Genomic DNA, 57,671 nt, shown 5'->3' with positions numbered 1-57,671 from the left:
CGCTTTTTTCTGAGCCTGCTCAATCACTGTATTCAGTTTTGTCAGTTGCTCTTGGGTTGCTTGTTGCTTATCAAACAACTCTCCCATTAATTTAATATTCGCTTCAACTGAATCAAGATAATTAGCGCTATTGGTGCCTAAGTTAACGGTTGGTGCAATTTTCGCTAAAGCCTCATAAGAAGCGCCTTGTCGACCCGTAATAATAATTAAATCAGGTTTAATTTCGGCTAATTTTTCTAAGTCAGGCGCTTTCATACCACCGACATTAGCCACATTACTTGCAATACTTTCTTTAATATAAGCAGGCGCATTACCTAATGGTAACCCCACCACTTTATCAGCTAAACCTAACTGAACTAAAGAATCATATAAACCAAAATCAAATAGAACAACTTTTGAAGGGTTCTTAGTAACCGACGTTTCACCCAACAGGTGTTTAATCACCATTTTGTCATTCTGCTGACTAATAACTTGGTTAGGTTGGTATTCGATTGGCGTTTTGCTTAACGCTGAGAAACTCGTTACAGAAAGGATAGATGCGATAACTAAAGGAAGGATCTTCTTCATTAATTTTGCCCTGTTTAAGTGGGATACTCAAACAGGGCATTCTAAACAGCTCTCCCCACAAGTCAATTGAACAAGAATGATTTTCATTATTATTTTCAATTATTGTGAATCTGCCATTTGTAAAGCTTATTAATTATCTGGTTAATAACCCAATCATTAGAGAGACGGATCAGCTACTTCTTTAATGCATTAATTAATTCAACACGTTGATTTTCCATCTGTGTGATTTTGCTACAAGCTTGCTGACCAAATTGAGTAAACGCAGCTTCTTGCTGCTTCCACTCCTGATCTATGATCTTTTGAAAACCATCTAAGCTTCCTAATAATCCGCCTAAGGCTTTTTTACTGTCGCCACCTGCAGCGGCTAATAACTGTTTTTTCCCCAATTCATTAATGCTGTCTTGCAACATACCACCAAGGCTGCTTTCTACGATTTCACGGCCTTTAGCTTCAACTTCTTTAATGGCTTGAGAATGGAACGTAATGTTATTCGGTTCTATGCTGACCACTCTATCCATTTGCTGATTAAGATCTTTCTCTAATCTACTTAATCTATTGAGGATATTGCTTTCTTTGCCAAAAGCTTCAATCACTACTTTATCAAGCACTTTGCGAGAATCTTGCAGTTTTACCCCAGTTTCAGTTCTTAGCCAAGGTACGTCTCGTCTTACTGTGGCTTGATATTTTTTTGCTAATTCTTGTTGTTGTGGTGTCAATGTGGCACTTTTTTCATTTTGAAATAATGTGCCATCAGGATAAATCACCATTAAACCATGTGAACCAGCGACTTCAACAAATTCAGAGGTTATGCGTAAATCATCTTTTGGCATTACAGCACAATCAAAACTTGGTGATGCATTTGCTGTACCCGCAACAAAAAACAGTGTGACAGCAATATTTCTTAAATTCATAACAACGCTCCTGAAAACACACCTAAAAAATTGAACGCCCGACTTTGTTTGCTAATAATTCAAGTGCTGCACAACCTGCTAATGAGTTACCTGATTTATCCAGCTCTGGTGACCAAACTGCAACCGTAAAAGCATCGGGAACGACTGCAATAATGCCACCACCCACGCCTGATTTTCCGGGAATACCAATACGAAATGCAAATTCACCTGCACCATCATACATGCCACAAGTTAACATTAACGCATTTATTTGTCGGGTTTGTCTTGGCGTAATAATCTGATTTTTATTAACCACACACATACCTTGATTAGCTAAATAGCTAAAACATCGTACTAACTCGGTGCAACTCATCTCTATGGAGCAATAGTGAAAATAAGTTTCAAGCACCGTAATAACATCATTCTCAAAATTACCAAAAGATTTCATCAGATAAGCGATTGATGCATTTCGGCTAAGATGCTCCATCTCTGATTTTGCAACCACTGAGTTATAGCAAATATCTGGAGTATCAGTAAGAAAACGGATCACTTCTAACATTCTTTGCTTAGGCGCACTAAGTCGAGACTGCAACATATCAGTGATAACAATGGCACCCGCATTAATAAAAGGATTGCGCGGTATTCCCTTTTCCATTTCTAGCTGTATCAAGGAATTAAAAGGCAGACCTGATGGCTCTTTTCCTACACGTTGCCAAATTTCATTTTCTTCATAACGTGTTAAAGCAAGCGTTAAGCTAAGTACTTTAGAAATAGATTGAATCGAAAAGCGCTTATCTGCCATGCCTGATTGATAGAGTTCACCATCAACCGTATAAACAGCCATAGCAAGCTGTTCTGGAGGTATTTGAGCCAATGCGGGAATATAATCCGCGACTTTTCCTTGCCCGATTAATGGGCGAATTTGTTGCAAAATATCTGACAGTAATGCGTTAGATAACGTTGTAGTCACAGTCCCTTCCCCAGACAGACAAGGGCATCCTTTTGGATGCCCTTGTAATTATTTGCTAAATGTATAACTTTCTATCAATCCCACCAAACATCAAATAGTTCAGAGGTCTGTACATCTTGCATTTTGCTTTCTTTGAGGAAGTTTTCGACTAATTGGCGATGTTCTTCTGTACATTTACCAATTTGTTGTAAGCAGATTAAGCCTTCCCAGCTCAGGTAACCACTTGCATCAAATGCCAGCCCGTTTGGCTCAATAACTTTGAGGATCAGTTCATCAACAAAGCGATCTACTTCCTCAATTGGGGTATTTTCTGGGAAAGTCCATTTAACTGAGAAACCTAATTCCTGAAATTCATCGATACGCATTTTTTTGCGTAAGCGGCGACTACGTTGTTTAGCCATTATTTTACCCTCTTAAACATAAGATCCCAGACTCCGTGCCCTAAACGATGACCGCGTTTTTCAAACTTAGTCACAGGTCGTGTTTCTGGTCGTGGTACATAATCCTGAGTTTCTGACAAATTCTGATAACCCTCAACACTTGTCATCACTTCAAGCATATGTTCTGCATATGGTTCCCAATCTGTCGCCATATGAAAAACACCGTCTAACGTTAATTTTTTTAAAATTAATTCTGCAAAAGGCACTTGAACAATACGGCGTTTATTATGACGCGCTTTGTGCCATGGATCAGGGAAGAATAGCTGAACCATTTTTAAACTATTATCTGGGATCATATGATTGAGCACTTCAATCGCATCATGACACATGACTCTCAGATTACTTAATTGCTCTTCTTCAGCATTTGCAAGACAAGCCCCAACACCCGGTGCATGTACTTCAATACCGAAATAATTATTTTCTGGTGTATTTTTTGCCATAGTCACGAGCGATGCGCCCATGCCAAAGCCAATTTCTAAAATTACAGGCGCTTCGCGTCCAAAAACCTGACTGAAGTCGATGGGTTCCGGTTGATATTCAATACCAAAGACAGGCCACTGTGTTTCTAATGCTTGCTCTTGACGAGGTGTTAAACGACCTTGTCTACGAACAAAACTACGAACGCGTCGTAAAGCACGCCCTTCTTCATTGAATTCCGGAGAAATTACATTCTTGATCATGTCTAATACTGTCAGTCGTTAGGCCAATTATTTACTTAAAATCGTTATAATGTCGCTATAGTACAACTTAACCGACATTATCCAAAGATCACTAAGTTTAGCAAGAGTCACTCATAGAAGCATCACTCTATAAGATAAATATTAAGAGTGTTTACAGTTTATTCTCTCTGTGGTGCAATCTTACCTTAATCAGAACATGAGTTAATAAAATAAAACATGATGGAAGCTCAGCAATTTTCGCAAGTCGTGCTCAATTGGTATCACAAATATGGGCGTAAAACGCTCCCTTGGCAGCAAGAAAAAACGCCTTATCACGTATGGTTATCTGAAGTAATGCTGCAACAAACTCAAGTTGCTACGGTTATTCCTTATTTTGAGCGTTTTATTGCACGTTTTCCTGATGTTAGCGCATTGGCTAAAGCACCTCTTGATGAAGTGCTTCATTTATGGACAGGACTTGGTTATTACGCAAGAGCCAGAAACCTACATAAAGCAGCACAACACATTGTAGATAAACATCAAGGGCAGTTTCCTGATACCTTTGAGGACGTTTGTGCCTTACCTGGTGTTGGACGTTCAACCGCCGGTGCTATTTTATCGTTATCACTGAAAAAACCTTACCCAATTCTTGATGGTAATGTAAAACGTGTTTTAGCACGCTGCTATGCTGTCGAAGGCTGGCCGGGTAAAAAAGAGGTTGAAAATAAGTTGTGGGAGATCAGCGAAAACGTCACTCCAACTGAAGGTGTAGAGTATTTTAATCAGGCAATGATGGATTTAGGTGCAATGGTCTGTACAAGAAGTAAGCCTAAATGTGAATTATGCCCATTAAATACTGGCTGTATCGCTTATGCTCAAAATAATTGGGCGGATTATCCTGGGAAAAAACCGAAAAAAGTCATCCCAGAAAAAACAACTTATTTTCTTATTTTACAATATGATAATCTTGTTTGGTTAGATAAAAGGCCACCAGCAGGAATATGGGGCGGGTTATTTGCCTTTCCTCAATTTGAAACAAAAGCGCTTTTAGAACAGTGGCTAGCCGAGCATGGGCTCGATAATAATAAATCAGAGCAACTGATTTCATTTAGACATACTTTTAGCCACTTTCATTTAGATATTGTGCCAATTTGCGTAGAACTCTCAGCGTTTACCTCTATGATGGAGGCGCAAAAAGGACTTTGGTATAACTTACAGACACCTGCAACCGTAGGGTTAGCAGCACCTGTAGAGAATTTACTTAGACAATTAGCCTAAGCTAATCCCTGCGATATTGAGGATTTATTATGAGCAGAACTATTTTTTGTACTTTCCTTAACAAAGAAGCTGATGGACTTGATTTTCAGTTGTACCCAGGAGAAATTGGAAAGCGCATTTTCAATGAGATCTCAAAAGAAGCATGGGCTCAATGGATGACAAAACAGACCATGCTTATCAATGAGAAAAAACTTAACACCATGAATCCTGATGATCGCAAACTATTAGAACAAGAAATGGTGCGATTTTTATTCGAAGGCCATGATGTTCATATTGACGGTTACACACCACCTGAAAAATAATATTCACTTTTCCAGAGCCTTTAAGGCTCTGGTATTTTATTCACCATAGCGATGCAATTGACCATGAAAAAAATCCTTCTCTTGCTGATTATCGCCCCTCTACTCATTTCATGTAGTAGCCAACCACCAAAAACATTTGAACCTGATTACGCAAAGGATACCAATGCGTTCGATATTCTTATGGGGCAATTTGCCAATAATATCGAAATGATTTGGGGTATGAAGGAAGTATTAATCGCAGGCCCTAAAGATTACGTAAAATATACCAATGCTTATAAAACACGTAGCCATATTAATTTTGAAGCAGGTACAATTACGATAGAAACTTTAGGTGATGATGCGCCTCAATTCCAATTGCATAAGGCGATAGTCACAACGTTATTAATGGGTGAAGATCCAGGTTCTATTGACCTCTACTCTGACGTTAATAATATTCCTCACAGCACTGAACCGTTTTTATCTGGGCAGGTTCTTGATAATACGGGACAACCTATACGCTGGGAATGGCGAGCCAATAAGTTTGCAGATTATCTGATTGCCAATAAATTACAAAAACGCCAATCTGGTATGAATACCATTTGGTATGTCACCATTAATCTTGTTCCTAATCACCTTGATAAACGTGCTCATAAATATTTACCGCTCGTTCAACAAGCTGCGGCTAAATATGGGGTTGAACCATCACTGATCTTGGCAATTATGCAAATTGAATCAAGTTTTAACCCATATGCCGTGAGTAGTTCTGATGCGCTAGGTTTAATGCAGATTATGCCAGCAACGGCTGGACGAGATGTATTCCGAATGCAAGGAAAATCTGGGCAACCAAGTCGTAGTTACTTATTTGATCCAGCTAATAATATCGATGCTGGTGCGGCTTATATCTCAATTCTGCAAAATAGCTACCTTGGCGATATCAAAGATCCTGTTTCGCGCCGTTACGCCGTGATACAGGCTTACAACGGTGGTGCAGGTAGTGTGTTGCGAATATTCCACAACGATAAGAAACAAGCTGCTGCCATGATTAACAACTTAGAGCCAACGCAGGTGTATACCACATTACGTAATAAACACCCTGCCGACCAATCTCGTCGTTATCTTGAGAAAGTCAGTACAGCTCAACGTAACTATCGTTAGTTGATGCTTAATCCAAAAAACAAAGCTTCCTCAATGAATTTGGGGAAGCTTTTTTGTTATTGAGACTTAATAAACGATTTTATCGTCATGTATTTTTTGAGTATTGCAAAAGACTTTAGCTTTATTTTTACTCATCTCCCACGACAAATAGCGTTTTAATACCCAATGAGTTTAAAAAAACAGCAATCGAACGGTTTTGTGATAAATAACGTTGACGAGCAAGGCGATATCGGGTTTAATACGCCCCGTTGCCCGAATAGCTCAGTCGGTAGAGCAGGGGATTGAAAATCCCCGTGTCCTTGGTTCGATTCCGAGTTCGGGCACCATCTTTCATTTGTTCGTCAGTGAGTTAAATCACTGAGAGGGCAAAAAAGCTAAGATAAGACACAAATTTAACGTAAGTTATCTGTTGTTAAAATTTATTAAAAGCTTTGAATAAACAGTCTTGTTCATACCAAGGCTGTTTTTTTATTTGTAACTTTTACTTTCTTTCCTAACTCTGTAACTCTGTTCTAGCAATCAGTTGTTCTATATCATTTAAGAGCATCATTCTTGCAAAAGAATCACCAATATATTGATAGGCAAATTTCATTGCTATTCTTCTTAAATAACTGGATTCTCTTCTTAATGTATCGCTATATACATCACTATAACTATAGTCTAGTTCATACTCAGTCATTTCTTTCACATTCTTATTTAAAATAAAAACTTAAGTAATATCTCATCCAAATTATCGGCTATTATAGTGTAATATTTAATAATTCTTATTAATAGTAAATATTTAGTTTTCTACTTAGCAGAGAGATAAAAGTCCATTTAACCAAAGCAATAAAATAAATAGACTATAAATCTAAATATATAAGATAGGTTATTATTTATTTTTATAATTATAAAATTAATTTTATATAAAGACCTCTATATATTTACATGGTATTTATGATATTTACAGGAAAACCCAACATTCCCCTGATAATGTTATAAATGTTATAAACATTATATATATAAAATGATATCTTTATTAATACAAAAAATTCAGGGATATTTTTAATTATTAGTATATAAATCACAATTTAAATAACTCTTAAAATAATAAATTTACCACCAATAATAATTCTTATTTTCATTTTGAAATTAAAAATATAATTTTAAATATACTTAACATAAAAAAGCGATCGCTTTTATAACATTTATAATACAATTTAAGTTCATTTAAGAAATACCCCTGCTATATATCTCTTTTTAATTGAAACCTACCTCACAGAATATGAAATTCACCTTAATTGTCATTGACGAAATATAGCTTCAGCAGTAAATATAATAAGCAATGATTATAAAAACAGTGACCATCTTTAAAGATGGCTTTTTTAATCCTTAAATTGTCTCATTTTTTAGACAAATAAATATTACAGAAACCACGGGGGAATTCTCTTATGACTCAACAAGATACAGCAACTCATTATTCAATTGATGATATGAAAGCATTAATTGAAACAATGCAGATTTATAAAAAAGACAACAGTGGCAAAGGGATAACTCGTATTGCTTATGGCGAAGAAGATGAAGCCGCCCATCTGTACCTTGCTGGTTTAATGAAAGAAGCGGGTCTTGAAGTTTATCGTGATGGTATTGGTACACTTTACGCTCGTTTACCAGGTAAAGATCGTTCACTACCCGCAGTAGGTACAGGATCTCATCTTGATACAGTCCCTCAAGGCGGTGCTTATGATGGAGCTTTAGGTGTTATTGCAGGTTTTTATGCATTAATGCAATACAAACCACAACAACTTAAACGTGACCTTGAGCTTGTTGTTTTTCGTGCGGAAGAATCTAGCCGTTTTGGCTTTTCGTGTATTGGCAGTAAAGTATTAACAGGAAAAATAGATAAAGCTCGCTGGGAACAAAATAGAGATGATGACGGCAATAACTTCTTTGAAGTTTTAAAATCTTTAGGTTATCAGCATGATAATTTGGATAGTTGTTTAGTCAAAGCTGATCGTTATAGTGCCTTTGTTGAGCTTCATATTGAGCAAGGTAAACGCCTTGAGAATGACAAAAAAACTATTGGTATTGTCAATGGTATTGCGGCACCAACTCGTTTTTCAGTCACTGTTAATGGTCATGCGGATCACTCTGGTGCAACGCCTATGTATCAACGCCAAGATGCGTTAGTGGCAAGTGCAGGGATTATTACCGATATCAACCGTGCAGCATGCACTGAAGCAGTTTATGGCACTGTAGGTACAGTGGGTAAACTCAATGTTGTGCCGAACTCCATGAACGTCATTCCAGGACAAGTAAAATTCTCTGTTGATATTCGTGGTATTGATACTGAAAGTATTCAACGTGTTGTACAACGCCTAAATAATAGTGTGGAAAAAGCAGAAAAAGATTTTGGCGTCTCTATTGATGTTCAACCGATTTCTGCTGAATCGCCAGTCAAACTAGATGATTCAATTTGCCAAGTTATTGAAAGCTTGTGCCAGAAACACGATATCAGCTATATGACAATGCTAAGTGGTGCTGGCCATGACTCAATGAATATGGCGTCACTTTATCCAACTGCGATGATCTTTACACCTTCAGTTGCCGGTATTAGTCATCATCCTGATGAGTTTACCGAATTTAGTGATATTGCTGTCGCTGCAGATTTATTAGCAGAAACATTAGGCACATTAGCCAATCAATAATGACTGACTATTTGTTTTAGAAGGTTAATTGCATCATCTCCCTTGGTTGCTTTTAACCATAATTTATCAAAGAGGGATTGATATTGAAATATCGCCTCAGTTGAAGAGGTTACAGTAGCAATGCCCGTACTGACATTAGGAAATTCACCTAAACGGAACGGGCTAACGGCTAAAGAAAGAGGGACTTTGTCTTGATAAAATAATTGGAAAGTTAAAGACGGCATAGTATCTGAAATAATTGCAATATTAAGATAACTATTTTTTTGCTCTAACTTTTCAATTAAATGAAGAATTTCGTTTTTTGCTCGTTGTTTTCTTTCTTGTTGCAGTGTTTTAGTTAAATTAACCGAACCTAGCATGCCAACATAAAGAAATTTTTCAATTTGTTGCTGGCTAATAAGGTTATAAATATGGGGCGAATGTAAGGACTGATGTTTCTTACGCTCTTTTAAAATAGACAAAACTTCTTGTTGTTTTTCAGACAAAAGATTTAAAGGTGATGCCTCTGTTAGCATTTCAACCAATGTTTTGTCATAACAATCTGAAGTTAATAAGTAAGAGAAAGGTTCGAAGTGGGTATAAATATGTGAAGATTGACTTTCAAGTTGGCGCATTCGTTCAAAAAAGCCATTTGCACTTGAATAATATTCAGTATTAATACCCAACAAACTGGTTAACGAGGTATTTAATAATCTAGCAAGATTATCAAGTGTCTCAATTTTAACAATTTCGCCTTTTTCTAACCGATACACAGCAGCACGAGAAATACCCAAGCTTTCTGCTACATCTTCAGCTTTTAATGAAGAGGCTATGCGGTAAGCACGCAAGCGATAGCCAATGGCTTGATAATCTATTTTTTCTCTAGGTATGTAAGGCATATTTATAATTGGCTCCCAAATGCACAAAGTACCAGGGTAAAGTAACGGCACAATAATAAGATGTTAGTTCAGATAGTTTAAATTAAACCAAAAATAAAAAGAATCACCTTTCTCACAATGAGGTAAATAAAAAAAGTTTGCAGTAAAAAGTTAGTCTATATCAATAAACCTGTCTCCTAGCAGGTAACCTCACCAGGGTTAAAGCAGTAAAAACAAACAACAATAAAAAAACTAAAAGGCGATGTAATTGATATTACACCGCCTTTTTCATTATTTAATTAACTAAATGCTCTAATACCATAGCGCCAGCGCCTTGAGAAACGATTTCATAAGCGTGGCTTGCTGGATAAACTTCTGTTTTTATATTTGGGAAAAGAGCGAGTTTAGTTTCAATCGTTTTTTTGACGGTATCAAAAAACGTATATTTAGGTATTAATGTTCCGCCACAAACAACAATATCAGGTTGGAGCATTAAAATAGTATTTGCAATAGCAAGCCCATAGTAATAAGCCGCTTCTTCTAATGCATCAATACACAGAGGATCTCGCATTTCTATTGCTTGAAAAATCGTGTGATAGTTAATTTCATCATCGGTACTGACCAGAGAAGTTAATAAGGAGTGCTTTCCCCGCCTTATTTGATGAATAATACTATTTTTTATGGCGTCTAAAGAACACAATGTATTTAAACAACCATAAGAGCCACATTCACACAATAGCCCTTTTACATCAATCGTCATATGACCAAAACAATTCATCGTCGCTGAGGTATCAGTTAAAAACTGATTACCAATAATGGCGCATCCTCTTACTTCGGTATCACAAGAAGTAAATAAAAATCGTTGTGTTTTTTGGCGATAATATAAACGAAATTCAGCTAAAGCGGCAAAATGCACTCCACTTCCCACTGTGACGTAAGTAGGAATTTTTTTACATAATAACGCCTCTAATTCACTGAATTCTTCATCGAGGGATTTTGAAGCCAATTGATGTTCGACAACATGCTCAATAGAAATTCCTAACCCTAAAACTTTTTCATAGCTGATGTTATTTTTTAATAACAAGGCATCAATTTTAGGTAATAGCTTATCTGTCATCTCATATGCAGATAAGTAAGGTTCTGGCGATATTTTAATTTTATCCAACATATTAAGTTTCAGATCCATCAATACAATGGTTGAATAGACCTTACTTAATTCAATGCCGATTAAAAACACCCCTTCTGTATTGATATTATACAAAATAGGTTTTCGTCCCCCCGTTGATTCACCTAATTCTGCGGTTGTAATTAATTGAAGAGCATTTAACTCGTCCAGTAGTCGAGCACAAGTAGCAGGCTTCATTTGTGCCAATTCAGTGAGTGTTTCTGTTTTTATTGGGCCATTTTCTGCCACTAATTTATAAAGGCTTTTAAGTTTCAATGCTTTTGAAGTCTTAGAAGACTGAAGTTCTTTTAAATTTTTCAATAGCATAGCCATTTCCTTTATTAAATTATTTAGCCACTCAAAGAAGAATATCGCTATCTTACTGTAAAAAAAGCAATAGTTCCTTAATCAAAACAAACAACATGATCTTAATCTCAAAATGAGAAAAAGTAAGTTGTTCATTTCTGTGTATCAGGCAAAGTACTCTCAAGCACAATTAAAAATGTAATGACGATTTACATAGGAGAGAGTCATGCACCAGATTTCTGAAATTAATAAAGCAAAAGAATTTGTTCAATCTAAAACCACAGAAAAACCAACTATTGGGATCATTTTAGGATCAGGTTTAGGTCCTTTTGCCGATACATTAGAAGATGCCGTACATATTCCTTATCACACCATTCCACACTTTGCAGCATCAGGAGCTGTGGGGCATGCAAATGAATTAGTGATTGGAAAAATTGCAGGAAAAACAGTTGTTGCAATGAAAGGTCGTTTTCATTACTACGAAGGTGTATCGCTCGATGAAGTCACCTTTCCTGTTCGTGTAATGAAAGCATTGGGTGTTGAAAAGCTGATTATCACTAACGCATGTGGCGCTGTAAATACAGATTTTAATCCTGGTGATCTAATGCTAATTACGGATCATATTAATCTAACTGCAAATAACCCACTGATTGGGCCAAATAACCCTGAATTAGGTGTTCGTTTTCTAGATGTAAGTGAAGTTTATAACAAAGCTATGCGCCAAATTGTTATTGATATTGCCAAAGAGCAAGACATTACCTTACGTCAAGGTGTTTATGCATGGTGGACAGGGCCAACTTATGAAACCCCAGCAGAAATTCGCATGATAAGAACATTAGGTGCCGATGCCGTAGGCATGTCAACCGTTCCAGAAGCACTTATTGCTCACCATTCAGGTATTGATACCATTGGTATTTCATGCTTAACCAATATGGCTTGTGGCATTTTAGAACAGCCTCTTAGTCATGATGAAGTTATTGAAACCGCAGAACGTGTGAAATCTACCTTCTTAAAACTGATCAGTGAAGTGATCGCTCGCTTATAACTTTTTATCAATAAAAGAAAAAGTGGAGAATAGATAGCTGCCTATGCTCCACTAAAATCAATATCCCCAACAGTGGAGATTGTTATGGGTATAAAAATACAGCTCAAAGGCATGATGTTTATGCAATATTTTATCTGGGGAAGTTGGTTAATTACCCTAGGTGCATACATGATGCAAACATTAAACTTCACTGGGATTGAAGTTGGATTAGTTTATGGCTCTAAAGGCATTGCTGCTCTGATTATGCCTGGTTTATTAGGTATCATTGCCGATAAATTTATTCCTGCAAATCGCTTATATATCATTTGTCATCTTATTTGTGCTGTTGCTTTATTCTTTGCAGCATCAGTGACTGATCCAACAATCATGTTCTGGGTTATGTTCATTAATGCATTAGCATTTATGCCAACTATTGCGCTTTCAAATTCAATTGGTTATTTTTGCTTAAATAAACACAAGCTAGATTCTGTTGCTAATTTTCCCCCTATTCGTGTTTTCGGTACGATAGGTTTTATTATCGCCATGTGGTGTGTAAGTTTATTTAAATTAGAACTCAGCAACACTCAATTATATATTGCATCAGTAGCTTCTCTTTGTTTAGCTCTCTATTCATTTTGCTTACCTAAAATTCCAACAGCCCAGCATAAACAATCAACCTCTTGGGCATCTCGTTTGGGATTAGATGCCTTTGTTCTATTCAAAAAACCTATAATGGCAGTATTCTTTTTATTTGCCATGCTATTAGGTGCGGTACTTCAAATTACCAATACTTTTGGTAGTCCTTTTATTCATGATTTTGCTAAAAATCCTGAATTTGCTGATAGTTTAATTGTTCAATATCCATCAATTTTATTATCAGTATCACAAATGGCTGAAGTTGCCTTTATTTTAGCAATTCCTTTTTTCCTAAAACGCTTTGGTATTAAAAAAGTCATGTTAATTAGTATGATTGCATGGACTTTACGTTTCGGATTATTTGCCTATGGCGATCCATCTCCTTGGGGATTTGTATTGCTAATGCTTTCAATGATTGTTTATGGTTGTGCATTTGATTTCTTTAATATTTCAGGCTCTATCTATATTGAAAATGAAGTTAATCCTGAAATAAGAGCCAGTGCTCAAGGGTTATTTATGACCATGGTCAATGGTATTGGTGCATACGCAGGCTCTATTTTAAGTGGTATGGTCGTTGATCATTTTACAGTTAATGGAATGAAAGACTGGCAATCTATTTGGTTAATTTTTGCATCCTATACACTTATACTTGCTATTGTATTTATATTTGCATTTAAAGAAAATAAGGTGAGTAATTATAAAAAAGATTTTTCATAATTAACTTATATATTCCCTCTTTTAAATGATAATAAACCTTTATTGGTTTATTATCATTTTTACTTTTCTCAATATAAATATTATTAAATCGCCTCTCTTTTTTTAAATGAAATCCATTTTTAAAAGAAATTTAATATTAAGAAAAATAAAATAAGCATGCTTTAACATGGAAAATGTTTATAAAAAAAGGATATTTATATATTATGAATGCTATTCATCAAAATGACCCTTTAGAAAATAGTGATATTATCAATTTAATAAAGAGTTTTAAACCTCTACGCAGATGGAAAAAACAAGATCTTAATAGTGATTTTACTGAAGTAACATATAGTTTTCCTGACTGGAGCAATTTAAGGGGTGAAGAATATAAAACCATTACAACATTAAATCAATATCAACAAAATCTTGCCGAAAAAACATTACAACTATGGGCTGACATTGCCAATATTACATTCATTAAGAAAGACAATAAATATGATACTAATATTAAATTTGGTGTTTATAATAATATAAATGAACTAACGAAAGATAATTCTCATTTAGTCGCTGGTGTTGCAACATTCCCATTAAATAATATAGAGCCAGATAAAAAAATAGAAAAAATCACTGATTACAGTATAGGAGGACATGTTTGGATTAATATATCTTCAACTACACGTATAAAAAAATTCAATAAACATGAAATAACACCAGAGCAAAAAAATGAAATAGATTTATTTAAAGAAAAATCAGACAATATAAAATATTATTATATAGAAACAGATACTCATATTACTTTATATAAAAACAATAATGAAAATGGTCATATAAATAATCAACCTATAATATTACAAAAAGGAAATAAAGAAACTCAAACTTATATACATGAAACTGGACACGCTCTTGGTTTACCACATACCTTTAGAGTGAATGATCATAATAATCCTGATATTGAAGAAAATAGTTTTAAATATTCTATAATGTCATACCGCCACCCAAAAACAAAAGAAGCTGATTTTGTTGGATTATTTCCTATGTCTCCATTATTAATCGATATATATGTTATTCAAAAGTTCTATGGCGTAAATCTAACGACACGAACAGGTGATACTATTTATGGTTTTAATTCTAATACGCAAAGAGACTGTTATAGTTTAACTTCATCAGATGATGTCATTATTAGTTGTATTTGGGATGCCGATGGCTGTGATACTCTTGATTTTTCAAAATATAATTTTGAGCAGAAAATAGACCTTAACCAAGGTGCTTTCTCTGATGTAGGTGGGCTAAAAAGTAACATTTCTATTGCGTATGGAACAATAATTGAAAATGTAATAGGAGGAAAAAACAATGACCACATCATTGGTAATGAAGTAAACAACCACTTAATTGGTAATCAGGGTAATGATATTATTTATGGATATGATGGGGATGATAAAATTTTTGGCGGTAAAGGTAGTGATGCACTTTATGGTAACGAGGGCAATGATTTCATTAATGGAGAAGATGACTGCGATATAATTTCTGGAGGTAATGGACATAATACGCTGTTCGGAGGAAAGAATGCTGATATGTTTTTTTCGAAATTAGCAACAAGACAAATAGCCATAATAAAATTATGGATTATCATATAAATGAAGATTTCCTTATTTTTTTAGATGAAAACAAAATAAGCCTAAATATCAAGAAACTTATATCTCAAAATTCAATCTCGCTTAAGATGAGTTTTCAAGAAGAAGATAATTTAACAAAATTAGCAATAAAAACAAAAGAACAACTAGAAGTTCCAAATTTAACAATAGATATTGTTGGGAATTTCAGTTATGAAGATCTATTTTATTAATATAATTAATTACCTTAAAAAATAACGAAAAATTTATAAGGCTTGTATTTACCCAAGCCTTATAATAAGAGAATGAAATACATTATAAAATCATGACGGTATTATATAATAACATTAAAAAACATCTCTCTAGAGAAGATAACCTAAAATTTATTTACTTAGTAAAATTATTCTGACTTAAAACACACCTCACTTCACAATTATTTAAAAACTTATTTTTCCCCTCTAGATTAATATCAATAAATAGCTATCTTTATTATCGCTGGTGTTCGCCAGATAATTAAACTATTTTCAACATGAAAATAAACCTAACCTAAACTTGATATCCGGAGGATATTATGGGTTCTTCTTTATTAAAAAAAGCAGTAGGATTATCTAATGTTTCTGACTTATTAGATAAAAGTGGAATTTTTTATAATTTCTCAGCTAAGACTCTACCTTCTTTTGATTATGATACTGCTGGAAAACATATTGCACGCGAAAATTCCACATGGAATGGGAAATATGTTGTTGGACAAGCGGCAGAAGTGACATATTCATTCCCAACTTGGGCTGGTAAAAAGTTTAATGATTTTGGTGATAAAAATCCCTATGGATTTAATTCAGTACAAAAAGATCATGCAAGACAATCTTTAGATGCATGGTCTGATATTGCAAATATCAAATTTACCGAAGTAGCGCCAGGTGTAAAATCAGATATTACTTTTGGTAATATTACTGATCCAAACGGCACATTCCAAGCTTATGCGACGTTGCCAAATACCTATAGTTATGGACGTGATCTTTCAGGCCAAGCTTGGTTTAGTGATTATTATTATGCTGGTAATACAACACCTGAATTAGGTAATTATGGTCGTTTAACTATTATCCATGAAATTGGCCATGCACTTGGTCTAATGCATCCTGGCGATTATAACGCAGGGCAAAACGTACCTGGCTATTTAAAGTCTGACTACGCTGAAGATAGTCGCCAATATACTGTTATGAGTTATTGGGAAGAATATGAAACAGGTGCGCACTTCCAAGGTGCTTATGCAGGCGCTCCTTTACTTCATGATATTTCAGCAATGCAATATCTTTATGGCGCAAATACCACAACCAGAACAGGTGATGATGTTTATGGTTTTAACTCAAACACAGGTATTGATTATTACACTGCAACAAGCAGAAACGATAAATTAATATTCTCTGTTTGGGACAGTGCTGGTAACGATACTTTTGACTTCTCAGGATATTATCAAGATCAAGTTATTGATTTACGCGAGGGTCATTTCTCTGATGTTGGCGGACTACAGAAAAACGTTTCTATTGCACAAGGTGTGACAATAGAAAATGCAATCGGTGGCTCTGGTAATGATATTATCTACGGCAATGATGCTGATAATATTCTCATCGGCGGTGGCGGTAACGACATACTGTATGGTGGCGGTGGTCAAGATACATTATGGGGTGGTACAGGTAGCAATACCTTTGTTTATAAAGAGATCACTGACTCTCTGGTATCTGCCGCTGACAAGATAATGGACTTCAAATCAGGTATTGATAAGATTGATTTATCAGCATTAATCGAAAATACCTTTAGCCATAAACTCCTTAACTTTGTTGATAATTTTACAGGTCGCTCGGGTGAAGCAACCATTAAATATGATCAATCAACAAACTCAAGTGAACTTGCTATTAACGCTTATGGTTACAGCCCTGATTTCAAAATTGACATTGTAGGATTTGTTAATTACGAAACTGACTTTATTGTTTAATTTTTCATTGGGTAGGAGAGAGATATTTCTCCTACCTTTCTTTTACCTATAAGGAGTTATTTTTATATTATCTTATTAAAAAAAAGATAAATTGATCACTCCATATTGATAGAAGAAATGCAGTAAATAGCAATAAAACAGATAGGAATAAAATCAGGAATAACATTATGTCAGCAAGCAAAAAAAATAATGAAATAACAAATATTATAAAAGAAAGAAAGAAAGTATTTCTTTCCATTGGAATATTTACAGCCTTAATAAATATTTTAATGTTAGTTCCTTCTATTTATATGTTGCAAGTTTATGATCGAGTCTTACCATCAGGTAATGAAATGACTTTATTAATGCTAACACTCATTATGTTAGCATTATTTATTTTTATGGGAGGATTGGAATACTTAAGAAGCATTATTGTCATTAGAATGAGTAACAAACTTGATTTATCCTTAAGTTCAAGAATTTATACTGCTGCATATCAAGCAAAATTAAACAAAACGCCCAGTATTAATTCTTCTTTAGCATTTAATGACTTAGTGACTATTAGGCAATTTATTACAAGTCACGCCATTTTTGCTTTTTTTGATTTACCTTGGTTCCCAATCTATCTTCTCGTTATCGCATTATTTAATCCATGGTTAGGATTATTTGCATTATGTGGTGCGCTCGTTTTATTTTCTTTGGCTATTCTTAATGAATACTTGTCTCGATCATCATTAAAAAAAGCCAATGAGTTTGCTAATCAAGCTCAGGTAATACAAGGTCATCATTTTGAACATCCACAGCCTATTGAAGCAATGGGAATGCTAGGTTATTTACGTAACCAATGGCAAATTGCTCACTTTAAATATCTACAAGCACAAACTCATGCAAGTGATAATGCAGCAAGTATCAATGCAATAACAAAAGTCACCCGAATGGCACTGCAATCTTTAATGCTAGGATTAGGTGGATGGCTAGCAATAGATAATACAATTAGCCCAGGAATGATGATCGCAGGATCAATACTATTAGGTCGCGCTTTAGCGCCAATTGAACAAGTTATTGGTGTATGGAAAAACTGGGATAGTAGTAAAGAAGCTTATAAAAGGTTAACCACACTATTAAAAACGTATCCTGAAGAAAATAAAAAAATGGCGCTACCTGCTCCTAAAGGTGAATTAACAGTAAATATTAATCAAGCTCAATATCCTCAAACGGAACGCACACTATTAAATAATATTCATTTTTCGCTAAGCCCCAGCGATGTACTTGGCATTATTGGCCCGAGTGCTTCAGGAAAATCCTCTTTAGCTAAATTTATTGTTGGCATATGGGAAGTTAAAACGGGCGCCATACGCCTTGATAATGCAGATATATACCAATGGAATAAAAGTGAAGTTGGCCAATATATCGGATACCTTCCTCAAGAAATCGCCCTTTTCCCTGGCACGATTGCCGAAAATATTGCTCGCTTTTCTGAAATAGATCCTCAAAAAGTCACTCAAGCTGCAATGATGGCAAATGTTCATGAAATGATTTTACGTTTTCCTGATGGTTATGAAACCATTATTGGTGCTCATGGTGAAGGGTTGTCAGGAGGACAACGACAACGTATTGCGTTAGCTCGCGCATTATATGGTAACCCTGCTCTAGTCGTTTTAGATGAACCCAATTCTAATTTAGATGATTTGGGCATTAAAGCTCTAATGCAAGCAATTCAAACACTTAAGCAAAATAAAAAAACCGTTATACTAATCACGCATCAAAAACAATTACTCTCAGTGACCAATAAACTCTTGGTTCTTTTCGATGGTCACACAAAATTATTTGGCTCTACAACAGCTGTTGTTGCTGAGTTAAATAACTCATCAGTAATAAAGAGTACGCCAACACCAGCAACTACACCTATTACTCAAAGCAATATTTAATATTGAGAAGATTATTATGATCACAAAAAAAAATGAAATCGATATTGTTCATGGTATTTCAGATGATCCTAGAAAATTCTTAATAATAGGATGGTCAGTTATTCTTTTAGGTCTTGCTATTTTTATTTTTTGGGCTGCCTTTGCTCCTTTAGATAAAGGCGTATCTGCAAAAGGAAATGTTTCAATTTCAGGTAATAAAAAGAGTGTTCAAGCTTCCGTAGAAGGTATTATCACTGACATTTTAGTGAAGAATGGTGATAACGTAATCGAAGGCCAAACGCTTATTCAATTAAGCCCTATTCAATCGAAAGCTTTAGTCAAATCTTTATCTGATCAATATGATAATTTACTGATTACTCAACAACGCTTATATGCTCAATTAAATGAAAAAACAGAGTTTATCTTAGATCCCAATGAAAAATATTATTCTCCTTCAGAGAATTTAAATAAATTATCTCTACTGCAAAATAAACTACTTAATGAAAAGTATATTGAATTGCATAGTGAGATAAATGGCTATAAAGCTATTATTGATGGTATCTCTAATCGTTTAGTTCATTTAAAAAGATCTACGTTAAATAAACAACATCAAATTGATAGCTTAAAAATTCAAATCAAAGATTTATATACTCTTGCTAATGAGGGCTATATTCCCCGTCATCGTTATCAAGAAATTGAGCGTGAACTTGCTGAAAATAATAACCACCTTAATGATACATATGGACAAATAAGTACATTAGAAAAACAAAAATTGGAATATCAACAAAAAATATTGCAACGTAATGCTAATTTTTACCAATCGGCACGTACTGAACTTAACCAAGTTCAATTACAAATAAGTGAAACAGAAAAACAACTTATCATTGAAATAGATAAACTAAAAAAGATGCAAATTACTGCCCCAATTTCGGGAATAGTAATGGATTTATCTGTTTTTACCCAAGGTGGCGTTGTAAGAACAGGTCAAACATTAATGGAAGTTGTTCCTCAAGATCATCAATTAATTATTGAGGCACGTTTAGCACCTCACCTTATTGATAAAGTTACCCTTGGTCTTCCTGTTGATTTAATGTTTAGTGCATTCAATCAAAATACAACACCTAAAATTCCTGGAGAGGTAACATTAATTTCAGCTGATAGACTTATTGATGAAAGAACAACAGAACCTTATTACCAAGTATTTATTAATGTTAAAGATAATGCTCTTCTTACAGACAATAAAAATAAATTAAAGGCTGGAATGCCAGTTGATGTATTTATTAATACAGGCGATCGCTCATTACTAAATTATCTCTTCAAGCCTGTTTTAGATAGGATCCATACTTCATTAACGGAAGAATAATGATGCAAATAAAAAAACTCTCAACCATTTTATTTATATGGATGCTAAGTTTTCACGCTTTGGCGATCAATTTATCTGATCTTTATTTCTTAGCAGTAAAAAATGACCCTACGTTTAATGCTGCGATTAAAGAACAGGTTGCGGGTAAAGAGTATGAAAATATTGGATTATCTCAATTACTCCCAAGCGTACATGTAAACTATCAAAACAACCCACGAAATTGGCAACGAAAAGTTTATCCTATTAATACGAATCAAGGGGAAATGGAAAGAACAGAATATCAAAATTATCAAAGCCATTCTATCAGTGCAATTATTAGCCAACCACTCTTTGATTACACTGCATTTAGTGATTATAAATCATCGGTAATAAAAACATTATTATCAGACAGCCGTTATCAAGTAAAATTTTCCGAGCTAGTGATCAGATTAGTAGATAATTATATAGAATTGGCTTATGCACAGGATAAATTATTATTAAACCTTTCACAGCAAGAGATTTATAAAAAACAGCTAACATCAAGTCAGCGTTTATTCGAATTAGGTGAAGGAACAAAAACAGATATTTCAGAGATCCAAACGCGATTATATTTAACTCAATCTCAATATACAGATATTCAGCTTGAATTAGATAATGCTAAAAATAAACTAAGTTCAATGATTGGCACGCCACTACCTTATGCAGAACATATAGCAAAATTAAGCAGTAATCGCTTTATATTACAACCTATCACACCCAATAATTACGAGTCATGGGAAAATGAGGTTATGCAAAGCAACCTCAATATTCAAACAGCTCGTTATGAAATGGCAATAGCAAAACAAGAAGTAGAGAAAAATCGAGGTGAATTTTTCCCAACAGTACAACTCTATGCCTCTTACTCTAATAGTGATTCCGATAGTAATAATACTGTAAATCAAAAATATCAATCAGCGAATGTTGGTTTTTATGTCAGTTTGCCTTTATTTAATGGTGGAAAAACAACAGCTTCGATGCGTCAATCTACTGCATTGTATCAAATGAGTGCTTTTGAAAGAGATTCAATTATCCAACAAATCACGCAAGAACTACGTCATCAATACCAAATATGTACAACGAGTAATATTAAATTGAATGCTTATGAGCAGTCCGTTTCCTCTGCTAAATTACAATTAGATGCGACTCAAAAAAGTTATATTGGTGGGCAGAGGACAATGGTTGATGTTCTTAATGCTGAAGAATTATTATATCGCGCTCAACAGGATTTGATTAAAGCTAAATATGATTATATTCAGGCTTGGACATTATTACATCAATACACTAATACATTAGATATTGAAAAAATAAAATTAATTGAAGGTTATTTTCAATAGAGTTGTTAAATTGTTTAATAAGAGATATGAATATAATTATAAAAGTCCTAGATCATGGAATAGATATAGGACTTTTAGTTATAAGCAATAGTTAATCACTTATTTTAGCTAGCGGGTATCATCACTTCTTTTTAGTACCGTACAACGTTAATACACGGTGAGTAAGAGCAATTGATGCTAGACCGATAAAACATTCAGCTAGGAAAATCAGCATAAATTACCCCCATTCATAAGTACATTTTGTTTGGGCGGGGGTTCTGATAAAGTAAAGTGACTTGTCATATAGTGCTTAGCTAACTCCGATTTAATGGACACATTTTAAACCTACCATTAAAACTAAAAAGAGCAAAATATATTTCTCAACAAAATCCATTTTTGGGCTTTGATCACATAAAAACAACACAAAAAATCAAATTTATGTCATTTTAAAAGCCGAAGTTAAATTTATTTGCTCTTTTATAACCGTCTTTTGAAAAAATAAATAATATTTAAAATCAGTCAATTAAAGAAAACAAATGTTAAATCACCCTGTTTTTCTACAATAGGTTTTACCTTTAACTGGCTTATAACAGATAATATTTCTTTTCGCTCTGGTCGGACTAAAATAATCGCAAGCCCTTGATAGTTATTCTCTTCAATTAAGTTAACTAGCTGCTTAAGATCATAATATTTATTTTGCACATCAGGATATGCCAGACCATAAGCAAGCTCCCCTTTCGTCTCTGTTAAACGAATATCAGTGCGTTTTAACCCCCATGCTAAAGACGTTCCGATCCCAACTTCATCAGTTAAAATATAAGGCTTATCTGCTAGCTCACTATAATAGTAATTAATTGCCTTTTCAGGGGTGCTTTTGCTTTCTACTTTATGAGGAATAGCATACCCAATTGCTAAACTTAATCCTATCGAGCAAAATAAAGTCAGTAAGCGTGTGGGTTTAAAGAAAGAAGCAATCCCTATCACACTCCAAAATAAGAAGCCCACAATACCCAGCAACGCTTTATATTGCTCATTTGTTTCATATAACGTAAATCGTGTAGAGAGAAGCGAATAAACAATAATAGAGACGCCTACAAGCCCAAAAACAGTATTTATGATCGCATTAATATTATGAATTTTTTCATTTTGTTTATTTTTTAGCTCTTCCATATAATGTGCAATCAAGATAGAAAGTGGCACAAAACAAGGCAGCATATAGGTTAATAACTTACCGCTGGAGGCAGAAAAGAAAGCAAAAAACAGGAATAACCAAAACGAAAAATAAAGAGTTCCTTTCTTCAAGAAAATAGCTGATTTGATAGCCCCAAATAAGAACCCTAACCAAGGCAAAATACCCAAAATTACAATAGGTAAATAAAACCACATAGGTTGTGATCTTGCTGATCCCTTTTCAACAAAACGTTGAACATGCTCAACCCAAAAGAAGTAGTGCCAATAATCAGGTGCCTGAAGTGCAACTAAAATCACCCATGGACCAGCAATAATAACCATAGAGATAAGCGCTATTGGTGTATAACAAAGGACTTCTTTAAAACGAGATAAGCTAATTGCGGTCACAAAAAAAACTAATGCAGGTAATACAACAGCAATAAAACCTTTGGTTAGAAAACCTAATCCACAGAAAATACCAACGAGAATATAAGCTTTAATTCTACTCTTTCTATTAGTTGCATGTAATCCAGATAAAAAATAATACATTGTTGCCGTGACAAACATTGTCACGATAGGATCAAGAATATTGTAAGTACCAATAGCTAACACAAGAAACGAGGATAAAAAAACTACCAGTGCATTAAACGCCAAAGTACGGTTATGCCAAACTAGCATAGCAGCACGATAAACAAATAAGCCGGTTAATAAGGTTGAAGTTACAACGACAATACGAACAGAAAAATTACCGCCGCCAAATAACCATTGTGCAATACTGTTTAGCCAATACCCCAATACTGGCTTTTCAAAATAACGAATATCCAGCATATAAGGTACAGACCAATTACCTGATGCAAGCATTTCTCGACTAATTTCAGCATAACGGATCTCATCTGGTTGCCAGAGCAGTCGCGTTTCGAGAGGAATTAAATAAGTTAAAAATATAAAAATAAAAAGTAGAAACCATTTATATCTTTCTACAAAATCAACACGCATATATTCCTCGTTAAAATAAAACAATATCACCTTATACGAACTATTCACTTAGAATAGCTATCCTATAAAAGATTCAATTATTATTTATTAAATTATAATTAATTAACACATTGCTTTATTTTCAACCAACGAAAAAGATACCAAAAAAACAGCATTATCAATACTAATCAATAAGATATTGATAAAATTTAGTTAGTAATTAAAATAACGACACATTAATTTTTTATTAATCTTTTTTAAGTAACAGCAAGTTTTTTATCAAAAATCTACCTAAATAGTATTAAATTAAAAAATGAAGGATAAAGAATTAAACATAAACAGAAAATAAACAAAGTATATAAATAAAAAAACCAGAAGGAACTTATTCTGGTTTTTGATTACTTTGTTTAATTATATGATGATAAAAATCTTATTTACTAAACTCTTTAAAAGCGCCCATGGTGTTGGATGCATACATAACTGAAGGGCCTCCCCCCATATAAATAGCAACGCCTAATGCTTCAGCGAGTTCTTGTTCTGTTATGCCAAGCTCCACAAGTGTTTTTGTATGAAATCCAATACAACCATCACAACGATTTGCGACAGCAATTGCAATGGCGATCAGTTCTTTTGTTTTTGCGTCTAAAGCACCGTCTTTACCACCCGCTTTTGTTGTACTCATAAAAGCTTTCATCACTTCTGGAATATTTTGAGACAATGCCCCCATGTTACCTGCAATGTCTGTTACTATTTCTTTGTACTTGCTCATTTTTGATCCCTTAATAATATACTTATTTATATAATATAAAAATATATTATCAAACCATATAATATAAGCAAGGGAATTTAATTTGAGGTGATCTTTTTTATTGTGATAGTTACCGAAAAAGAGGTTTAAAGTGTCTATTTTAGACGAGTGGGCTGAACGCCATATCGAAAAAGCGTTACAAAAAGGAGAACTTTCATCACTTAAAGGTGAAGGAAAACCGCTGATCCTTGATGATAATAGCCATGTTCCAGAGTCACTTAGAGCAAGCTATCACTTATTAAAGAATGCAGGTTTTTTACCACCTGAAATGCAAGATAGAAAAGAAGCCTTATCTCTAGCTGAAATCTTAAGCACATTAAATGAAACCGAAATAAACAATGGATCACTGCAAAAACGTTTGGCATTACTTGAGTTGAAATTACAGCAGGCTGGTTTAGATACTCAATTTTTACATGCGGACTATGCCACACAGCTGACAGAAAAATTGACAAATCATAAAAAATAAACCGATCAAAAATAATGAAATATCAACATAGAAAAAGCCTATACATCCCTGTATAAGCTTCTTTCATTTATCGCAGAGAATTAACCTGCTGTTGGAGAATAATACGTTGGTGAGCCAGGCCCTACTGGTAAATTGAATACAAATACCCATAAGTAGAATAATAATGACCAACCAATTAAGAAAATAACGGAATATGGCAACATCATAGAGATCATCGTACCAATACCTGTGTCTTTCTTATATTTTGTTGCAACTGCTAATATCAAACCAAAATAACTCATCATTGGTGTAATGATATTAGTAACAGAATCTCCTATTCGATATGCTGCTTGGATTGTCTCAGGCGCATAACCTGCAAGCATTAACATGGGTACAAAGATAGGCGCGGTTACAGCCCATTGAGCCGAAGCCGAGCCAATCATTAAGTTAATAAAAGCACAGATTAAAATAAAACCTAAGAACAGTAATCCACTTGGCATATCAATGCTATTAAGTAATGCTGCACCTTTGACAGCAATAACCTGACCGATGTTTGTCCAACCAAAAAACGCAACAAACTGAGCCGCAAAGAAAATAATGACCAGATAAAGCCCCAATGTGCTCATCGAATTCGCCATAGCATCAACGATATCTTTATCTGTACGCATTGTCTTAGCAACCCATCCGTAAACAATACCCGGAATTGCAAAGAATAAGAAAATAAAGACAACAATAGATTTTAAGAAAGGAGAATTACCAATTAGCCCTGTTTCTTGGTTTCTTAATATGCCATTTTCAGGAACAACCGTTAGCGCCAAAATCACGCCCATAACAATAAAGGTTCCTGTTGCCGCCCATAATGCTTTCTTTTCTAGTGGCGTAACTTCAGCAGCATTCCTTAAATCATTTTCTTCATCATCAAGTTCATTACCGTTATAAGGCCCTAGTTGAGGCTCAACGATTTTTTCTGTAATGAAGTAACCTAAGAAAGTAATAAGGAATGTACTGACAAACATAAAGTACCAGTTTGCTTCAGCACCAACGATATAAGTTGGATCTATAATGCGCGCGGCTTGCTGCGTAATACCCGATAATAACGGATCTATCGTCCCTAAGAGTAAGTTAGCAGAATAGCCACCAGAAACTCCTGCAAATGCAGCCGCTAAACCAGCAAGAGGATGCCGTCCTAACGAATGAAAGATAATCGCTGATAACGGTATCAATACCACATAACCCAATTCAGCTGCAGTATTTGACATAATACCAGCGAAAACAATCGCCAACGTGGTCATCTTGCGAGGTGCTTTCATTACCACTAAACGCATAACCGCAGATAATAAACCTGCTCGTTCAGCAATGCCGACACCTAATAACGCCACCAGCACCGTACCTAAAGGCGCAAATCCAGTAAAGTTTGTGACAATATTTGCCAATATACGGCGAATACCATCAGCATCTAATAAGCTGATAATGTGAATATAGCCATCTTCTGCGCGTCCTTTGGCGCCTTCTGGTCGGGGATCTTGTACCGTAACACCGAAGTATTCACCAACTGCCGAAGAGACAAGTAAAATAGCAATTAAAATAATAAATAAAATAACGGGATGGGGTAGCGCATTTCCTAGCCATTCCACTGTGCGAAGAAAGCGACTGCCTCCCTGTTTTTTTGTTTGCATCATTTATCCTTTTTATAAAAAAACAGAAAATGCACAGTACACAACCCTTTTTATTATGACTATCTGTTAATCCTATTTATAAATGCTTTATTTAAGATAAACATCATAATAAAGTTATCAAATAAAATATTTTTCACCTTAATAAACAATAAAATAAAAATAAATCACACAATTACAAATCACTTACATTAAAATTAATTTATAATATCTAAAATTAAAAAATGTGCATAAGGTAACATTTTTTAACAATATTTTGATTAATTGTTAACCTTTAGTAGTTAAAGATCTGCTGAAATAATGGGAAGAATCGAATCAATACTCTGATAAACCTGATAGTAACGGACGAAATTACTATAAAGAGGAAATTAGTGACGAATAAAAATACAAAATAGGTTAAAAATGAGTTTATTTGTAACGCAAAAGATAATAAACCAACCATCATTTAAACAGCAATAAAATAAAAAAATCGACAATAAATAATTATTATGGATAAAAAAAGAAGGCAAGATTTCTCCTGCCTTCTTCTGTATAACTTAAACCCAGTGTTAAAAATATCTGTAATTAGAAAATAAAATCGGGTGTGGATTCCGCCATAAAATATGTAGATTTGCGGATATTTTTATCTTCCGTTTCAGCTTCAACATGAAAACAATCTTCAAAGAACCAGTATATTGGAGTTTTTAAATAAACAGCTAATGTCACAAGGTAACTTAGGTCTATTTTATTTAACCCTCTTTCATAACGTGAGAACTGTTGTTGGCTAATTCCCAATTTATCAGCAATGTGAGCGCCTGTATAACCAAGCTCTTTGCGTTTTTTCTGTATTCTTTGACCAACTAGCTCATTCACATTGATGTTTATAAGATCATAATCCATCATCGCGTTTTCCAACTTCGTTTATATTAAGGCATTGCCAAAATTAATGTACCTACCCCAGAAAATGAACCAGGAGCAACTCGACCATAAGGACGTAATATAGAGCTAACAACTACAGGTGTTGCTCTCCCCGCAGGTACAAAAATTGTCTCACCATTTTCACCGGGTCTATTATTAAGATATAAATCCGCAAATAGGCTACCGTCTGGACGTAATCTGACATTTGGACCATCTAGAGATGAGGCATAAACAACAACCGATAAATCTTTATTGCACGTCACTCGAATTGTTTGCGATCGTTTATTCTGTGTTGAGTCACCTAGTTTATCTTCATCAATGTCGCCATAGTTGAGGTTGACAGAACCATCAATTATCTCACAAGCCCCAGCAGGAGGTGGTGCAATACCGCACATTGATCCTGGAAGTAGTAATTTTGTCGTTCCGGTTTCATAAAATAAACCAACACACTCTTGAATTTCACTATTAGGCACCCCTGAGTGGTGAGCTACAGTAGGTGACGTAGGAAAACTTTGCACTCGCATAACAGCATCACGCAATTCCGCCATAGTGCGATATTTTTGCGCCCCTGTTAAAACTGTTCTTGTCGCTGCCCCACCTTGTCCTGATGCATTATGTCGATGATTAATCGTAATTTTACAAGATGCGCCACCATAACAAGGATTCAAGGTCATCGTTGTTTCAGGATCCCAACGTTGAATAATGAAAGTATAATTTGCAGAGGAAGGAGTAAGAACTTTGGATTCAGTAATATAAGAAAAAATAGAAGCCATTGATGACGCAGAAAAGAGCATCATCACACTAAATAAACATAATGCTGATAATCGTTTTGGGGTAAACATATTAACCTCAATCTTAATAATTAATCATAATTCAGGTGGAATGTGGCTATAGCACTAAAACGACCTCGTTTTATTGATTCATTAGCAATAGCATTAGGCTCGGCTTGTATAAAAGCTCGGAACCTTAAAATAGAATCTCCTGAATTTAAGGCAATATTGCTTGTTTCCTGATTAATCCGCAGTGGACTGCCATCAGAGTTTTCTAACCCTATGGCAATACCTTCAGCTTGACTTCCTGTACTTAATGCAAGAAAACCTTGCCCAACCATTGCCTGATTTTCAGTACCACTAAATGTCACTCTCACCCTTTTATTAATAGAAAGGTCACATTCTGATAAATGAATTTGAAAATTTTGGCTATTTGTTCTACCTGCGCCAATATAAAACGTTTTATCAGGCACATTACCAAATTCTAGAGAAATGGTTTCATCCCCCGGTTTAATCACACAAGGTTCATCAACTAATGTGCCATAAAGTCGCATATTATTCGGTGCTGCATTGGCAGCTGTAAATATTCCTATTAGAAGCGTAAGCCCGCAAATAACAGGAAGCGGCAATGTTTTAAGCTTCATTTTCACACTCCTATTGATATTCTGCGAGCAACGTTGCTGTTACTTCAAATGGGCCTTCTACTAAAGTACTTCCTGGTCTTTTTACCGGTACAGCTTGAATAATAGGTGGCTTATCTGGTGAGATAACAAATCGCTCATTTAAAATAAAAGGCTCACCATTGCGAGTCATATGAATCGCTAAATCGGCAATATTAGTTTGTAATCCTGCATCATCAAACTGGCTTTTAGGGCCAATAATAGAAAGCCCCAGATCCCACCCTTTAATATTGGGATCGCACTTTAATTTGTAATTCACGGGTTGGGTGTAATTAATGCCATCAACTCTATGAATACCAACGTTATGGCCAAAATAAACTTCAATTAAGTTATTATTTTCGATCACACAAGGAGGCGGAATTAATAATGTTCCAAATAATTTCATATTCGGTTCATCCGCACTGACAAATAAAGGCGACATGACGAGTAATGTTGTCAGACAAACCTTTTTTAAATTAATAAGCATGTACTGACTCCTTACTGATATTCTACTCGAAGCGTTGCAGTAGCGTAAAAATCACCTCCAGTTAATGATGCAGAATAATCACGAACAGGAATTGCCTCAAATTGAGGAAAGTTAGGATAAGTGAAATTCACTTCTTGCCCCAATCTTAATAATTTATTTTGGTAAAGAATACGTACCCCTAATCCTGTAATATTTGTGGTCAAAGCATTTGAATCAAACCCAGTACCATTTCCAGAAATAGAGACTTTCATTGTATTTGTTGGCATTTTTCTACATTCAGCACTATAGGTAATAGGCTTTTTGTAATTAACACCATCAATACGCGTACTCATGACTTCACCAAAATCAACCTCAATCGTTTTTCCTCCATTGATAACGCAAGGAGGTGGAGCGATAACATTACCCGAGATATAGACATATACAATCCCAGGTATAGTGCTACCCGCTCTCGCTGTAGGTGGTGTATTTGCAACAGCAGCTGAACTCAGGACACCAGTAAATGTTGTCATTAATAAAATCAACACTGCTTTGCTTGTGTTAAACCGCTGTTCCATATCCATAAATAAACCTATTAATTTCCGATTGCTGTTTCTACAACCTTGCACTCATTGCCACTACAGCTAAATTTCAAACGAGGGCGTCCACCGTAATCATTGATATAACTAAGTACAGGAGATGCACCAAGTGTAGAAGCTTTCAAATTAAGATCTGCGCTACTTTTTGGATCAACCATTAAAGGCGTAAACCCAGTAATACTTTCACCTTTTAACCCAGTTAACCCATCGACAATTGTCACAAAGTAAGGGGTTGGATTATTTACCTGATAAGTATCACCTTTTTTCGTTAAGGTGATTTTTTCCTGCCACGGATTAGTTAAATCCGTTTGTGTTGCATAAATCGCAGCAGGGCGATAAAAAAGTTTAATGCGTGTTTGTAATGCAATTTGCAGTACATTAGGCTTATCACTACGTGGTGGAATTTCACGTAAATTAAAATAAAACACGCTTTCTCTATCTTGCGGTAATTTCGCAATATCGGGTAAAGCCTGTATTTTTATTTGGCTCTTATCACCTGGTTCAATACGTTGAATAGGCGGTAGAACGATTAAAGGGCTTTCTACTTTTTGCCCATTCACATCTTCCATCCAACCTTGAGCTAAATAAGGCGATTCTTTATTTTGATTGCTGACATTAAGGCTGACTGATTTATCAGTACCATTAAAAATGACACGAGTTCTATCCAATGCAATTGCAGCAATGGCTTGCTGAGTAAATACCATGCCTGTCAATAAGGTTGTTGCTACAATGAATGAGCGCTTTAATAACATCATCTTTAATTACTCTTTTGTTTATAAAATCGTTTAATTTTTCCCTTCTCAACCTTCAGTTTTGACTAATTGTGGCTGAGATGGTGATTCGGTTCTCTCTTGTGCTGAATAAGAGATTGATGGAGTGTCCCCACACGTTAATAATAGTGAAGAAATAAAGATACCTTCATCTAATTTAGGTACTTGTACTTCACACTGTTTTTTACCACTCCAACGTACATCTAAAATATCACCAGAGTTTATTCCACTTAAATAAACATTACCGCTATCATTCACGATGCCCAGTTCTCGGCCTTTTTCTGTGGTAATGCTAGCGCCAAATGGTGGATAACTACCGTCTTTCATGCGGACAATCGCCATCGCTTTTTGCCCTGAAATAACATCAAACTCACGGTAACCTATTGCCCCTTCGGTCAGGGTTAATTGTTGAATTGAACGCACTGCATCAACATCATCAGGTAATTTATCCAAATCAATTGTTGCACTACTCCGATAGTAATTATTGATATCTGGAAGTACCGCTTTACCAAAATAGTTAGTATGGCTCACAGCCCCTAAACTTCTAATTGGTACATCAGCCACACCATTAGTATCGACCAATAGACGCGCAGCTCCTGGCATTGCAGTACGATGGAATGCTCCGCCTTTAGGTGTTAACGTTGCTCCGCCTTGTAGCGAAAGTGATGCTGAGGTATTTTCACCTTGAATATGACTCGCACTCGCTGTTACCAATGCTGTATCGCCATAACGCGTATAATAAGCATCAGCTGATGGGCGACCTCGACTACTAACACCCGCACCTAAACGATAGTTGTTGTTATCATCAAGGCGATCAAAGTAACTCACATTGTGCGAGTTGCCATGCTTATTAATCACGGTGTTATAGCTAATTGTGGCTTTATCGCTCCAAGGCATGCTGACATTTAGATAAATACCATCATCATTCGTGCCTTTAAATTTATTGCGGTAAGCCGATAAATTGATATTGATATTTTTAAAACTACCAATGTCCATAAACTTAGATAAAGATAAGTTGTAATAATCGTTATTAGGCTTATTCCAATAAGTTTGATGGTTATAGTTAAGATAAGCACTCAAGCCTAAATCTGGGAATTGCTTACTTAATGTTATGGTATAAAGCTCTTTATTATTATCTCGATTGTTATCACGATAACGACGATCCAGATATTGCTCCATACTCATAAAATCACGTTCAGAGAAACGATAACCTGCGAATGTTACTTGACCATTAATCGCCTCAAAACGTTTTGAGTAACTGACTCGATAAGAACCACCATGATAATTCTTATCATCATTCGGAATTTTTGCCCATGAATGTGTGGCATCAAACGAAATTGCCCCCAGAGCCATCAAGTCACGACCAATACCTAAAGAAACAGAGTTATAATCTCCCGCAACTAATGAACCGCCATAGAGAGACCAACCATTACTTACCCCCCATGAAAATTCACCCATTGCAAATACAGGTCCTTCAGCCTTGTGATCCATATCTGAAGGTTTACCTGCCGATAGCTTATATTGCACTCGACCTGGGCGTGTTAAATAAGGAATACTTGCTGTATCCATTTGATATTCTTGTACTGAGCCATCTTGTTCTTCAACACGAATATCTAACTTACCACTTACCGCATCATTAAGATTTTGTATACGGAAAGGTCCTGGCGCGACCTGAGTTTCGTAAATGACACGACCTTGCTGGCTAATCGTCACTTTTGCGTTCGACTTTGCAACACCAGTGACTTCAGGTGCATAACCTCTTAAATTAGGAGGTAACATCTGATCATCCGTTAATAAACTAATACCCGTAAAACGGAAGTTATCAAAAATGTCAGAGCGTGAATAAGTCTCCCCCATAACAAGGCGAGCACCCCATTGGGTTATTGCTCTATAAAGGTAATATTGACTCCAATCCCAATTATTCTCAGTACTGCCATTCATGCCTGTTGTGTGTTGATAGTTTGCTTGCCAATCCGCACGAAAACGCCAAACACCTAAGTTAGCACCCGCAGTACCACTACCTGTAACTTGTTGTCTTTGTTTACCATTAGCAGGATCGGTCACATTAGCATTCAGGTTATAGTCAAAAATAAGCCCTGAAATACCTTCATCCCAACGAGATGGTGGATCCCAATCGTCGGCTGCATACTCAACATAGGCTTGAGGAATAGTAACAATAAAACTACCTGCACCTAAGTTAGTACTTGTTGTCATACCTGGTATCGATGACTCGTCAAGACAGGAGCCATCATCTTTCCAAGTTACCGCTTTTAGCCACTCAGGTTTCAATGTAAATTGATTGACTAATTCACGAGGAATACAAGGAATACTCGCTTTAGGATCATTTGCGGGGACAATATAATTAATGGTGTAGAGATCAGGTAATTCATTATTGTTAACTTTAACAATAAATTCATACTTACCGGGCATAATATAGCCGGCACGAGAAAAATCTGATAAATCAATATTTTGTTTATCTTTTAGATCAAGAATATCAGAGTTAAACTCGATATCACCGGCTGCAAATACCATATTAGAGGCACTCGCCATACCAGCAATAATTAAATAGATCAGTGCTGCTACAGGTCGAATTGTATGCTGATTACTCTTTTTTTCTGCTTTTCTTGAAGCAGTTTTGAATGATTTAGCCATAAATAATCCAACCAATCCATTTAATAATATTCGAGTTTAAAACGCAGGGTTGCTTGATAATTACCTGCTCGTGGAATGTCGTTATTTTTAACAAGCCTTGCTTGATACAACAAAGACAACGATTTAGTATCGATATCCACAGGAGGTAAAGGTTTCCCTGGTGTTGCCAATCTTCCGTAACGGTCAGCAATAGCTAACGAAGCACCTTTGGCGTCGCCGAAAAGTTGGAATAATCCGTTCTGTGCAGGGCCTTCAAAAGTAGCAATAAAACGAGGACGTTCAGCTTGTGTACCTTTTTGGTCGACAAGGGAACATTCTGTTAATCGAATAGAGAAATGTTCAATAGGTCCTTGGCCTTCAACAGCTAAGGTCGGAATAGACACGGTACTCAAAGAGATAACTTGCTCTCGACTTCCTGCCGAGATAGTACATGTTGGCTCTAATATAGAACCTTGTAGACTAACCACGCCGAATCGCTGATGTGATTTTACATCTTGTTTTATATCGGTCACTGCCATTACAGGCTTAACAAATAATCCTGTTGTAACAAGTAATAATAGTGGCACCATCTTGCGATTCATTGTTTTCTACTCCATAAGATAAACCATAAAAATACAGCTAAAGATAAAGCCCTATACATCCTTATACAGGGCCTAAAAGGACATCTATTATTGGTAAGTCAATGCAAAAGTAGCGATTGCAGTAAAGTCACCAGGTACAGCTGCATCTGTTGCAGAACCTTGTAAGTAAGCAGCAAAGTTCAGATCATTTGAACCGTCACGAATAGTTTGAGCTTTTGTTGGTTCACCTAATTTAATTTGTGTACCACCAGCATCAGTAATAACAACTGCTGCATTTTTCGCTAAACCTTCGATGCCTAAAGAGCCTGGCAGAATAGCCGCTGCTTCAGCACCAGTGAAGGTAGTTTGAACTGTTTTATAAGTTTCAGTAGAGCATTGCAGTAATTTAATTTTGAAAGTATTAGAAACACTACGGCCGCCATCTTTCAGTGCATTTGCTGAAACTTGTCCTAGTGGAACACGTTGGTCGCCTGAGTTAGGATCAATTGAACATGGAGCATCAATGATTGAACCCCAAAATTCTACAGTACCATGACCTTGATCAGCCGCGAATGCAGAACCAGCAGCAACAGTTAAGCCTAAACCTAAAACTAAACCTAATTTATTTAATTTCATCTTTATGTTTCCTGAAAATATAAGAACGAAGATATTTAAAATAATAAAATTCAATATAAGCAAATTGCTTAAATGAATGTCACACTAAATAAAGTTTCTATATTTTGATAAAGTTCACCCAGCCAATTTCATATTTAATTATGAAATTAGATAAAGGAAGCGTATCAAGTTGGATATATTATTCTCTCTGGTTTTATTTAAGTCAAACCACCCCAATTTCATTAAGTCTATTTTTATTAATTTACTGATATTAGGTGTATTTTTTACATTTTCATACAAAATATTACTTTTTGAAAATGACGGAAATGGACTTTAAAGCCAAATCGACACTCTTAAAAAGAGATATACAAGATTTAAATTCTGCTATTTTGGAATTTAAAGTGAAAAGATCTGATTGTCTTTTTACGAATAGGATTAATTGTCAATTAAATAACATTTCCTTATTTATTTATTTTAACTCAATATAACTAAAATTTTACATAATAAAACAAATCAGACTTAATTCATTGATTTACAAGCAGATCAAAATAATGAATTTGTTAATTTATTTATTATCATTATTTAATCCCATGTATAAACCACATTAAATAACTCCTTTAATGATAATCCAAAATTGAAATAAGCATTAAAAATAAAACACCAAAAAAACATAAGTACTTGTATTTAATATAAAAATTAATAGTTACATTTTTTATAGTTACGTATATTTACAATAAACAAAATAAAAAGAGCAGAAAAATCATAAGTAATTGATTTACAATTTATTATATAAATAAACTAATCAAGAATAGAGTATTTTTATAATAATTTAACACTTGAACTTAAGTGTTTTCACTTAGGAAGTTAAGGTCATAAAGCGAGTTTTTTGTACAAATTGCATTTTTTGATTAAGAACACCCTTATAAGTTAACTAACTGATAATTCAAAAAAAGAAATTCGTGTAACGCCTATTTTTTTCTCAGAAAAACCTAAAAATTTAATCATTTGATTGAGAATAATTACGCTTTTTTTGGGTAAAAATTTTAATGTATTTATTAAGAGCTGCTTCAAAAAGTTAAATTAATTATTTATTGCTTCCTTGACTATTTTACGTATTGCTACTAATTTCATTATTAGCTTATTCATATTATTAAATCCCCATAGAATCCACATTTTCTTATCCAAATAGAAACACAGTAAAATACATTTTATTTACATTGCAAATTCATTAATTTAACATTACCCATATAATGCGTATAAATATTAGTCGTTATTACTTGTTTTTTAATTATCAAATTTTTTTCAATAAGAATATTGGTGTTTTTTTATTTTTACGATAAATTAGGAATAATTTTATATTATCTGAATAGATTTAACTCATTTTCGAATAGTTAATTAATCTAAAGAAGTAAGTTTTAAGGTATATATTGGAAACAATCCTTTATAGACTGAATAATAACAAGTTAATAATTTAAATAAAAATAGAGAATTACATTAGCATTATTTAATTATTTAACTAATAACGTCTTAATAAGAATATCATTATTAGAGTATCTTTATTTAATAAATTAAGTTAGCTTTATTTATCTTTTTCACGATGAAATAAAAAAAAGACATTTTCAACCTAATAGAAATCAATATTCTCTAAATACTCGCTTTAAGAGTATTCCTATCCTACATTTCAAGAAAAATACCTGTGTTAGATAATTATCATCATCATAAAATGACAATTTTATATTTATGCCCCATTTTCTTCTCTATATAAAAGAGTAAAAATTGATTATCCGTTCCTTCCTTTTTGCTGATCACACTATCAATAACTTGAGTTTGACTAACGGTACTTAGCTTTTTTAGCATAAAAAAAGGGCAGGGTTTCCCCTGCCTTACCAATTTGGTAATCAATCAAAGAAAAAGCATACGCTCTAAAACACCAAGTTTGAGTATCCTTTAGCGATATGCATTAGTATAAAAAAACATCAGGCATCGCTTCAGCAATGATGCTACTTCGTTTATCGGTACATTGATTTTCTGATGATGATTTTGATATAAAACAGTCTTCAAAAAACCAATAAATAGGTGTATTTAGATAGTTGGCTAATAGAACAAGATAACTTAAATCTATCTTGTTCATCCCGCGCTCATATCGAGAGAATTGCTGTTGACTTACACCAATTTTCTCAGCAATTTGCATACCGGTATAACCTAATTCTTTACGCTTTTTCTGAATACGTTTTCCAACCAACGCATTAACATCAATATCTGTAAAATCGTAATTCATCATAATATTCACCCATTATCATGATTAAGGCATCGTTAAAATAATTGATCCTGAACCAGAGAAATAGCCCGGTGCAACGCGACCATTTGTATGTAAAGTAGAACTTACTTTTACAGGCACTGAACCGCCAGCTGGAACATTAATTATGCTACCGGTCTCGCCTGGATAATCATCAAGAAATAAATCAGCATATAAACTGTTGTCTGAACGTAAAGGCACTCTCCCATTATCTGAACCTGATGCAATAACCATGACTTTCATCGCTAAATTACAAGTAACATTGATATTCTGATAACGCTGAGCACCTTCTAAACTATATTCATCTATATCACCATAATTAAGGTTTACAGCACCTTCTGTTATTTTGCAGGCACCAACAGGTGGCGGTGCGATACCACATAATGATCCCGGCAATAAACGTCCACTCGGTGATATTCCACTTGAATTTGGTTGATAAAATAATCCCACACATTCCTGATTAGAATTTAAAGCAGGCCCTACGTGATTTGTCTTTCCTTCAAGTGGAAAGGATATATTTCTTAAAACTTCCTCTCTAACTTCAGCCAAAGTACGCAACTTCTCAATTCTTGTGATAAGTTGCTTAGCTGATCCACCAGACCCATCAAGATCATGTTTATGGTTAATCGTTACATAACAAGTAGACCATCCATAACAAGGATTTAATGTTCCCGACGTTTCAGGATCCCAACGCTGAATAACATAGGTATAGGTTGCATTTGAGGGTGTTCCTGTCGATTCAGTAATATAAGAAAAGATAGATGCCATTGCGGGTGCCGAAAACAACAAACCTATTGCAATACATAAAGCCGGAAATCGCTTTAATATGGACATATAAAACCTCAACCCTAATAATTAGTCATAATTCAAATGGAATGTGGCGATTGCACTAAATGGGCCGCGTTTAATGGATTGGTTAGCAATCGCATCTGGCTCCCCTTGAATAAAGGCATAAAAATTTAAAATCGTGTCATCCGCATTTAACGAGAGTTTGTCTGTTTCTTTATTAACAGGTAGCGCATTTCCATTTTCAGATTCCAGTCCAACAGCAATACCCGCCGCTTGACTGCTTGGGCTAATCGCTAAAAAACCTTGTCCTGCCATAGCTTGATTTTCATCCCCTTTGAAAGTGATCTTGACGCTTTTACCAATCGTTAAATCACATTCAGACAAGCGTATTTGAAACAACTTGCTTGGTGTTCTTTGATACGCATAAAGGTTCTTGTCTGGTATATTGCCAAAATCTAATTCAACGGTTTCGTCACCAGGCTTTATGGTACAAGGCTCGTCAACTAATATGCCGTGAAAACGCATATTGTCTGGCGCTGAGAAAGCGGTTGATATTAATCCCGTAAATGTGGCAAGACCCAATATGAACGGGATCGATAACCTTTTTATATTCATCAATACGCTCCTATTGGTATTCAGCAAGCAGTGTTGCCGAAACTTCAAATGCACCTTCAGGCAAAGTGCTACCCGGTCTTTTAACGGGCACCGCTTGGATCACGGGAGGATTATCGGGTGATATCGCAATACGCTCGTTTAATTTAAAAGGCTTACCATCTTGCGTAAGATGAATGCCTAAATCTGGAATATTGGTTTGTAGCGCAGCTTCATCAAACTGTGTTTTAGGACCAATAATAGAAAGCCCTAAATCCCAACCTTTTAAATTTGGATCACAGACCAATCGATAATTCACCGATTCGGTATAGTTAATGCCATCTACTTTGTGAATACCTACGTTGTGTCCAAAGTAAACATCAATCAGTTCGTTATTACTAATGACACAAGGAGGGGGTACTAATAAGGTGCCAAATAATTTCATATTAGGTGCGTCTGCACTCATAACAGAATAAGAATTCAGTAATGCGATCAGACATAGGTACTTTAATTTATTCATCTTCTGACCTCTTACTGATAATCCACATGCAGTGTGCCACTTGCGACAAAATCACCACCCACTAAGGTTTCATTCTGATCACGAACAGGAATAGCTTCTAATTCAGGTAAGTTGGGATAGGTAAAATTCACCGCCTTACCTAAGTCTAATAAGTTTCCCTGATACAGAATACGCACCCCTAATCCCGTAATATTTGTTTGTAGCGCATTTGAATCAAACCCTGTTGCGCTACCCGTAACATAAACTTTCATGGCATTGGTTGGCATTTTTTGGCAAGTCGCGGTGTAGTGGACAGGCTCTTTATAACGAACACCATCAATACGTGTACTCATCACCTCACCAAAATTAACTTCGATCATTTTGCCGTCATTAATTAAGCAAGGCGGTGGCGCAATGACATTCCCTGAAATATTGATATAAACAATTCCTGGAATAACATCTTTCACCGCTCTAGCGGGTAAATTCGCAACAGCAGTAAAACTTAGGCCTCCAGTAAACGTTGCCAAAATAAACACTGCTTTGCTTGGGCTAAACCGCTGTTCCATTTTCATAAAATAGACCTATTTAGTTTCCTGCTGATGTTTCTGTAACTTTGCATTCATTGCCATTACAGGTGAATTTCATCTGTGGTCGTCCACCGTAATCATTGATGTAACTGAGTACAGGTGATGAGCCAAACGCAGAAGTATGCAGATTTATCGTTCCTGTGCTTTTAGGGGCAATCATGATTGGTTCAAAACCATCTAGGCTTTTTCCTTGCAATCCTGTTAACCCATCCACTAATGTCACGTAATAAGGTGTTGGGTTATTCACTTCATAGCGATCACCTTTCTTTATTAAGGTGATTTTTTCCTGCCAAGGATGGGTGAGATCCGTTTGTGTGGCGTAAATCGATGCTGGGCGATAAAAAAGTTTAATGCGCGTTTGTAGTGCAATTTGCAGTACATTAGGTTTATCGCTACGTGGTGGAATTTCACGCAAGTTAAAATAGAAAACGCTTTCTCTATCTTGTGGTAATTTGGCAATATCAGGTAATGACTGCACTTTTACTTGGCTTTTATCGCCCGGCTCAATACGCTGAATAGGAGGCAAAACTAATAATGGGCTGTCAATACGTTCTCCATTTTCATTTTCCATCCAGCCCTGAGCCAAATAAGGCAACTCTTTATTCTGATTACTGACATTTAAGCTAATAGACTTATCGGCACCATTAAAAATGACACGCGTTCTATCTAAAGCAATCGCAGCAAGAGCTTGGCCAGTAAAGACCATTCCAGTCAATAAAGTGGTTGTTACAATGAATAAGCGCTTTGATAACATCATTTTAAATTACTCTTTTTATCTGAAATTATTTTTATCTTTCCCTTTTTTCCTAACCTTATTGCGTGATTAGTTGAGGTTTAGGTAAGGGCTCTGTTCTTTGATTGATTGTTGAAGGTGTTGCGTCACCATCACTACAAGTCAGTAATAATGAAGACATAAATAATCCTTCAACTAATGTTGGAATACGGACTTTGCACTGCTCTTGACCATTCCAACGAACACTCAATAGATCATCACTGTTAATCCCCGTCAGATAGACATTCCCACCATCATTGACAATACCAAGCTCACGCCCCTTCTCAGTTGTGACACTGGCACCAAATGGTGGATAAGTTCCATCTTGTAAGCGAATGACAGCCATGGCTTTTTGTCCCGAGACCACATCAAAGTGGCGGTAGCCTATTGCGCCTTCTGTTAGGGTTAGCTGTTGAATTGAGCGTAATGCTTCAGCGTTATCTGGCATCTGATCAAGGTCGATGCTGGCACTACTGCGATAATAATCATTGATATCAGGCAGTACTGCTTTACCAAAAGCATTGGTACGCGTAATAGCGCCGATGCTTTTCACTGGAACATCTGAAATACCATCTGTATCAACAAGTAAACGAGTACTACCCGTACGACTTGTTCGGTGTAATGCACCACCTTTTGGTGTTAATGTTGCCCCACCTTGTAGTGATAATGTGGCTGATGTGTATTCACCATTAATATGGCTCGCACTAGCAGTGACCAATGCAGCATCAGCGTAATGCATGAGATAGGCATCTGCGGATGGTTTACCGTTACTGCTCAAACCAGCACCAACTCGATAGCTACTATTGTCATCAATACGATCGTAATAGCTGACATTATGTGAATTACCGTGTTTATTAATCACCGTGTTGTAGCTAATAGTTGCACGATCGCTCCAAGGCATACTGACATTCATATAAACGCCATTATCATTGGTGCCATTGAATTTATTGCGAAACGCCGACAGACTGAGGTTGATATTTTTAAAGCTACCAATATCCATCGTTTTGGCTAATGACAAGTTATAGTTATCGTTATTAGGCTTATTCCAATAAGTCTGATGGCTATAGTTTAAGTAAGCACTCAATCCCCATTCAGGGAACTGCTTACTAAACATAATGGTATAAAGCTCTTTATTATTATCTTCTTCACCACCACGATAACGGCGATCTAAATATTGGTTCATACTCATAAAGTCACGTTCAGAGAAGCGATAGCCTGCGAATGTCACTTGGCTGTTTATTTGTTCAAAACGTTTTGAGTAACTCACACGATAAGAGCCCCCATGATAACGCTTGTCATCACTTGGAATTTTTGCCCAAGAATGTGTCGCATCAAAAGAGATAGCACCCAGTGCCATTAGGTCACGACCAATACCCGCAGAAACCGAGTTATAATCGCCCGATACTAATGAACCGCCATAAAGTGACCAACCGTTACTGATCCCCCATGAGAATTCACCCATACCAAAAATAGGGCCTTCAGTATTACGGTTCATATCCGACGGTTTACCCGCAGATAATTTATATTGCACTCGGCCGGGGCGTGTTAAATAAGGAATACTTGCCGTATCCATTTGGAATTCTTGAACAGATCCATCTTGTTCTTCAACACGTACATCTAATTTACCACTCACTGCATCATTGATGTCTTGAATGCGAAACGGTCCTGGAGCAACCTGAGTTTCATAGATCACACGGCCTTGCTGGCTAATCGTCACTTTCGCATTCGTTTTTGCCACACCCGTTACTTCAGGGGCATATCCCCTTAAGTTAGGTGGCAGCATATTGTCATCCGTAGACAAGTTAACCCCAGTAAAACGGAAGTTATCGAAAATGTCAGAACGAGAGTAAGTTTCCCCCATCACAAGGCGAGCCCCTAATTGCGTGATGGCTCTATAAAGATAAAGCTGGTTCCATTTCCAACTATTTTCAGTACTATCAGGAAGACCTGTTGTATGCTGGTAACTTGCTTGCCAATCGGCACGGAAACGCCAAACACCAAGGTTCGCTCCCACGGTTCCTAAGCCTGTAACTTGTTGACGCTGTTTTCCTTTAGCAGGATCTGTCACGTTAGCATTGACGTTATAGTCAAAAAGCACACCTGAGATACCGTGATCCCAACGAGAAGGTGGATCCCAGTTTGGCGCTGAATATTCAAGATACGCTTGAGGAATAGTAAGAATAAGATTGCCATTTCCCAGACTTGCATTTACCGTCATTCCGGGAATAGAAGAGATATCAAGACAGCTTCCGTTATCTTGATATTTAACTTTTTCAGCCCATTCAGGTTTGAGCCCTATTTGATGAATCAATTCTGGCGGTAAGCAAGCTTCGCTACCTTTAGGATCATTGGCTGGTACAACATAGCTAATGTTATAGAGTTCAGGGAGTTCATTATTATTCACGCGAACAACAAACTCATATCGGCCAGGCATAATATAGCCAGCACGAGAGAAATCTGATAAGTCGATATTTTGCTTATCTTTTAGATCTAAAATATCGGCATTAAATTCAATATCACTATTTGCTAAAGCTGAACTTGAAATACTGGAAGCGCCAGTAAGAATTAAATAGATCAGTACAGCAACAGGCCGAATAGTATGTTGTTTTTTCTTTTTTTCCGTCCCTAAACCAACGGTTTTGAATGTTCTAACCATAAGTTATCCAACCCGATCCATTTAATAGTATTCCAGCTTAAATCGCAGCGTTGTTCGGTAATTTCCAGCTTTTGGTATTTCGTTATTTTTGACTATTCGCGCTTGGTAAAGTAACGCCATTGATTTGGAGTCAATACCTACTGGGGGTAATGGCTTACCGGGGATGGCTCGCCTACCGTAACGATCAGCTATCGCTAATGACGCGCCTCTCGCTTCACCAGAAAGTGCAAAATTACCATTCTCGTTAGAGGGACCTTCAAACGTTGCAATAAAACGAGGGTTGTCCGCTTCCTGACCTTTTTGTTCAATTAGCGTACATTCCGTTAATCTGATAGAAAAATACTCAATAGGTCCTTGCCCTTCAGTCACTAGCATTGGAATAGAAACCGTTGTCAGTGGAATAACTTGTTCTCCACTTCCTGCTGCAATCGTGCAAGATGGTTCTAAGATCGAGCCTGAAAGATTAAGTACCCCAAATCGCTGATGCATGTTTTTATCTTGTTTTACATCACTCGCTTCTGCTGTTGTTATCAGTAAGCTGGCAATAAGGCATAGCCATAGTGGTGTCATCTTGCGATTCATATTTTTCTCCGTAAGAAAAAAATCGTTAAAAATAGACACAGGAAATAAAGCACTGTACATCCTTGTACTGTGCTTATTTTTTCTTACTGATAAGTCAGTGCGAAAGTTGCGATTGCAGTGAAGTCACCTGGAACGGCAGCTTCTGCTGAAGAACCTTGTAAGTAAGCAGCAAAGTTCAGATCGTTATTACCATCACGTAATGTTTGAGCAGCACTTGGTGTGCCTAATTTGATTTGTTTGCCACCTGCATCAGTGATAACAACAGCCGCATTTTTAGCGATACCTTCAATACCTAAAGAACCTGCTAAGATGTTTGCATCTTCTGAACCAGTGAAGGTTGTTTGAACAGTTTTATAAGTTTCTGTTGTGCAATTCTCTAAAGTGATTTTAAAATCACGAGAATTACTACGACCACCATCTTTTAATGAAGCAGTAGAAATTTGACCTAATGGAACAGTTTGATTTTCTGAATCAGGATGAATAGAACAAGGTGCATCAATAATTGAACCAACAAATTTAACGGTACCGTGACCTTGATCAGCAGCAAAAGCAGAACCTGCAGCAACAGTTAAACCTAAGCCAAGAACTAACGCTAATTTATTTAATTTCATCTTTTTGTTTCCTAAAATATAAAGGACGAAGACATTAAAAATAATAAATTCATTAGGATTGAATTATTCCTAATTGAATGACTCACTTATTGAGTTTTTGAATTTTGGTATACTTGTGCCCGTCCAAAACGAAATTAAATATCGTTAGAAACAAAACAAAATACACCAAATTGTTTTGTTAAAAATTTTCATCTCGAAATTAAACACATTTAGATAATCAAACTTTAAATATCGAAAAAAGAGTTTATAATTCTTAGTGCAATTACTATAATTTGTGAAAAAAGTAAAAAAAATTATTTCTGGATTTTAAACAAAGTAACCAATCATGTTTGTTTTTTAAAATAATGATAAATATCAATATGTTAAATAAATGAAGATAAGTGATTAACATTAAATTTGACTTAAGTGAGAAGCCAGAGAATAATAGTAAACAATTTGGTGTATTCTGTTTATTTCTCTAAAGATAACCAAATTCCTATCCATACTCATTTTTCGCTTTTTCAATCAATCACTTTCATTTTCTAAAAATAAATAAACTTTCAATAAACTTGTTTAAAATGAACAAGTAAAAGTGTAAGCATAAAAAAAATACAACTCTTTATTGATGCATATTACTTGTTATAGTGATGCATCAATTGACTTTTGTTCCTTGTTATCTCATTGAAAAGGTTATGAAAATGAAGCAGCGCAAGTTTCTTACACGTTTTGAGATCAATTCTATTTTGAAGCAAGCAAAGGAAGGACGGTATCCAGAAAGAGATTACTGTATGTTTTTAATGTGTTTTTTACATGGGTTTCGCGTGAGTGAACTATGTAATTTAACCTTAAGCGATATTGATTTAGAAAGTCGAATACTCTATGTCAGACGCTTAAAAGGCGGTTTATCAACAACACAACCGATTATCGAAGAGGAGTATGAAGCGTTAGTTAACTGGTTGAAAAAAAGGGAAACATGGAGAGAGGCTGACTCAGAATGGGTCTTTTTATCCCAAAAAACAGGTCCAATTTCTCGTCAACAAGTGTATGGATTACTTCGCCGTTTAGGTAAAGATGCTAATGTATCCATAGCCCCTCATCCCCATATGTTACGCCATGCATGTGGCTATGCACTCGCTGATTTAGGTAGAGATACTCGTTTAATTCAAGATTATTTAGGACATCGTAATATTTCACATACTGTTATCTATACCGCAAGTAATTCAAAACGTTTTGTTCACATTTGGGACGCAAGAAATTAACAATATTTATTTAATTAATATATTCTCTAAGAATTAATACACTAAATAGAGTAGGCTATATTTTTTCAATAAGAATACAGTTAATTTTAATATAACTAAGAAAATTAGGAATTGTTTTATATTAAATAAATAATCACGATTGCAGGTATTAATAATTTATTAATAATCGTTTTCTAATTAAAGAATAACCCAATATCATTATTCTTTTTTTGATTATCTTTATTGGAAGGCAATAAATTTAATATCAGTCTTTATTTATTAATAATATTAAACATTATTTGTTTGATTTTTGATCAAGAAATAAGGGTCTTATTTAAAGAAAATATCTATTCTTAAAAATTTTATTCATTTGCATTCCATGCACACGCTTTCATATCTCACTATCCCCAACGTTATCGTTTGGGGATAGTTATTAATTTCCTTAAAAAATACAATTATCCTTTTACACAAACAACCTGTCGTAGTGTATGAACAACCTCAACAAGTGATAACTGAGCCTTCATAACAGCATCAATATCCTTATAAGCCATCGGAATTTCATCAATCACATCTTCATCTTTTCGACATTCCACATGTGCTGTTGCTCGAATTTGGTCTTCAACACTAAAAGCTTTTTTCGCTGCTGTTCGGCTCATTACGCGTCCTGCGCCATGACTACATGAACAGAAACTTTCGGCATTTCCTTTTCCTCTTACAATAAAGCTCTTAGCGCCCATTGAACCAGGGATGATCCCCATTTCACCTTTCTGAGCTGAAACGGCTCCTTTTCGAGTCACCAGTACTTCTTCGTCAAAGTGCATTTCCTTTTGTACATAGTTATGGTGGCAGTTCACCGCCTGTTGCTGTGTCGTAAAAGGTTTAGTTATTTGTGTCGATAATGCCGTCAACACGCGTTCCATCATAATTTCACGATTATGTCGGGCAAAATCCTGTGCCCATTCTACGGCTTCTATATAGTCATCATAGAAAAGCGTTCCTTCTTTTAAGTACGCTAAGTTTTTATCAGGCAAATTAGCGATATGTTCCCTCATATCTTCTTGTGCCATTTGTATAAATAACGTACCGATAGCATTACCAACACCACGAGAGCCACTATGTAGCATTACCCAAACATTATCTGATTCATCAAGACACAATTCGATAAAGTGGTTTCCTGTTCCTAATGTACCAAGGTGACGATAGTTATTCGTATTTCGTAAACGTGGGTACTTATCGGTTAAAACCTTAAAACGCCCTTCAAGTTGTTGCCAATGTTGATCAACAAGTTTAGGTGGGTTCTTCCATGAACCACGATCATTCCCTGATTGATAACTTGTTCTTCCATGAGGTACTGCTCTTTCTATTGCCGTTCTTATGGCAAATAAATTATCTGGTAGATCATTTGCGTGTAATGATGTTTTCACCGCAATCATTCCACACCCAATATCCACACCAACAGCAGCCGGAATAATCGCGCCTTTTGTTGGAATAACACTCCCGATTGTTGAACCTTTCCCTAAGTGAACATCTGGCATTACTGCCATATGTTTGAAAATAAAAGGCATCTTCGCGGTATTAATAAGTTGTTTTAGAGCATCTGCTTCAACAGGTACACCATTTGTCCACATTTTGATTTCAGCAGTTCCTGCTTCTTTTACTATTTGATGATCCAATATCATGCCTGTGCTCCTTTAATTTGTACTAACCCGTTTAATACTTGGTCTAAACCGCCATAAACGGAAATCTTATCAATACGTTCTGCAATACGTTCTACGGTTTCTAGCTCTTTTAATCGTAAGGCTACTGGATTGTTTTCCATCACTTTTGCCGTATTTAATAAAGAACGCGTTGCGGATGTCTCTTCTCTTCGACGAATAACATTAGCCTGTGCTGATTTTTCTGCCTCAACCACTTGCGCTAAAATCGTTTTCATTTCGCCTGGTAAAACAATATCTTTTACCCCTAATGAAGCCACTTCAATACCATATCCTTTAGCCACTTCACTGATTTTTTCACTCACTAAGGTGTCAATCAGCGTTTTATTCTCTAATAATTCATCTAATGTTCTTGTTCCTACGGCTTCGCGTAACGCAAACTGCAACTCTTTATATAAGAACTCAAGAGGTGAACTCAGTAATTGGTACGCTGAAAGCACATCGCTATAACGCCAACTTGCTGACAAATTAATGCGTAATGTTACTTTGTCTTTCGTTAAGATCTCTTGACCACTCACATCGAGTGTTTGTAAGCGCATATCAACAACCTCAACATCGACTTTGTGCTGATAACGCCAATAGCCTTTTAATCCCGGCGACAATAGTGATTGAACGTCACCATCAACACGGATAATGCCAGCATGCCATGTCGGAATATCCACACTTAATACACCTTCACTGCCTTTTACAGTTTGGTTACGTAATTTTGGATGCTGCAATTTTTTAACCAAAGTTGGCGAAACTTCCAATTCATTTGCTGACAACACTTCCATTGAGCGTTGTGCATAATTCCAATAGAGACGGCGAGTACTCGGCGCTAAGATCTCTTTGAGTGAGCTATTTTCATAGAGTAAGCCAATCTCTTCATCAGATAGCACAATATCAAAACAATATTCACTCACCCATTCTGGATGATATTGGCGTAAAAACTCGGCTTTCTCTTTTTCAATTGCAGGGCCGTTTAACTCCACCAGCTCAACACTTAATTGGCGACGAAGATCGAAAAATTTATGCTCACCAGCGACAAGGACGTCAATATACTCATCATCCTTCTTTAATAAACCCAGCTGTCCTTGTTTCACTTTTATTGTTGTTCTTATCATCATTGCTTCCTTTTGCTCTTCTTTATTATTAGCTTTCTTTTATTACCATTTTTATCGTGACTTGCTTTCCACGAACAAACTTGGCGAAATCGAAGGGAAAACAAGAGAGGAACGTTACTTTGTTTGTCTCTTCTTCTGCCTTCAATCCAGCGTAGTTGCTGGTGGATAAGCAAGGTGACGGTACTGCTGTCACAACGATTTTCTATCTTTAATTTTACATTTGGATTTGTAATGGTTTTTGGTGTCAGGAATCGAACCTGAAAATAACCCTCTTCACCTACAGAGTCCCGATGTGGAGGAACACATTTAGATAACACCACAGAGTGTTCTTTATGTGCCTACCAGATTTAAAATCTGCTCAAGACACTCATAATATTGCGAGGATCGTGCCAAGTTTTTAAATCTCACTAAAAATATTTTTAATTCATTGTTTTTATTTGAAAAAATACTTTTAACGTAATTTTTAAATATTTAGCCATTGAATTAAAAATGATAAAAACCTATCTTTTTATCTATACATTTATAAATATAGATAAAAAATAAGTAGGGATAACTTAATGAAACGCAAAGTGGTGATTGGTGTTTTAGGCACAACATTAGATAAACGAGGTAAAAGTCATAAAAGATGGAACTCATGGCGCCCAACAATTTCGATTTGCCATCAAAAAGATTTCCCCGTTAGTCGATTGGTCATGATCCATCAACCTAATGATTCAATGTTAGCGTCAAAAATCACTGAAGATATTCATACTGTCTCCCCTGACACAGAGGTATTACCTTACGAAATTGATATTTGTGATCCTTGGGATCTAGAAGAGGTTTATAGTCACTTTCTTGATTTTGCAGTAAATTACCCATTTGATACTGAAAATGAAGAATATTATGTACATATCACAACAGGTACGCACATTGCCCAGATTTGCTGGTTCCTCCTGACTGAAGCCCATTACTTACCTGCAAAACTATTACAAACCTCTCCTTCTTCTAAAATAGAAAATGAAGATGGCAGCAAAACAGTACAATCATCCACAGGTAGTTATGCTGTTATTGATCTCGATTTAAGCCGTTATACAAAACTAACGAGCCGATTTGAGCATTACCATAATGAGTCCCTCTCTTTCTTAAAATCGGGGATCGCCACACGTAATGAACGTTTTAATACTTTAATTGCTCAAATTGAACGTGTTGCATTGCGCTCCGTTGCGCCTATTTTATTAACAGGCCCTACAGGCGCTGGGAAATCATTCCTTGCTCAGCGTATTTATGAATTACGACAGTCTCGCCATTTTGTAAAAGGTCGTTTTATTGCTGTTAACTGTGCCACTTTGCGTGGTGACAATGCGATGTCCACTTTATTTGGGCATGTAAAAGGGGCATTTACAGGTGCATTACAAACCAGACAAGGATTATTAAGAGAAGCCGATAAAGGGATTTTATTTCTTGATGAAATTGCAGAGTTAGGACTTGATGAGCAAGCCATGTTACTTAAAGCGATAGAAGAGAAATCTTTTTATCCTTATGGCTCAGATACTGAGGTACAAAGTGATTTTCAGCTGATCGCAGGAACGCATCGTGATATGGACAAGCAAATTGCGAAAGGACTTTTCCGTGAAGATCTCTATGCAAGGATCAACTTATGGTCTTTTTCATTACCGGGTTTAGCCGATCGTAAAGAGGATATTGAGCCTAATATCGATTATGAATTGCATCACTTTGCAAAGCTTTATCAAAAGGCAATCCGTTTTAACGCTGATGCAAAATCACACTATATTCGATTTGCAACATCTGAACAGGCATTATGGCGTGGTAATTTCCGTGAACTTAGTGCTAGTATAACGCGAATGGCAACACTTGCCGAAAATGGTCGTATTACCCTTCCTCTTGTTGATGAAGAAATTAATCGTTTAAAACAAAATTGGGGAGTTGCTTCCTCTTCTTTATTTAATAGCACTGATATTGATCTTTTCGATCTTAGCCAACTGAATACCGTTATCAAAACGTGTCAGCAATCATCAACACTCTCAGAAGCTGGTAGAAAACTTTTCGCAGTATCAAGACAAAATAAAAAACAACCCAACGATGCCGATCGCCTACGTAAGTATCTTGCGAAATTCGATTTAAGTTGGGAACAAATTCGACATGGAGAATAATATTTCATTATGGAGCTCACTTTTTTAGGCACTAACGCAGGCGTTCCTTCTAAAGATCGCAATGTCACCAGTATGGTGCTCGATTTACAAAATAAACAAAAAAGTATGTGGATGTTTGATTGTGGTGAAGCGACACAACATCAAATATTGCATACCCGCGTGAAACTACCGCGTTTAAATAAAATTTTTATTACCCACTTACATGGCGATCATATTTTTGGTTTACCGGGATTACTTTGTAGTCGCTCAATGGGTGGAACGGAAACACTTTTAACAGTATATGGTCCTACGGGTATAAAAGCCTTTATAGAAACGTCGCTAACATTAAGCCAATCCTATTTAACTTACCCTATTAATATTGTTGAAATTGACAAAGCGGGTTTTCTTTTTGAAGAAGAAGGTATGAAAGTCAGTTGTGAGGCATTGTCTCACCCCGTACCTTGTTTTGGTTACCGCTTAGAAGAAGAAAACAAACCAGGTAAGTTAGATGCAGAAAAACTGAAAGCGGAAAATATTCCAGCAGGCTCTTGGTTACAAGACTTAAAGCAAGGCAAAACTATAACATTACCAGATGGACGAACAATTGATGGTAAAGACTATATTGGTGATGAAATAGAAGGTCGTTGTATTGCTATTTTTGGGGATACTCAACCTACACCTAATGCATTAAAGCTGGCTAATAATGCCGATGTTATTGTTCATGAAGCAACGTTTAAGCATGAAATGGCAGAGCAAGCAAATAGTCGCGGGCATTCAACAACTGTGCAAGCGGCAACATTAGCAAAAAAGGCTAATGCTAAAAAGCTGATTATTACTCATATTAGTAGCCGTTATTTACCCGAAGACTGCGTTGAGTTACTCAATGAAAGCCAACAGATCTTTAGCCATACTGAAATGGCTTCTGATTTTGAGGTATTTAAGTTGTAATGGCATTTTCGCTAAATAACAATGGCGGCATGATGTCGCCATTTCGCTATTCACAAATCATCCAACCATTGATTTAAACTTCTTTAATTATCCTTCAATAGCGCGGTACGTTTTATCTTTCCATCTTGCAAAATAAAATTCACTTTGCCATCCCAAAATTCCGCCAAAAAAACATCTTCTGGTTTATCAATATGTTGATTTTTCATCTCATCTTGTAGCCACACTTCGTCTTTTTCTATTTGCGCTAATTCTGATGTTCGAATAACTCCGTCTTTCATGACAATAATCGAAGGCATTTTTGCACCATCACATACCACCGTGATTTGTCCATCAGGTTCAATCTGGGCGTAATTGACTTCCTGATATGAATGAATACCTTGAGCATGAAGACGAGACGTGATGTTAAGAATGTCTATTTTATTTTTTTTCTCCATGATGTTTTCCATAATAAACTCTCCCTTCTTGATAATAGGAATAGGATTACCAATGGTCACTGCACGGAAAAAATTGAAATGTTTGCTGATATAATTAAGCAAAGAGATAAAACAGACACCAATTAAGAAGACGATAATATATTGATAAAGAGGGATCGCATCGGTATAAATTACCCCACCCATAATGCCACCGAGCACAAAATTACCAATAAAATCAATAGGTGTTAATTGGGAGAGTTGTGTTTTACCCGATAAATTCATATGGGCTAGTATGATAGTAAAACCAATAATAAATTTGATAACAACCAGAAAGTAATATTCCATTTGCGTCTCACATTTCCAATAATTTCTGCACTTATTATAAAGCAGAAAATCTCATCTAGATAAAAATCTAAATTATTTTTACTTTGTTTTTCATGGGATTTGACTAAGAAAAAACACTTAATATACTTAGGTTTGTTGATTTTAAGACTCGCACTATACTTATTAAGATAGTTTTGCCGTAATCTCTTACAATCAACGCAATAGTTTCTCGCCTTTTCTAGTTTTTACGCGGGATATCACTGAATTGTTTTTGAACACATATTTTGGAGAAAAAAATGAATAAAAAACTACTTACTTCATTGGTTCTAGCGGGTCTTGTTACCATTACAGCTGGTTGTGATGATTCATCTAAAAAAGTTGATGAAGGCATTGACAAGGCGAAAGAGACAGCAACTCAAGTCACCGAAACTGCGCAAGATAAAGCGAATGAATTAACTGAACAAGCCAAAGATAAAGCTGCTGACTTGAAAGAAGATGCATCAGCAAAAGCAGATGAATTAACACAACAAGCTCAAGAGCTAAAAGATAAAGCTGAACAAAAAGCAGCTGAGCTAAAAGATGCAAGTGCTGCAAAAGCTGAAGAAGTTAAGCAAAACCTAGAAGCTGAAGGTAACAAATTATCTGAAAAAGCCGCAGAGTTAAAACAAGATGCGAGTAAAACAGCAGATAACCTAATGCAAGAAGCAGGCAACAAAATTGATCAGCTAAAAGGTGATGCTGCAAAAACAAGTGATGATGTAAAACAGCAAGCCCAAGAAACTGAAAACAAAGCACTTGATAAAGCGGATCAATTAACCGATCAAGCGAAACAAAAAATTGATGAGTTAAAAACTGAAAACAAATAATCCGATTTCAGTTTTTTTGATGATTTGTGAGCCAGTAAATTTTTACTGGCTTTTTTTGTTCATAAAAAAGACAAGGGTTGATCGATTAAGCAAAAAATGTAACCATGTTCTCCTTTTTTCAACAGGAGAAACCTATTAAAGTGCGAAAGCACCTATAAACAAAAAACAGCAATAAATTGATTTAATTGTCATATTCTTCATCTTACGGAAAAAATAATTTACTTCCGTTCTTTTTATAAAACATCACACTAATTTGATGCTTTATTCAAATTTTCTTATGAACTTTTCTTTTCTGATCACATAGACAATCAGAAAATTGATAGCGAAAAGTCTCTTTCTAGGAAAATAACAAAAAATAGGTTAGCTATGAGTCAACAAAACGATATAACCCCTCAAAAAGTTAGGATGAAAATTAATCCTCCCGTTTTTTATACATCTGCATTATTAATTTTATTGGTCGTTGGCTTCTCTGCATTATTTCCAGAGCTGGCAAATGATAAACTCAGTCATCTTCAGGAAAATCTCTTCACGAATGCGAGTTGGTTCTACATTCTAGCCGTTGCATTGATTTTGCTGAGTGTGACTTATTTAGGGCTTTCTCGATTTGGTGAAATCAAATTAGGCCCTGATCACGCTCGCCCTCACTTTAGTTATTTTGCTTGGTTTGCCATGCTCTTTTCAGCAGGAATGGGGATTGGCTTAATGTTCTTTGGTGTTGCTGAACCTGTTATGCATTATCTGATGCCTCCAACCGGTGAAGCTCAAACCATAGAAGCCGCAAAAGAAGCCATGCGATTAACCTTTTTCCACTGGGGATTACATGCATGGGCAATTTACGCCATTGTCGCTTTGATCTTAGCTTTCTTCTCTTATCGCCATGGTTTACCGTTAACACTGCGTTCTGCACTTTACCCAATTATTGGTGATCGCATACATGGCCCAATTGGTCATGCTGTTGATATTTTCGCTGTTATGGGAACCGTATTTGGTGTCGCAACTTCCCTTGGTTTTGGTGTTCTACAAGTTAATGCGGGTTTAAACCACCTCTTTAATGTACCTATTAACCCAACGATTCAAGTCGTATTGATTGTTGTGATCACAGGGCTTGCAACCATTTCTGTTGTTTCTGGTTTAGAAAAAGGCATTCGTTTTTTATCTGAACTTAACTTAGGATTGGCGGTTATTCTTCTTTTATTAGTCATTATTCTCGGTCCAACTGTATTGATATTAAAATCATTTGTTGAAAATACAGGGGGATATCTATCCGAAATTGTCAGTAAAACCTTTAATCTTTATGCATACGAACCAAAATCGAGTGATTGGTTAGGGGGATGGACACTGCTTTATTGGGGTTGGTGGCTTTCATGGTCACCATTTGTAGGGATGTTTATCGCCCGTATTTCACGAGGTCGTACTATTCGTGAATTTGTTGTCGGTGTTCTGTTTGTTCCTGCTGGTTTTACTTTACTCTGGATGACCGTTTTTGGTAACACAGCGATTCATTTAATCAAAGATAAAGGGGCAGAAGCACTCGCCAATATCGTACAACAAGATGTGTCATTGGCTTTATTTGAGTTCTTAAATTATTTCCCATTCTCATCTGTTTTATCCTTCTTTGCGATGTTGATGGTCGTTGTCTTCTTTGTGACTTCAGCAGACTCAGGCGCGATGGTTGTTGATACTTTAGCTTCTGGTGGTGATAGCGAAACACCAGTATGGCAACGCATTTTCTGGGCGGGTTTAATGGGCGTTTCTGCAATTACTTTATTGTTAGCGGGTGGTTTAACTGCACTACAAACAGTAACCATTGCAAGTGCACTTCCCTTCTCGATAGTATTGCTTGCTTCTATTTATGGACTAATAAAAGCATTGCGAGTGGATGTATATAAACGTGATAGCCAACAACTCACGACAATTGCACCACCAGCAAGCCGCAATCCGATCCCTTGGCAACGCCGTTTAAGAAATATTGCCTATTTTCCTAAACGCTCTCATGTAAAACGTTTTATGGATGAAGTGATCCAACCCTCAATGGAAATGGTATCTGCTGAGTTAAGTAAGCAAGCAACGCAATGTTTTATCCATAATGAAGAAGATGATCGAATTGGTTTTGAAGTCGATTTAGGCGATGACATGAATTTCTTCTATGAAGTTCGCCTACGTTTTTATACTCAACCTGCCTTTGCTTTAGCTGGATTAAGTGATGAAGAAAAAGACGAAGAACATAAATATTATCGTGCTGAAATTCATTTAAAAGAAGGTGGGCAAGATTACGATGTAATGGGTTGGACGAAAGAACAAATCATTCACGATATTCTTGATCAGTACGAAAAACACATTCACTTTTTACATGTGTTAGGTAAACAATAATTCTATCCACTGATAAAAGTCCAAAAGGTGATGTGTTAAACATCACCTTTTTTCTTACTTTCAAGATAACTTATTTTTCAGCTTGCGCCGAGTCATCAGCCTCTAAAGCAATCAACTCTTTTAATAGACCTGACAGTCGCTGTAATTTTTCAGTGGAAAATTTTTGCTCAATTAATTGATAGCCCTTATCTATTTTAGGCTGAATTATGTCGTATAAATTTTGACCATTAGCAGAAAGAGAGACAAACAGCTTACGTTGGTCACTCACGGGTTTTAAGCGACAAATTAATTCGTCCCTTTCCATTCGAATCAGAATGCCCGTTAAACTAGGTCGAAGAATACACGCTTTTTGCGCTAATTCGTGAAAATCAATAGAACGCTTATCCGCAAGTACTCGAATAATCCGCCACTGCTGTTCTGTCAGATTATGCTCTTTGAGAACAGGTCGAAAAAAACCCATTGCAGATTCCCGAGCTTGTAATAGCGCGATAGTTAATGATTCATGCATAATCAAGAAGCTCTTTATATGGTGTTATAGGTGAAATGACAAAATATCACTCAATATAGACAGTGAAAAAGTACCGCTGTTTATGGTTTATAAAATGACTATATTCTAAGAATAGACTAATTGTTACAATTATTCATATTAACAAATAAATAAAGTTGACTCAATTTTTGCAATTTTCTTCCCTTTGTGCAATTTATCACCCACGTTCCTTTTTTAGGATTAATTTCATCTTCCGCAACATCTTGAGCTATACGCAATTTTTATGAATTGGCAATTTGTGTTATCTGTTTACCAATCAAAAAAAGTAGCCTAATTTGCCTATTATCCTACCTCTATATTAGGAATAATGGCGCTTAGCGATAAGGTTGTCTCACCGTTATTTGAGATAAAGTTAACGAGTTGTAACAAAGAAAGATTGCTATCTTTGTTCATGCGCGGTAGCGTTACGGCTTTAAAACAACGCAACAAAGAAACCGGCAATAACATCACAACTTTGTTAGCGAAGTAGTTAGGTGATTTTTTTAGTTATCTAACTAATAATTATTTTAAGTGAAGACGCCCACAGACGAGAAGTCTGGCAGTAGGAGTAAATAATGTCTGAGGAAAAACAGGCTAACCCACTTTTTCGGGATGCGATGGCAAGCTTAGGTGCTGCGGTCAATATCGTGGCAACAAATGGTGATGCGGGATGTTGTGGCTTAACAGCAACAGCTGTATGTTCTGTTACTGATAACCCGCCTACCGTGATGGTCTGCATCAACAGTAAAAGCCAAATGAACGCTATTTTTCAAGAAAATGGAAAATTAAGCATCAATATATTGAATCATGAGCAAGAAGAAATGGCATGTCATTTCGCCGGAATGACAGGGCTTGCGATGGCTGAGCGCTTTACCCAACCAGGATGGCAAAACGGACAATTACAACAACCCGTATTAACAAATGCGCTTGCCTGCCTAGAAGGTGATATTTATGATGTACGCCAAGTGGGTACACATTTTGTTTATATGACCGAAATTAAGAATATTTCGGTGCGTGAAGATGGTGATGGGCTTATTTATTTCAAGCGTCGTTTCCATTCTGTTAAAAATGAACAAGTACCAATCCCTGTTTAAATTTCACCTATTTTACCTCAAGATAAAAACGCACTTTTAATAAGGGCGTTTTTTTATTGATTATAATCACATCATAAATTAAATATTTATTTATATTAAATGAATATTTATTTAACTAAATAACATTCACTAGCGTTTAGATATTTATTAAATATTTATTAACATCTGTTTGTTATAAAAGATTAATTTTTAATTATAATGAAAAATTTCTTTCTAGAATCAATTAGTCACATAATCAAAAATATTTTCTCTCTACTTTTATCCTGTATCTTTATTTAATTTACTCAGATTAAAATACAAACAAATAATAATCTTCCTGATTATATTTTATACCAAAGATCAATTAAATGACTTTATTTTAAAATAAACTAATGAATATTTTTTTCAATCTGGTATTAATCTTACCCACAGTGTGATCAACCTTTGAGAAGTCATTCCATCAATATATTAGTCTACTCGACTTGCTGATTACCTTCTTAAATTTGCAAACATCACTCTAAATGCGACAGATAATGTTACCGTCGTGTAACATTCCTCGTGAATGTGAGTAAATAACATCGTTGTTGAAAATAAATAATAATTAGGGGCATTACAGATATGGATAAACCCGCTCAAGTCGGTTTATTACAACAGCCTAAACCATTCTTTATGATTTTCTTTGTAGAATTATGGGAACGTTTTGGTTACTACGGCGTACAAGGTATTCTTGCCGTTTATTTTGTTAGTAAACTCGGTT

General features: G+C 35.7%; 53 protein-coding genes and 1 tRNA gene (2 of these 54 running past the window's edge). 20 read left to right on the top strand and 34 right to left on the bottom strand.

The features are described 5' to 3' along the window. From ABN212_RS02255 to trmB, 5 genes are all read right to left on the bottom strand, one after another. A protein-coding gene (locus ABN212_RS02255) for a siderophore ABC transporter substrate-binding protein (RefSeq protein WP_198620995.1) crosses the window boundary here: on the bottom strand, window positions 1-567 show its 5' portion. Its footprint begins 384 nt before the window's first position; only the first 567 of its 951 coding nucleotides appear in the window; its start codon is at window positions 565-567; the stop codon falls past the left edge of the window. A gap of 173 nt (window positions 568-740) precedes the next feature. Then, complete coding sequence (locus ABN212_RS02250; RefSeq protein ID WP_109373896.1) at window positions 741-1,478, bottom strand: DUF2884 family protein; 738 nt, start codon at window positions 1,476-1,478, stop codon at window positions 741-743. Window positions 1,479-1,500: 22 nt separating this feature from the next. Continuing rightward, window positions 1,501-2,427: a glutaminase B gene (gene glsB / locus ABN212_RS02245; RefSeq protein ID WP_198620996.1), complete on the bottom strand. Its 927-nt coding sequence runs from the start codon at window positions 2,425-2,427 to the stop codon at window positions 1,501-1,503. A 74-nt stretch (window positions 2,428-2,501) separates the two neighbouring features. Beyond that, on the bottom strand, window positions 2,502-2,828 hold the full coding sequence (locus ABN212_RS02240) for a YggL family protein (RefSeq protein WP_023581025.1): 327 nt from the start codon (window positions 2,826-2,828) through the stop codon (window positions 2,502-2,504). Then, entirely contained in the window at window positions 2,828-3,547 is a 720-nt protein-coding gene (trmB, locus tag ABN212_RS02235; RefSeq protein ID WP_109373894.1) for a tRNA (guanosine(46)-N7)-methyltransferase TrmB, read from the bottom strand. The genes ABN212_RS02240 and trmB overlap by 1 nt, the downstream gene beginning before the upstream one ends. A 216-nt stretch (window positions 3,548-3,763) precedes the next feature. Between trmB and mutY the strand changes: the two genes are divergently transcribed. From mutY to ABN212_RS02215, 4 genes are all read left to right on the top strand, one after another. Beyond that, the gene (mutY, locus tag ABN212_RS02230) at window positions 3,764-4,804 is read left to right on the top strand and encodes an A/G-specific adenine glycosylase (RefSeq protein WP_198620997.1); all 1,041 of its coding nucleotides are present in this window, start codon (window positions 3,764-3,766) and stop codon (window positions 4,802-4,804) included. Window positions 4,805-4,833: 29 nt separating this feature from the next. Further along, the gene (locus ABN212_RS02225; RefSeq protein WP_098943971.1) at window positions 4,834-5,106 is read left to right on the top strand and encodes an oxidative damage protection protein; all 273 of its coding nucleotides are present in this window, start codon (window positions 4,834-4,836) and stop codon (window positions 5,104-5,106) included. Window positions 5,107-5,169: 63 nt separating this feature from the next. Beyond that, complete coding sequence (gene mltC, locus ABN212_RS02220) at window positions 5,170-6,240, top strand: membrane-bound lytic murein transglycosylase MltC (RefSeq protein ID WP_196534285.1); 1,071 nt, start codon at window positions 5,170-5,172, stop codon at window positions 6,238-6,240. A gap of 250 nt (window positions 6,241-6,490) precedes the next feature. Then, a tRNA-Phe gene (locus tag ABN212_RS02215) sits at window positions 6,491-6,566 on the top strand. Window positions 6,567-6,733: 167 nt separating this feature from the next. Here ABN212_RS02215 and ABN212_RS02210 read toward each other — a convergent pair. Further along, window positions 6,734-6,919 (bottom strand): hypothetical protein, encoded by a 186-nt coding sequence (locus tag ABN212_RS02210; RefSeq protein ID WP_349442804.1) that lies wholly within the window; start codon window positions 6,917-6,919, stop codon window positions 6,734-6,736. A 751-nt stretch (window positions 6,920-7,670) separates the two neighbouring features. Here ABN212_RS02210 and ABN212_RS02205 point away from each other — a divergent pair. After that, window positions 7,671-8,927, top strand: coding sequence for a Zn-dependent hydrolase (locus ABN212_RS02205; RefSeq protein ID WP_196532201.1), 1,257 nt, complete (start codon window positions 7,671-7,673; stop codon window positions 8,925-8,927). On the opposite strand, the gene ABN212_RS02200 is transcribed toward ABN212_RS02205, so the two are convergent. Then, the gene (locus ABN212_RS02200) at window positions 8,921-9,805 is read right to left on the bottom strand and encodes a helix-turn-helix domain-containing protein (RefSeq protein WP_109373888.1); all 885 of its coding nucleotides are present in this window, start codon (window positions 9,803-9,805) and stop codon (window positions 8,921-8,923) included. The two genes, ABN212_RS02205 and ABN212_RS02200, sit on opposite strands and share 7 nt — an antisense overlap. Before the next feature lie 274 nt (window positions 9,806-10,079). Then, window positions 10,080-11,276, bottom strand: coding sequence for an ROK family protein (locus ABN212_RS02195; protein ID WP_349442803.1), 1,197 nt, complete (start codon window positions 11,274-11,276; stop codon window positions 10,080-10,082). A gap of 205 nt (window positions 11,277-11,481) precedes the next feature. Here ABN212_RS02195 and ABN212_RS02190 point away from each other — a divergent pair, with 205 nt between their 5' ends. The 7 genes from ABN212_RS02190 (at window position 11,482) to ABN212_RS02160 (ending at window position 21,812) form a co-directional block, all read left to right on the top strand. Beyond that, window positions 11,482-12,300: a purine-nucleoside phosphorylase gene (locus ABN212_RS02190; RefSeq protein WP_349442801.1), complete on the top strand. Its 819-nt coding sequence runs from the start codon at window positions 11,482-11,484 to the stop codon at window positions 12,298-12,300. A gap of 84 nt (window positions 12,301-12,384) precedes the next feature. Beyond that, window positions 12,385-13,632: a nucleoside permease gene (locus tag ABN212_RS02185; RefSeq protein ID WP_198632125.1), complete on the top strand. Its 1,248-nt coding sequence runs from the start codon at window positions 12,385-12,387 to the stop codon at window positions 13,630-13,632. 203 nt (window positions 13,633-13,835) lie between these two features. After that, a complete protein-coding gene (locus tag ABN212_RS02180) occupies window positions 13,836-15,245 on the top strand; it encodes a M10 family metallopeptidase C-terminal domain-containing protein (protein WP_349442799.1) in 1,410 nt (469 codons plus the stop codon). 547 nt (window positions 15,246-15,792) lie between these two features. Then, window positions 15,793-17,211 carry a serralysin family metalloprotease gene (locus tag ABN212_RS02175; RefSeq protein WP_198619441.1) on the top strand — a complete coding sequence of 473 codons (1,419 nt, stop codon included), beginning with the start codon at window positions 15,793-15,795 and terminating at the stop codon, window positions 17,209-17,211. A gap of 167 nt (window positions 17,212-17,378) precedes the next feature. Further along, complete coding sequence (locus ABN212_RS02170) at window positions 17,379-19,118, top strand: type I secretion system permease/ATPase (RefSeq protein ID WP_198626069.1); 1,740 nt, start codon at window positions 17,379-17,381, stop codon at window positions 19,116-19,118. Between the two features lie 16 nt (window positions 19,119-19,134). Beyond that, window positions 19,135-20,460 carry an HlyD family type I secretion periplasmic adaptor subunit gene (locus ABN212_RS02165; protein ID WP_198619439.1) on the top strand — a complete coding sequence of 442 codons (1,326 nt, stop codon included), beginning with the start codon at window positions 19,135-19,137 and terminating at the stop codon, window positions 20,458-20,460. Continuing rightward, window positions 20,460-21,812, top strand: coding sequence for a TolC family outer membrane protein (locus ABN212_RS02160; RefSeq protein WP_160230036.1), 1,353 nt, complete (start codon window positions 20,460-20,462; stop codon window positions 21,810-21,812). The genes ABN212_RS02165 and ABN212_RS02160 overlap by 1 nt, the downstream gene beginning before the upstream one ends. A gap of 498 nt (window positions 21,813-22,310) precedes the next feature. Here the strand turns inward: ABN212_RS02160 and arnT are convergent, their stop codons facing one another. Both arnT and ABN212_RS02150 read right to left on the bottom strand, forming a co-directional pair. Next, entirely contained in the window at window positions 22,311-23,957 is a 1,647-nt protein-coding gene (gene arnT, locus ABN212_RS02155; protein ID WP_349442798.1) for a lipid IV(A) 4-amino-4-deoxy-L-arabinosyltransferase, read from the bottom strand. A gap of 409 nt (window positions 23,958-24,366) precedes the next feature. Beyond that, window positions 24,367-24,705, bottom strand: a complete 339-nt coding sequence (locus ABN212_RS02150) for a carboxymuconolactone decarboxylase family protein (protein WP_349442797.1) — start codon at window positions 24,703-24,705, stop codon at window positions 24,367-24,369. Between the two features lie 130 nt (window positions 24,706-24,835). Here ABN212_RS02150 and ABN212_RS02145 point away from each other — a divergent pair, with 130 nt between their 5' ends. Next, a complete protein-coding gene (locus ABN212_RS02145; RefSeq protein WP_198630187.1) occupies window positions 24,836-25,210 on the top strand; it encodes a DUF1992 domain-containing protein in 375 nt (124 codons plus the stop codon). An 80-nt stretch (window positions 25,211-25,290) separates the two neighbouring features. Here ABN212_RS02145 and ABN212_RS02140 read toward each other — a convergent pair whose 3' ends face one another. The 19 genes from ABN212_RS02140 to ABN212_RS02050 form a co-directional block, all read right to left on the bottom strand. Further along, window positions 25,291-26,865, bottom strand: a complete 1,575-nt coding sequence (locus tag ABN212_RS02140; protein WP_109373876.1) for an AbgT family transporter — start codon at window positions 26,863-26,865, stop codon at window positions 25,291-25,293. Window positions 26,866-27,426: 561 nt separating this feature from the next. Next, window positions 27,427-27,744: a helix-turn-helix domain-containing protein gene (locus ABN212_RS02135; protein WP_109373875.1), complete on the bottom strand. Its 318-nt coding sequence runs from the start codon at window positions 27,742-27,744 to the stop codon at window positions 27,427-27,429. Between the two features lie 23 nt (window positions 27,745-27,767). Next, window positions 27,768-28,601: an MrpH family fimbial adhesin gene (locus ABN212_RS02130; protein ID WP_198619436.1), complete on the bottom strand. Its 834-nt coding sequence runs from the start codon at window positions 28,599-28,601 to the stop codon at window positions 27,768-27,770. A 20-nt stretch (window positions 28,602-28,621) separates the two neighbouring features. Continuing rightward, window positions 28,622-29,173 (bottom strand): fimbrial protein, encoded by a 552-nt coding sequence (locus ABN212_RS02125; RefSeq protein ID WP_196532213.1) that lies wholly within the window; start codon window positions 29,171-29,173, stop codon window positions 28,622-28,624. 10 nt (window positions 29,174-29,183) lie between these two features. Next, window positions 29,184-29,630, bottom strand: coding sequence for a fimbrial protein (locus ABN212_RS02120; RefSeq protein WP_406588704.1), 447 nt, complete (start codon window positions 29,628-29,630; stop codon window positions 29,184-29,186). A gap of 56 nt (window positions 29,631-29,686) precedes the next feature. Beyond that, window positions 29,687-30,235, bottom strand: a complete 549-nt coding sequence (locus tag ABN212_RS02115; protein ID WP_109373871.1) for a fimbrial protein — start codon at window positions 30,233-30,235, stop codon at window positions 29,687-29,689. A gap of 11 nt (window positions 30,236-30,246) precedes the next feature. Continuing rightward, window positions 30,247-31,005, bottom strand: a complete 759-nt coding sequence (locus ABN212_RS02110) for a fimbria/pilus periplasmic chaperone (RefSeq protein WP_196532215.1) — start codon at window positions 31,003-31,005, stop codon at window positions 30,247-30,249. A 45-nt stretch (window positions 31,006-31,050) separates the two neighbouring features. Then, window positions 31,051-33,672, bottom strand: a complete 2,622-nt coding sequence (locus ABN212_RS02105) for an outer membrane usher protein (protein ID WP_349442795.1) — start codon at window positions 33,670-33,672, stop codon at window positions 31,051-31,053. Window positions 33,673-33,692: 20 nt separating this feature from the next. Further along, complete coding sequence (locus ABN212_RS02100) at window positions 33,693-34,253, bottom strand: fimbrial protein (protein ID WP_109373868.1); 561 nt, start codon at window positions 34,251-34,253, stop codon at window positions 33,693-33,695. An 87-nt stretch (window positions 34,254-34,340) separates the two neighbouring features. After that, on the bottom strand, window positions 34,341-34,868 hold the full coding sequence (locus ABN212_RS02095) for a fimbrial protein (protein WP_109373867.1): 528 nt from the start codon (window positions 34,866-34,868) through the stop codon (window positions 34,341-34,343). A 1,939-nt stretch (window positions 34,869-36,807) separates the two neighbouring features. After that, window positions 36,808-37,128, bottom strand: a complete 321-nt coding sequence (locus ABN212_RS02090) for a helix-turn-helix domain-containing protein (protein WP_109373866.1) — start codon at window positions 37,126-37,128, stop codon at window positions 36,808-36,810. A 21-nt stretch (window positions 37,129-37,149) separates the two neighbouring features. After that, complete coding sequence (locus tag ABN212_RS02085) at window positions 37,150-37,977, bottom strand: MrpH family fimbial adhesin (protein ID WP_098943998.1); 828 nt, start codon at window positions 37,975-37,977, stop codon at window positions 37,150-37,152. 21 nt (window positions 37,978-37,998) lie between these two features. Further along, a complete protein-coding gene (locus tag ABN212_RS02080; protein WP_198619433.1) occupies window positions 37,999-38,547 on the bottom strand; it encodes a fimbrial protein in 549 nt (182 codons plus the stop codon). Window positions 38,548-38,557: 10 nt separating this feature from the next. Then, complete coding sequence (locus ABN212_RS02075) at window positions 38,558-39,043, bottom strand: fimbrial protein (protein ID WP_109373864.1); 486 nt, start codon at window positions 39,041-39,043, stop codon at window positions 38,558-38,560. 11 nt (window positions 39,044-39,054) lie between these two features. Then, window positions 39,055-39,594 (bottom strand): fimbrial protein, encoded by a 540-nt coding sequence (locus ABN212_RS02070; RefSeq protein ID WP_349442794.1) that lies wholly within the window; start codon window positions 39,592-39,594, stop codon window positions 39,055-39,057. A gap of 13 nt (window positions 39,595-39,607) precedes the next feature. Further along, entirely contained in the window at window positions 39,608-40,366 is a 759-nt protein-coding gene (locus tag ABN212_RS02065) for a fimbria/pilus periplasmic chaperone (RefSeq protein ID WP_349442792.1), read from the bottom strand. Window positions 40,367-40,421: 55 nt separating this feature from the next. Beyond that, the gene (locus ABN212_RS02060) at window positions 40,422-43,037 is read right to left on the bottom strand and encodes an outer membrane usher protein (protein WP_196532221.1); all 2,616 of its coding nucleotides are present in this window, start codon (window positions 43,035-43,037) and stop codon (window positions 40,422-40,424) included. A 21-nt stretch (window positions 43,038-43,058) separates the two neighbouring features. Further along, on the bottom strand, window positions 43,059-43,607 hold the full coding sequence (locus ABN212_RS02055; RefSeq protein WP_160230858.1) for a fimbrial protein: 549 nt from the start codon (window positions 43,605-43,607) through the stop codon (window positions 43,059-43,061). A 95-nt stretch (window positions 43,608-43,702) separates the two neighbouring features. Then, entirely contained in the window at window positions 43,703-44,230 is a 528-nt protein-coding gene (locus ABN212_RS02050) for a fimbrial protein (protein WP_196532222.1), read from the bottom strand. A gap of 677 nt (window positions 44,231-44,907) precedes the next feature. Between ABN212_RS02050 and mrpI the strand changes: the two genes are divergently transcribed. Further along, the gene (mrpI, locus tag ABN212_RS02045) at window positions 44,908-45,468 is read left to right on the top strand and encodes a phase variation DNA invertase MrpI (RefSeq protein ID WP_109371496.1); all 561 of its coding nucleotides are present in this window, start codon (window positions 44,908-44,910) and stop codon (window positions 45,466-45,468) included. A 434-nt stretch (window positions 45,469-45,902) separates the two neighbouring features. Here the strand turns inward: mrpI and ABN212_RS02040 are convergent, their stop codons facing one another. The 3 genes from ABN212_RS02040 to ABN212_RS02030 are packed head-to-tail and all read right to left on the bottom strand — an operon-like array spanning window position 45,903 to window position 48,458. Beyond that, window positions 45,903-47,126, bottom strand: a complete 1,224-nt coding sequence (locus ABN212_RS02040) for an RtcB family protein (RefSeq protein WP_349442790.1) — start codon at window positions 47,124-47,126, stop codon at window positions 45,903-45,905. Further along, window positions 47,123-48,262: a slipin family protein gene (locus ABN212_RS02035; protein WP_349442827.1), complete on the bottom strand. Its 1,140-nt coding sequence runs from the start codon at window positions 48,260-48,262 to the stop codon at window positions 47,123-47,125. The genes ABN212_RS02040 and ABN212_RS02035 overlap by 4 nt, the downstream gene beginning before the upstream one ends. Window positions 48,263-48,293: 31 nt before the next feature. Next, on the bottom strand, window positions 48,294-48,458 hold the full coding sequence (locus tag ABN212_RS02030) for a hypothetical protein (protein ID WP_198619430.1): 165 nt from the start codon (window positions 48,456-48,458) through the stop codon (window positions 48,294-48,296). Between the two features lie 364 nt (window positions 48,459-48,822). Between ABN212_RS02030 and rtcR the strand changes: the two genes are divergently transcribed. Then, window positions 48,823-50,415 (top strand): RNA repair transcriptional activator RtcR, encoded by a 1,593-nt coding sequence (gene rtcR / locus ABN212_RS02025; RefSeq protein WP_349442789.1) that lies wholly within the window; start codon window positions 48,823-48,825, stop codon window positions 50,413-50,415. Between the two features lie 9 nt (window positions 50,416-50,424). Then, on the top strand, window positions 50,425-51,342 hold the full coding sequence (rnz, locus tag ABN212_RS02020; RefSeq protein ID WP_349442787.1) for a ribonuclease Z: 918 nt from the start codon (window positions 50,425-50,427) through the stop codon (window positions 51,340-51,342). A gap of 83 nt (window positions 51,343-51,425) precedes the next feature. Here the strand turns inward: rnz and ABN212_RS02015 are convergent, their stop codons facing one another. Then, window positions 51,426-52,100: a DUF421 domain-containing protein gene (locus ABN212_RS02015; RefSeq protein WP_198619428.1), complete on the bottom strand. Its 675-nt coding sequence runs from the start codon at window positions 52,098-52,100 to the stop codon at window positions 51,426-51,428. A 275-nt stretch (window positions 52,101-52,375) separates the two neighbouring features. Here ABN212_RS02015 and ABN212_RS02010 point away from each other — a divergent pair, with 275 nt between their 5' ends. Both ABN212_RS02010 and betT read left to right on the top strand, forming a co-directional pair. Continuing rightward, window positions 52,376-52,945, top strand: a complete 570-nt coding sequence (locus ABN212_RS02010; RefSeq protein WP_198619427.1) for a hypothetical protein — start codon at window positions 52,376-52,378, stop codon at window positions 52,943-52,945. A 366-nt stretch (window positions 52,946-53,311) separates the two neighbouring features. After that, on the top strand, window positions 53,312-55,315 hold the full coding sequence (gene betT, locus ABN212_RS02005; protein ID WP_198619426.1) for a choline BCCT transporter BetT: 2,004 nt from the start codon (window positions 53,312-53,314) through the stop codon (window positions 55,313-55,315). 70 nt (window positions 55,316-55,385) lie between these two features. Here the strand turns inward: betT and hpaR are convergent, their stop codons facing one another. Further along, window positions 55,386-55,823: a homoprotocatechuate degradation operon regulator HpaR gene (hpaR, locus tag ABN212_RS02000; RefSeq protein WP_109371512.1), complete on the bottom strand. Its 438-nt coding sequence runs from the start codon at window positions 55,821-55,823 to the stop codon at window positions 55,386-55,388. A gap of 593 nt (window positions 55,824-56,416) precedes the next feature. Here hpaR and hpaC point away from each other — a divergent pair. Both hpaC and dtpB read left to right on the top strand, forming a co-directional pair. Further along, window positions 56,417-56,935, top strand: coding sequence for a 4-hydroxyphenylacetate 3-monooxygenase, reductase component (hpaC, locus tag ABN212_RS01995; protein ID WP_198619425.1), 519 nt, complete (start codon window positions 56,417-56,419; stop codon window positions 56,933-56,935). 597 nt (window positions 56,936-57,532) lie between these two features. Further along, window positions 57,533-57,671, top strand: the 5' end (the start) of a protein-coding gene (gene dtpB / locus ABN212_RS01990) for a dipeptide/tripeptide permease DtpB (protein ID WP_198619424.1). The gene runs 1,349 nt beyond the window's last position; the window shows 139 of its 1,488 coding nt (coding positions 1-139); its start codon is at window positions 57,533-57,535; the stop codon falls past the right edge of the window.

The sequence above is a fragment of the Proteus genomosp. 6 genome (genome assembly GCF_040139785.1).
GTDB lineage: Bacteria > Pseudomonadota > Gammaproteobacteria > Enterobacterales > Enterobacteriaceae > Proteus.
Note: the sequence above shows the minus strand (reverse complement) of the source record. Positions and strands in the feature narration are given on the sequence as shown.

Coding starts and splice junctions, on each gene's coding strand:
- ABN212_RS02250 (WP_109373896.1), bottom strand. CDS start 1,478: ATGAATTTAAGAAATATTGCTGTCACACTGTTTTTTGTTGCGGGTACA.
- ABN212_RS02240 (WP_023581025.1), bottom strand. CDS start 2,828: ATGGCTAAACAACGTAGTCGCCGCTTACGCAAAAAAATGCGTATCGAT.
- trmB (WP_109373894.1), bottom strand. CDS start 3,547: ATGATCAAGAATGTAATTTCTCCGGAATTCAATGAAGAAGGGCGTGCT.
- mutY (WP_198620997.1), top strand. CDS start 3,764: ATGATGGAAGCTCAGCAATTTTCGCAAGTCGTGCTCAATTGGTATCAC.
- ABN212_RS02225 (WP_098943971.1), top strand. CDS start 4,834: ATGAGCAGAACTATTTTTTGTACTTTCCTTAACAAAGAAGCTGATGGA.
- mltC (WP_196534285.1), top strand. CDS start 5,170: ATGAAAAAAATCCTTCTCTTGCTGATTATCGCCCCTCTACTCATTTCA.
- ABN212_RS02210 (WP_349442804.1), bottom strand. CDS start 6,919: ATGACTGAGTATGAACTAGACTATAGTTATAGTGATGTATATAGCGAT.
- ABN212_RS02205 (WP_196532201.1), top strand. CDS start 7,671: ATGACTCAACAAGATACAGCAACTCATTATTCAATTGATGATATGAAA.
- ABN212_RS02200 (WP_109373888.1), bottom strand. CDS start 9,805: ATGCCTTACATACCTAGAGAAAAAATAGATTATCAAGCCATTGGCTAT.
- ABN212_RS02195 (WP_349442803.1), bottom strand. CDS start 11,276: ATGCTATTGAAAAATTTAAAAGAACTTCAGTCTTCTAAGACTTCAAAA.
- ABN212_RS02190 (WP_349442801.1), top strand. CDS start 11,482: ATGCACCAGATTTCTGAAATTAATAAAGCAAAAGAATTTGTTCAATCT.
- ABN212_RS02185 (WP_198632125.1), top strand. CDS start 12,385: ATGGGTATAAAAATACAGCTCAAAGGCATGATGTTTATGCAATATTTT.
- ABN212_RS02180 (WP_349442799.1), top strand. CDS start 13,836: ATGAATGCTATTCATCAAAATGACCCTTTAGAAAATAGTGATATTATC.
- ABN212_RS02175 (WP_198619441.1), top strand. CDS start 15,793: ATGGGTTCTTCTTTATTAAAAAAAGCAGTAGGATTATCTAATGTTTCT.
- ABN212_RS02170 (WP_198626069.1), top strand. CDS start 17,379: ATGTCAGCAAGCAAAAAAAATAATGAAATAACAAATATTATAAAAGAA.
- ABN212_RS02165 (WP_198619439.1), top strand. CDS start 19,135: ATGATCACAAAAAAAAATGAAATCGATATTGTTCATGGTATTTCAGAT.
- ABN212_RS02160 (WP_160230036.1), top strand. CDS start 20,460: ATGATGCAAATAAAAAAACTCTCAACCATTTTATTTATATGGATGCTA.
- arnT (WP_349442798.1), bottom strand. CDS start 23,957: ATGCGTGTTGATTTTGTAGAAAGATATAAATGGTTTCTACTTTTTATT.
- ABN212_RS02150 (WP_349442797.1), bottom strand. CDS start 24,705: ATGAGCAAGTACAAAGAAATAGTAACAGACATTGCAGGTAACATGGGG.
- ABN212_RS02140 (WP_109373876.1), bottom strand. CDS start 26,865: ATGCAAACAAAAAAACAGGGAGGCAGTCGCTTTCTTCGCACAGTGGAA.
- ABN212_RS02135 (WP_109373875.1), bottom strand. CDS start 27,744: ATGATGGATTATGATCTTATAAACATCAATGTGAATGAGCTAGTTGGT.
- ABN212_RS02130 (WP_198619436.1), bottom strand. CDS start 28,601: ATGTTTACCCCAAAACGATTATCAGCATTATGTTTATTTAGTGTGATG.
- ABN212_RS02125 (WP_196532213.1), bottom strand. CDS start 29,173: ATGAAGCTTAAAACATTGCCGCTTCCTGTTATTTGCGGGCTTACGCTT.
- ABN212_RS02120 (WP_406588704.1), bottom strand. CDS start 29,630: ATGTCGCCTTTATTTGTCAGTGCGGATGAACCGAATATGAAATTATTT.
- ABN212_RS02115 (WP_109373871.1), bottom strand. CDS start 30,235: ATGGATATGGAACAGCGGTTTAACACAAGCAAAGCAGTGTTGATTTTA.
- ABN212_RS02110 (WP_196532215.1), bottom strand. CDS start 31,005: ATGATGTTATTAAAGCGCTCATTCATTGTAGCAACAACCTTATTGACA.
- ABN212_RS02105 (WP_349442795.1), bottom strand. CDS start 33,672: ATGGCTAAATCATTCAAAACTGCTTCAAGAAAAGCAGAAAAAAAGAGT.
- ABN212_RS02100 (WP_109373868.1), bottom strand. CDS start 34,253: ATGAATCGCAAGATGGTGCCACTATTATTACTTGTTACAACAGGATTA.
- ABN212_RS02095 (WP_109373867.1), bottom strand. CDS start 34,868: ATGAAATTAAATAAATTAGGTTTAGTTTTAGGTTTAGGCTTAACTGTT.
- ABN212_RS02090 (WP_109373866.1), bottom strand. CDS start 37,128: ATGATGAATTACGATTTTACAGATATTGATGTTAATGCGTTGGTTGGA.
- ABN212_RS02085 (WP_098943998.1), bottom strand. CDS start 37,977: ATGTCCATATTAAAGCGATTTCCGGCTTTATGTATTGCAATAGGTTTG.
- ABN212_RS02080 (WP_198619433.1), bottom strand. CDS start 38,547: ATGAATATAAAAAGGTTATCGATCCCGTTCATATTGGGTCTTGCCACA.
- ABN212_RS02075 (WP_109373864.1), bottom strand. CDS start 39,043: ATGAATAAATTAAAGTACCTATGTCTGATCGCATTACTGAATTCTTAT.
- ABN212_RS02070 (WP_349442794.1), bottom strand. CDS start 39,594: ATGAAAATGGAACAGCGGTTTAGCCCAAGCAAAGCAGTGTTTATTTTG.
- ABN212_RS02065 (WP_349442792.1), bottom strand. CDS start 40,366: ATGATGTTATCAAAGCGCTTATTCATTGTAACAACCACTTTATTGACT.
- ABN212_RS02060 (WP_196532221.1), bottom strand. CDS start 43,037: ATGGTTAGAACATTCAAAACCGTTGGTTTAGGGACGGAAAAAAAGAAA.
- ABN212_RS02055 (WP_160230858.1), bottom strand. CDS start 43,607: ATGACACCACTATGGCTATGCCTTATTGCCAGCTTACTGATAACAACA.
- ABN212_RS02050 (WP_196532222.1), bottom strand. CDS start 44,230: ATGAAATTAAATAAATTAGCGTTAGTTCTTGGCTTAGGTTTAACTGTT.
- mrpI (WP_109371496.1), top strand. CDS start 44,908: ATGAAGCAGCGCAAGTTTCTTACACGTTTTGAGATCAATTCTATTTTG.
- ABN212_RS02040 (WP_349442790.1), bottom strand. CDS start 47,126: ATGATATTGGATCATCAAATAGTAAAAGAAGCAGGAACTGCTGAAATC.
- rtcR (WP_349442789.1), top strand. CDS start 48,823: ATGAAACGCAAAGTGGTGATTGGTGTTTTAGGCACAACATTAGATAAA.
- rnz (WP_349442787.1), top strand. CDS start 50,425: ATGGAGCTCACTTTTTTAGGCACTAACGCAGGCGTTCCTTCTAAAGAT.
- ABN212_RS02015 (WP_198619428.1), bottom strand. CDS start 52,100: ATGGAATATTACTTTCTGGTTGTTATCAAATTTATTATTGGTTTTACT.
- ABN212_RS02010 (WP_198619427.1), top strand. CDS start 52,376: ATGAATAAAAAACTACTTACTTCATTGGTTCTAGCGGGTCTTGTTACC.
- betT (WP_198619426.1), top strand. CDS start 53,312: ATGAGTCAACAAAACGATATAACCCCTCAAAAAGTTAGGATGAAAATT.
- hpaR (WP_109371512.1), bottom strand. CDS start 55,823: ATGCATGAATCATTAACTATCGCGCTATTACAAGCTCGGGAATCTGCA.
- hpaC (WP_198619425.1), top strand. CDS start 56,417: ATGTCTGAGGAAAAACAGGCTAACCCACTTTTTCGGGATGCGATGGCA.